Source organism: Klebsiella sp. HMSC16A12 (genome assembly GCF_001808265.1).
GTDB lineage: Bacteria > Pseudomonadota > Gammaproteobacteria > Enterobacterales > Enterobacteriaceae > Klebsiella > Klebsiella pneumoniae.
Map to the genome: position 1 here is coordinate 6,450 of NZ_KV792609.1, position 51,533 is coordinate 57,982.

43 protein-coding genes and 1 pseudogene are annotated in these 51,533 nt (G+C 59.8%); 33 read left to right on the top strand and 11 right to left on the bottom strand.

The features are described 5' to 3' along the window. The 12 genes and pseudogenes from HMPREF3140_RS29515 to HMPREF3140_RS12360 form a co-directional block, all read left to right on the top strand. Window positions 1-158: pseudogene (locus HMPREF3140_RS29515) on the top strand (DUF6392 family protein); the annotation flags it as partial. 10 nt (window positions 159-168) lie between these two features. Beyond that, window positions 169-426: a DUF6392 family protein gene (locus tag HMPREF3140_RS29525; RefSeq protein ID WP_004227463.1), complete on the top strand. Its 258-nt coding sequence runs from the start codon at window positions 169-171 to the stop codon at window positions 424-426. Window positions 427-723: 297 nt separating this feature from the next. After that, entirely contained in the window at window positions 724-990 is a 267-nt protein-coding gene (locus tag HMPREF3140_RS12315) for a PAAR domain-containing protein (RefSeq protein WP_002910497.1), read from the top strand. Window positions 991-993: 3 nt separating this feature from the next. Further along, complete coding sequence (locus HMPREF3140_RS12320) at window positions 994-2,151, top strand: hypothetical protein (protein WP_004198077.1); 1,158 nt, start codon at window positions 994-996, stop codon at window positions 2,149-2,151. Continuing rightward, entirely contained in the window at window positions 2,135-5,545 is a 3,411-nt protein-coding gene (locus HMPREF3140_RS12325; RefSeq protein WP_032411808.1) for an ImcF-related family protein, read from the top strand. The genes HMPREF3140_RS12320 and HMPREF3140_RS12325 overlap by 17 nt, the downstream gene beginning before the upstream one ends. 133 nt (window positions 5,546-5,678) lie before the next feature. Continuing rightward, window positions 5,679-7,442, top strand: coding sequence for a type VI secretion system baseplate subunit TssF (tssF, locus tag HMPREF3140_RS12330; RefSeq protein ID WP_032411805.1), 1,764 nt, complete (start codon window positions 5,679-5,681; stop codon window positions 7,440-7,442). A gap of 29 nt (window positions 7,443-7,471) precedes the next feature. Continuing rightward, entirely contained in the window at window positions 7,472-8,488 is a 1,017-nt protein-coding gene (gene tssG, locus HMPREF3140_RS12335; protein WP_021440342.1) for a type VI secretion system baseplate subunit TssG, read from the top strand. Continuing rightward, window positions 8,469-9,005 (top strand): type VI secretion system lipoprotein TssJ, encoded by a 537-nt coding sequence (gene tssJ, locus HMPREF3140_RS12340; RefSeq protein ID WP_029602816.1) that lies wholly within the window; start codon window positions 8,469-8,471, stop codon window positions 9,003-9,005. Before tssG ends, tssJ begins: the two co-directional genes overlap by 20 nt. 2 nt (window positions 9,006-9,007) lie before the next feature. After that, the gene (tssE, locus tag HMPREF3140_RS12345; protein WP_004175538.1) at window positions 9,008-9,451 is read left to right on the top strand and encodes a type VI secretion system baseplate subunit TssE; all 444 of its coding nucleotides are present in this window, start codon (window positions 9,008-9,010) and stop codon (window positions 9,449-9,451) included. Between the two features lie 19 nt (window positions 9,452-9,470). Beyond that, complete coding sequence (locus HMPREF3140_RS12350; RefSeq protein WP_004152260.1) at window positions 9,471-10,886, top strand: VasL domain-containing protein; 1,416 nt, start codon at window positions 9,471-9,473, stop codon at window positions 10,884-10,886. A gap of 131 nt (window positions 10,887-11,017) precedes the next feature. Further along, complete coding sequence (locus HMPREF3140_RS12355) at window positions 11,018-11,932, top strand: sugar ABC transporter substrate-binding protein (RefSeq protein ID WP_002910453.1); 915 nt, start codon at window positions 11,018-11,020, stop codon at window positions 11,930-11,932. A gap of 84 nt (window positions 11,933-12,016) precedes the next feature. Further along, window positions 12,017-12,346 (top strand): DUF1869 domain-containing protein, encoded by a 330-nt coding sequence (locus tag HMPREF3140_RS12360; protein ID WP_032411802.1) that lies wholly within the window; start codon window positions 12,017-12,019, stop codon window positions 12,344-12,346. Between the two features lie 81 nt (window positions 12,347-12,427). Here the strand turns inward: HMPREF3140_RS12360 and ychF are convergent, their stop codons facing one another. Further along, the gene (gene ychF, locus HMPREF3140_RS12365; protein WP_002910443.1) at window positions 12,428-13,519 is read right to left on the bottom strand and encodes a redox-regulated ATPase YchF; all 1,092 of its coding nucleotides are present in this window, start codon (window positions 13,517-13,519) and stop codon (window positions 12,428-12,430) included. A 117-nt stretch (window positions 13,520-13,636) separates the two neighbouring features. After that, the gene (pth, locus tag HMPREF3140_RS12370) at window positions 13,637-14,221 is read right to left on the bottom strand and encodes an aminoacyl-tRNA hydrolase (RefSeq protein ID WP_070553000.1); all 585 of its coding nucleotides are present in this window, start codon (window positions 14,219-14,221) and stop codon (window positions 13,637-13,639) included. Between the two features lie 272 nt (window positions 14,222-14,493). Here pth and ychH point away from each other — a divergent pair, with 272 nt between their 5' ends. Both ychH and HMPREF3140_RS12380 read left to right on the top strand, forming a co-directional pair. Next, window positions 14,494-14,769: a stress-induced protein YchH gene (ychH, locus tag HMPREF3140_RS12375; protein ID WP_002910437.1), complete on the top strand. Its 276-nt coding sequence runs from the start codon at window positions 14,494-14,496 to the stop codon at window positions 14,767-14,769. A 221-nt stretch (window positions 14,770-14,990) separates the two neighbouring features. Further along, window positions 14,991-16,037, top strand: coding sequence for a MerR family transcriptional regulator (locus HMPREF3140_RS12380; RefSeq protein WP_002910436.1), 1,047 nt, complete (start codon window positions 14,991-14,993; stop codon window positions 16,035-16,037). Here HMPREF3140_RS12380 and dauA read toward each other — a convergent pair whose 3' ends face one another. The 4 genes from dauA to lolB all read right to left on the bottom strand — a co-directional run bounded on the left by dauA (window position 16,038) and on the right by lolB (window position 20,432). After that, window positions 16,038-17,717: a C4-dicarboxylic acid transporter DauA gene (dauA, locus tag HMPREF3140_RS12385; protein WP_004200291.1), complete on the bottom strand. Its 1,680-nt coding sequence runs from the start codon at window positions 17,715-17,717 to the stop codon at window positions 16,038-16,040. Window positions 17,718-17,841: 124 nt separating this feature from the next. Further along, the gene (gene prs / locus HMPREF3140_RS12390; RefSeq protein ID WP_002910407.1) at window positions 17,842-18,789 is read right to left on the bottom strand and encodes a ribose-phosphate diphosphokinase; all 948 of its coding nucleotides are present in this window, start codon (window positions 18,787-18,789) and stop codon (window positions 17,842-17,844) included. 183 nt (window positions 18,790-18,972) lie between these two features. Beyond that, window positions 18,973-19,821 (bottom strand): 4-(cytidine 5'-diphospho)-2-C-methyl-D-erythritol kinase, encoded by an 849-nt coding sequence (gene ispE / locus HMPREF3140_RS12395; RefSeq protein WP_004898981.1) that lies wholly within the window; start codon window positions 19,819-19,821, stop codon window positions 18,973-18,975. After that, window positions 19,821-20,432, bottom strand: a complete 612-nt coding sequence (gene lolB, locus HMPREF3140_RS12400; protein ID WP_032411797.1) for a lipoprotein insertase outer membrane protein LolB — start codon at window positions 20,430-20,432, stop codon at window positions 19,821-19,823. Before lolB ends, ispE begins: the two co-directional genes overlap by 1 nt. 270 nt (window positions 20,433-20,702) lie before the next feature. Here lolB and hemA point away from each other — a divergent pair, with 270 nt between their 5' ends. Genes hemA through kdsA form a run of 6 tightly spaced genes read left to right on the top strand, consistent with a single transcriptional unit; the run spans window position 20,703 to window position 26,034 of the window. Continuing rightward, entirely contained in the window at window positions 20,703-21,959 is a 1,257-nt protein-coding gene (gene hemA / locus HMPREF3140_RS12405) for a glutamyl-tRNA reductase (RefSeq protein ID WP_002910404.1), read from the top strand. Window positions 21,960-22,001: 42 nt separating this feature from the next. After that, window positions 22,002-23,084, top strand: a complete 1,083-nt coding sequence (gene prfA, locus HMPREF3140_RS12410; protein ID WP_002910403.1) for a peptide chain release factor 1 — start codon at window positions 22,002-22,004, stop codon at window positions 23,082-23,084. Beyond that, complete coding sequence (prmC, locus tag HMPREF3140_RS12415; protein ID WP_004184596.1) at window positions 23,084-23,932, top strand: peptide chain release factor N(5)-glutamine methyltransferase; 849 nt, start codon at window positions 23,084-23,086, stop codon at window positions 23,930-23,932. The genes prfA and prmC overlap by 1 nt, the downstream gene beginning before the upstream one ends. Then, window positions 23,932-24,324 (top strand): invasion regulator SirB2, encoded by a 393-nt coding sequence (sirB2, locus tag HMPREF3140_RS12420; protein WP_032411794.1) that lies wholly within the window; start codon window positions 23,932-23,934, stop codon window positions 24,322-24,324. The genes prmC and sirB2 overlap by 1 nt, the downstream gene beginning before the upstream one ends. 3 nt (window positions 24,325-24,327) lie before the next feature. Next, a complete protein-coding gene (sirB1, locus tag HMPREF3140_RS12425; protein WP_002910395.1) occupies window positions 24,328-25,140 on the top strand; it encodes an invasion regulator SirB1 in 813 nt (270 codons plus the stop codon). Between the two features lie 39 nt (window positions 25,141-25,179). Continuing rightward, a complete protein-coding gene (gene kdsA, locus HMPREF3140_RS12430; protein WP_002910393.1) occupies window positions 25,180-26,034 on the top strand; it encodes a 3-deoxy-8-phosphooctulonate synthase in 855 nt (284 codons plus the stop codon). A gap of 86 nt (window positions 26,035-26,120) precedes the next feature. Here kdsA and chaA read toward each other — a convergent pair whose 3' ends face one another. Continuing rightward, window positions 26,121-27,221, bottom strand: a complete 1,101-nt coding sequence (gene chaA, locus HMPREF3140_RS12435) for a sodium-potassium/proton antiporter ChaA (RefSeq protein ID WP_002910392.1) — start codon at window positions 27,219-27,221, stop codon at window positions 26,121-26,123. Between the two features lie 263 nt (window positions 27,222-27,484). Between chaA and chaB the strand changes: the two genes are divergently transcribed. Both chaB and HMPREF3140_RS12445 read left to right on the top strand, forming a co-directional pair. Beyond that, window positions 27,485-27,715: a putative cation transport regulator ChaB gene (gene chaB, locus HMPREF3140_RS12440; RefSeq protein WP_002910389.1), complete on the top strand. Its 231-nt coding sequence runs from the start codon at window positions 27,485-27,487 to the stop codon at window positions 27,713-27,715. A gap of 136 nt (window positions 27,716-27,851) precedes the next feature. Then, window positions 27,852-28,532, top strand: coding sequence for a gamma-glutamylcyclotransferase (locus tag HMPREF3140_RS12445; protein WP_004152258.1), 681 nt, complete (start codon window positions 27,852-27,854; stop codon window positions 28,530-28,532). Window positions 28,533-28,749: 217 nt separating this feature from the next. On the opposite strand, the gene HMPREF3140_RS12450 is transcribed toward HMPREF3140_RS12445, so the two are convergent. Together HMPREF3140_RS12450 and HMPREF3140_RS12455 are read right to left on the bottom strand one after the other, a co-directional pair. Next, window positions 28,750-28,992 carry a DUF1883 domain-containing protein gene (locus HMPREF3140_RS12450; protein WP_002910387.1) on the bottom strand — a complete coding sequence of 81 codons (243 nt, stop codon included), beginning with the start codon at window positions 28,990-28,992 and terminating at the stop codon, window positions 28,750-28,752. A 237-nt stretch (window positions 28,993-29,229) separates the two neighbouring features. Further along, entirely contained in the window at window positions 29,230-29,583 is a 354-nt protein-coding gene (locus HMPREF3140_RS12455) for a DsrE/DsrF/TusD sulfur relay family protein (RefSeq protein ID WP_002910380.1), read from the bottom strand. Window positions 29,584-29,650: 67 nt separating this feature from the next. Here HMPREF3140_RS12455 and nasR point away from each other — a divergent pair, with 67 nt between their 5' ends. From nasR to HMPREF3140_RS12495, 7 genes are all read left to right on the top strand, one after another. After that, entirely contained in the window at window positions 29,651-30,832 is a 1,182-nt protein-coding gene (gene nasR / locus HMPREF3140_RS12460) for a nitrate regulatory protein NasR (protein WP_004214922.1), read from the top strand. A 242-nt stretch (window positions 30,833-31,074) separates the two neighbouring features. Continuing rightward, window positions 31,075-32,331, top strand: coding sequence for a CmpA/NrtA family ABC transporter substrate-binding protein (locus HMPREF3140_RS12470; protein WP_032413026.1), 1,257 nt, complete (start codon window positions 31,075-31,077; stop codon window positions 32,329-32,331). Between the two features lies 1 nt (window position 32,332). Beyond that, on the top strand, window positions 32,333-33,217 hold the full coding sequence (ntrB, locus tag HMPREF3140_RS12475) for a nitrate ABC transporter permease (protein ID WP_004148772.1): 885 nt from the start codon (window positions 32,333-32,335) through the stop codon (window positions 33,215-33,217). A gap of 9 nt (window positions 33,218-33,226) precedes the next feature. After that, window positions 33,227-34,015 carry an ABC transporter ATP-binding protein gene (locus tag HMPREF3140_RS12480; RefSeq protein WP_004145418.1) on the top strand — a complete coding sequence of 263 codons (789 nt, stop codon included), beginning with the start codon at window positions 33,227-33,229 and terminating at the stop codon, window positions 34,013-34,015. Window positions 34,016-34,025: 10 nt separating this feature from the next. Further along, a complete protein-coding gene (gene nirB, locus HMPREF3140_RS12485; protein WP_077253734.1) occupies window positions 34,026-38,093 on the top strand; it encodes a nitrite reductase large subunit NirB in 4,068 nt (1,355 codons plus the stop codon). Continuing rightward, window positions 38,093-40,693: a nitrate reductase gene (locus tag HMPREF3140_RS12490; RefSeq protein ID WP_004211119.1), complete on the top strand. Its 2,601-nt coding sequence runs from the start codon at window positions 38,093-38,095 to the stop codon at window positions 40,691-40,693. The genes nirB and HMPREF3140_RS12490 overlap by 1 nt, the downstream gene beginning before the upstream one ends. Before the next feature lie 150 nt (window positions 40,694-40,843). Continuing rightward, window positions 40,844-42,226 (top strand): YchO/YchP family invasin, encoded by a 1,383-nt coding sequence (locus HMPREF3140_RS12495; RefSeq protein WP_002910201.1) that lies wholly within the window; start codon window positions 40,844-40,846, stop codon window positions 42,224-42,226. Here the strand turns inward: HMPREF3140_RS12495 and narL are convergent. Then, window positions 42,223-42,873: a two-component system response regulator NarL gene (narL, locus tag HMPREF3140_RS12500; RefSeq protein ID WP_002910198.1), complete on the bottom strand. Its 651-nt coding sequence runs from the start codon at window positions 42,871-42,873 to the stop codon at window positions 42,223-42,225. The genes HMPREF3140_RS12495 and narL overlap by 4 nt on opposite strands. Before the next feature lie 10 nt (window positions 42,874-42,883). Then, entirely contained in the window at window positions 42,884-44,662 is a 1,779-nt protein-coding gene (gene narX / locus HMPREF3140_RS12505; protein WP_004175566.1) for a nitrate/nitrite two-component system sensor histidine kinase NarX, read from the bottom strand. 311 nt (window positions 44,663-44,973) lie between these two features. Here narX and HMPREF3140_RS12510 point away from each other — a divergent pair, with 311 nt between their 5' ends. The 4 genes from HMPREF3140_RS12510 to narH form a co-directional block, all read left to right on the top strand. Continuing rightward, the gene (locus HMPREF3140_RS12510; RefSeq protein ID WP_004175568.1) at window positions 44,974-46,362 is read left to right on the top strand and encodes a NarK family nitrate/nitrite MFS transporter; all 1,389 of its coding nucleotides are present in this window, start codon (window positions 44,974-44,976) and stop codon (window positions 46,360-46,362) included. A gap of 125 nt (window positions 46,363-46,487) precedes the next feature. After that, a complete protein-coding gene (locus tag HMPREF3140_RS28770; protein WP_014907381.1) occupies window positions 46,488-46,601 on the top strand; it encodes a hypothetical protein in 114 nt (37 codons plus the stop codon). Window positions 46,602-46,767: 166 nt separating this feature from the next. Further along, the gene (locus HMPREF3140_RS12520; protein WP_032411791.1) at window positions 46,768-50,511 is read left to right on the top strand and encodes a nitrate reductase subunit alpha; all 3,744 of its coding nucleotides are present in this window, start codon (window positions 46,768-46,770) and stop codon (window positions 50,509-50,511) included. Next, window positions 50,508-51,533: nitrate reductase subunit beta (narH, locus tag HMPREF3140_RS29300; protein WP_049118790.1), on the top strand; the 1,026-nt coding region annotated here is incomplete at its 3' end. The genes HMPREF3140_RS12520 and narH, both read left to right, overlap by 4 nt.

Genomic DNA, 51,533 nt, shown 5'->3' on the forward strand with positions numbered 1-51,533 from the left:
CAATTAGGTAAACCTTATCAGGATATTTATGAACAAGGTTTAATTCCCTACAAAACAAAACAAAACCAACGATTACTGTTAGTGATGATATTTTCAGGCTGGATATGAGGCGAGAAAGAATATTTTCATCTTTTATAAATAACCAGAAAAAATCTTGAGGAAGTGACTTTGCGGTTAGAAGATGAAAATAAAACGGCTTGGTTATTTCCTAATCCGCTGCCTTTTAGTCTTGAACCAGTAATGACGCAGCGATGGATGCGCGAACGCTTTGGATTTCCCATAGGTTATGGCGAACGCAAAATGATAGGGAGCAATAGTCGTCATATTAGCGAGGTATACCCACTGTTGCCACCTAATCAGAAAATGTCTGTTTTATTTGCTTATAATTCTGATTATTTTGTTGTTAGTGTGTTTTTTATTGTATAGAGCATGCAATAGAAATTAAGGCGACTTTCACGAGTATAAGGTCGTCTGGCAATTGGCGTTCGAAGTGAAAAATTATTAATGTAGGGGATATCACCTGGGGGAAGAAGTATGTATTAAGTAAAGAGAGGTGTGCAGATATTCCAGATATTATTTTATGTTTATTATTCTTCCTTTGACAGGAGTCGCCGGTTTTTATCTGTTATTAAATGTTATTGCCTCACTCTTTAGGTTGAAATAGATGCGATTGAGTATTCTAATTAATAATTACTGTATCGCTGATATATAAAAGGAAATTCAATGTCCAAAGGTTTTGTATTACTCGGCGATAAAACCACGCACGGCGGTGCTGTTATTTCCGCATCTTCCACCATGATTGTAAATGGAAAGCCCGTAGCGCTGGTGGGGGATAAAGTCAGCTGCCCGATTCCGGGACATGGCACTAATGCCATTATTGAGGGATCGCCGGAATGGTCTTCCGATGGTAAAGCCATCGTGGTCGATGGCTGCAAATGTCAGTGCGGTTGCCAGGTGATTTCCGGCGCGCCGGAATGCGCGATAGGATAAAAAATGGGCTGGGTACGAACAAAAGCATTGACCATGGAGCAGCCATCGGCTCCTTCACTGACCCGATGGCTGTTTGCCGGTGTACTGATGGCGATTATCGGTGTCCTGCTCTTTATCCTCCATGCTTCCGGCACCGTAAAAATTCTCTCAGTGATAAATATCTGGTGGGTATCCCTGATGCCTGCAGGATGCTGGTTGCTGATTTTTTGTCTGCGTTGCTACCTGTGGGACAGGGATCTGAAAGCGCATCAGTTCTTGCTGAAAGAGGCGGAATACGGACAGCAGAGGTGGGAAGACTGGGCCGGGCGCTGGCTGGCCGTTCTGGGCAGTGCAGTGCTGTTGCCGGATCATATTTCTGCGGCGCATTGGGGGAGTGAGCGGCCTCAGCAATACGGACTTACCCGCAGGATTAATTACCTTCCGGTAGAAGAGCCCGTGCAGTTGAGTGCGATGCATGCGCTGCTGACCAGTATAGAAGAGCGCGTGCAGTGCCTGCCGGAAGAGCTACCGCTGTATGTCACCCTGATCACGGATAATCCCTCGCCTGAGCTGACCAGCAGTTTCAGTAATCTCTGGAAAGAACACATTCCTGGCCGTGCCGTGCCTGATGATATTACCGTTACCGGCTCATTCTCACTGTCGGAAGTGGAGGAGCGCCTGAAGCAGCCTGTACTGACGGTCAATTTACTCCTGGTCATCCAGCTCAACGGTGGTACAGCATACTCCGACGGGCTGGCCGTGCTGCTGCTGACCAGCGATGATGTGGCGCAAAAATACCATCTGCCGCACTCATCACGGCTGTTACGTCCTATGCCCTTAGATATGACGAACTTTGAAGACGATATCACCCTGTTTCTGGAAACCCAGACTGTCGCCTGCCATACGCCCTCCGTTATCGGGGACGCAAAAAAATGGACGGAAAGAAGCGCCGCGCTTATCACGCAGGGCGGCAAAATGCATACCCCATGGAAAGCTGAAGATATCGCGCTGCTGGAAAAATGGTGCGGTATTCCGGGACCCGCAGCGCCCTGGCTCCTGACCGCGCTGGCAGCCGATCTGGTCAGCCTCCGTAAACAGCCCCTGCTGGCGTTATTTTCCAGCGAACAGGAACATTTTATCAGTACCATCACCCCAGGGAGTGAAGATGAATATACCGGGTAATGGCCTGGGCCGGTTTGGCCTGGCCGGGCTTACGTTGGCCGGGATGGCTGCAATATGGTGGGGGATCACCCGCTATGGCGGCATGCTGAATATCAATACGCGGGGCGAGCAGGTACTGGCGTTTGTCCTGGTCTGTCTGGCGTTGGTATTTGTTTTTTACCTTCCTGCAATGTCCCGCCGTGTGAAGGAGAGTTTATATCGCCGGCAGTCGCAGCAGGCCAGCGTCTTACCCGGCGAAGAAGGGCGCGTGGCGCTGACACCTCCCCATCATATTACGGTGGGGGAAATTCGCCAGACTCTACGCTATCAGTATGGACGCGCCTGGTCCCGCAAAGTCCGTATTCTGCTGATAATTGGCTCAGTCAGAGACGTAGAACAACTGACCCCAAAGCTCACGCAGGAACTCTGGCAGGAAGATCAAGGTACATTATTGCTGTGGGGTGGAGACCCTGGGGCAGCGGTAGATAACGCCTGGTTCACAGCGCTGCGTAAACTGCGTTATCGCCCGGCTGATGGTATGGTGTGGGTAACATCGGGCTTTGACGGCGTTTTGACAACGATGAACAGAACGAAGCCCAGGCTCACGCCAGATGAAATGGACAGTGTGTCTCACTCTCTAAAGCTACGCTTCGAAGCTCTTGGCTGGAAACTACCCCTATACGTCTGGTCGCTGTATGAGGGGGGCAACGAAAAAAATGGACGTATCACTCAGCCTGTAGGCTGCCTGTTACCTGCAGGTTGTACGCCGCAAATAGTTGCCGAACAGTTCACTGCCCTGGCGTCGTTACTGATAGAGCAGGGCATCCAGCAGATATGCGGGCAACCACAGCACAATTTTTTACTCGCGCTGGCCGACCAGTTGACTCGGGAAGCGGAAGCGGTGGTGGAACCGTTATCGATACTGCTTAATCCATACCGACCATTGCCGATGGCCGGGGTGGTATTTAGTGAGGCGTCAGTAGAGGCTGGTCGCAGTGTCCGTCATCACTGGGGACGGGATAACCGCTGGGAAACGATACCAGACTCAGTGCTGTGGTTGCCAGCCGGTCTACGTCCGCGCAAACAGGGAGTCAACTGGATGCGTGGGATGAGCGTGGCCGCCGCCGCCCTGATGTTACTCTGGGCCGCCTCAATGACAGTCTCTTTTATCGCCAACCGCGAGCTGGTGGCGATCGCACAGGAGCAGGTGCGGCTGGCCTCAGCGGAGAAACAGCCGCTGGCCGTACGCCTGCATGCGCTCTCCGCGTTACAGAAAACGCTTTCTCAACTGGAATACCGCTCGCAGCACGGCGCGCCGTGGTACCTCCGCGCTGGCCTCAGTCAGAACGATGACCTGCTGGCGGCGCTGTTCCCGCGCTACGGAGAGAGGGCGCAGCCGCTGCTGCGCGATGCGGCGGCGCATCATCTGGAAGAGCAGCTCACCGCCTTCGTGCAGCTCCCGCCGGACAGCCCACTGCGTGAGAAGATGACGAAGACCGCTTACGGACAACTGAAACAATATCTGATGTTGACCCGCCCGGAAAAAATGGACGCCGCGTGGTTCGCCACCACGCTAATGCAGGACTGGTCGCAGCGCTCAGGCATCGCCGACGCCGTCTGGCAGGGCAGCGGCCCTTCGCTGCTGGCATTTTATGCCGCCAGCCTGGTGTCGCATCCGCAGTGGCGTCTGCCTGTCGATGACGGTCTGGTCAGCCAGGTGCGCACACGGTTAATTCGCCAACTGGGCCAGCGCAACAGTGAGTCCACGCTTTACCAGAAGATGCTCGCGCAGGTGGCGAATCAGTATGCCGATATGCGCCTGGCGGATATGACTGCCGACACCGATGCTTCGCGTCTGTTCAGCACTGATGAGGTGGTGCCGGGAATGTTTACCCGTCAGGCCTGGGAGCAGGCCGTGCAGCCGGCCATTGAGAAAGTGGTCGCGGAACGCCGCGATGAAATGGACTGGGTGCTGAGCGATACGAAGCAGACTGCCGCGCAGTCGACGTCGCCGGAAGCTCTGCGAGCCAGGCTGGCGGAGCGTTATTTCGCTGATTTCAGCGGCGCCTGGCTGGATTTCCTCAACAGTCTGCGCTGGCAGCGCGCGGCGACCCTCTCCGATGCTATCGACCAGCTGACCCTGATGGCCGATGTGCGCCAGTCGCCGCTGGTGGCGCTGATGAACACCCTGAGCGTGCAGGGGCGAACCGGCCAGACCGGGGAAGCCATCGCCGATTCGCTGGTCAAATCGGCCAGGCAGCTGTTCAACCGTGACAACCCACCCGCCATCGATCAGCAGTCCGGCTCGCGCGGTCCTCTGGATGCCACCTTCGGGCCCGTACTGGCGCTGCTGGACAATCGCGACGGCGGGACACCCACCAGCCGTCTTAGCCTGCAGACCTTCCTGACCCGCGTCACCCAGGTGCGTCTGCGCCTGCAGCAGGTCACCAACGCCACCGATCCGCAGGCGATGACCCGGTTGCTTGCGCAGACGGTATTCCAGGGCAAGGCCGTGGATTTAACCGAAACGCGCGACTACGGCAGCCTGGTGGCGGCGGGGCTGGGCCAGGAGTGGAGTGGATTTGGGCAAACGCTGTTTGTTCGCCCGATGGAACAGGCCTGGCAGCAGGTGCTGACCCCGGCGGCGGAAAGTCTCAACGCCCAGTGGCGCAGCGCGGTGGTGGAGGACTGGAATAGCGCTTTTGGCGGTCGCTACCCCTTTAAAAATACCAGCAGTGAAGTCTCTCTGCCGCTGCTGGCAAAATACCTCGACAGCGAGACCGGGCGCATCGCCCGCTTTCTGCAGACCCGGCTGAACGGCGTGCTGCATAAAGAGGGGAGCCGCTGGATGGCGGACAGTATCAATGCTCAGGGGCTGACGTTTAACCCGGCCTTTCTGCAGGCGATGAATACCCTGAGCCATCTCTCCGACGTCGCGTTCGCCAACGGCGAAGCGGGATTGCATTTTGCGCTACGTCCCGGCACCGCGGACGGCGTGATGCAGACGGAGCTGGTCATCGACAATCAGAAACTTGTCTATATGAACCAGATGCCGGTCTGGCGGCGGTTCAGCTGGCCCGCTGACACCGAAGCGCCGGGCGCCAGTCTGAGCTGGATCAGTACCCGGGCGGGCACCCGCCAGTATGGCGATTTCCCGGGCGCCTGGGGGTGGATCCGTCTGCTGGATAAGGCGGTGGTCAGCGCTTATCCCGGAACGAGCAGCAGCTGGAGCCTGAGCTGGAAAGCGCCGGATGGTCTGTTTCTGAACTACACGCTGCGTACCGAGGCGGGGGAAGGACCGCTGGCGCTGCTGGCGCTGCGAAACTTTACGCTACCGGAGACGATATTCAGCGTGCGCGCGTCTGCTGAACGTGTTCCGCTGACCGACGATATACCCGGCGAAGAGGGATACTGAACCTTCTCCCTCACTGATTGGCGTTGACCTGCAACGCCAGGCCTCCTTCGCTCATGGCCGCCCGACGGCCAACTAATCTGACCGCGCAGCCATGCTGCGTGTCTCCCTGTAGACGAATAAGGGAATATTCATAATGGACGATTTAACCCTGCGATATTTTGATGCTGAAATGCGCTACCTGCGCGAGGCGGCAAAAGCGTTCGCGCAGGCTCACCCCGATCGGGCGGCGATGCTGGATCTCGATAAAGCCGGTACGCCGGACCCTTACGTTGAGCGCCTGTTTGAAGGCTTTGCCTTTTCCGTAGGTCGCTTGCGCGAAAAAATTGATGATGATCTGCCGGAGCTGACCGAGGGGCTGGTCAGCATGCTGTGGCCGCACTATTTGCGCACTATTCCATCGCTATCGATCGTGGCGCTGACCCCAACGCTGCCGGCGATGAAGATGGCGGAAACGGTGCCCGCCGGGTTTGAGATTAGCTCCCGCCCACTGGGGCCGAAAAATACCGTGTGCCGGTACCGAACCACCCGCGATCTGACGCTTAACCCGCTGGCGATAGAGGAGGCGGTGATGACGGCGGAGCCGGACGGACGTTCGGCCCTGCGACTACGATTCGCCTGTAGCGAGCTGGCTGACTGGTCGCAGACCGATCTCCGCCGCCTGGCGCTGTACCTGGGGGAAGACGCTGTTACCGGCAGCGCCCTCCATCTGTGGCTGACCCGACGCCAGGCCGCGCTGTACCTGCGTCTGCCGGGTCAGACAGAGCGGGTAAGCCTCGACGGCTATTTTTCCCCGGGGGGATTCAGCGAGGAGGATCGTTTATGGCCGAAGGAGGAGAGCGCTTTCAGCGGCTATCAGCTGCTGCTCGAGTATTTCACCTTTCGCGAAAAATTTATGTTCGTGCAGCTAAATGGCCTGGAAAACATCACCCTGCCGGCGGGGATATCGCATTTCACGCTTGAGGTGGTGTTCAGCGAGGTCTGGCAAAGTGATTTACCCGTCAGCGCAAGCAGCCTGCGCCTGCACTGTGTGCCGGTGATTAACCTGTTTACCCTTGAGGCCGATCCGTTGACCATCAGCGGGCTGGAGAGCGAATATCTCCTGCGTCCGAAGCGCCTGCAGGACGGGCATACCGAAATCTATTCTGTTGACAGCGTGACCGGCTCCGGGCGCACCGGGGAGGCACGCTATGTGCCTTTCACCCGCTTTCGTCACCAGGGCGGGATGATGCGTCGCCATGCGCCGGAGCGCTACTACCACACCCGCGTAAAACGGGGCGTAACCGGCATGCACGATACCTGGCTTATCCTCGGCGGACAGCAATGGGAGGCTGACCGGGAGCTGGCGCGGGAAACGGTCTCCTTGCGCATCACCGGCACTAACGGCCAGCTGCCGCGCCGGGCGCTACAGAGCACGCTGCTGGATCGCTGTGAGTCGATATCAGCCACGCCGCTTACCGTCCGCAATCTCTGTAAGCCCACGCTGCCGGCCTATCCCCCGGCGGAAGACCGCTACCACTGGCGGGTCATGAGCCATCTGGGCACCCGTTTTCTCAACATGATGAGCAGCGCCGAGGTGCTGCGCGGCACGCTGTCGCTCTACAACTGGCGGGAGGATGAGCTCAATAATCGCCGTCTGGACGCCATTCTGGCGGTCAGCCATCACCGAATTCAGCGTTTCGAGCAGGGCTTCCTGCTGCGCGGGCTGGATATCGAAGTGACGCTCGACGGTAGCGGATTTACCGGCGCGGGCGATGTCCACCTGTTTGGCGACATGCTCAACCGCTTTTTCGCACTGTATGCCGATATGAATCAGTTCAACCAGCTGACGCTCATTGTTCAACCTGAAGGGAAATGTATCCGGTGGAAAGAGAATCACAGTCTGCGCCTGCCCGGCTGATGGCGCAGCTCCGGCCTCAGTTGCCGTACATGAATTTTTACCGCTTCTGCCAGTTGCTGGAGAAGAACCATCCGAAGGCGCCGATCATCGGCAGCGGCTGGCTATTAGGTGATGAACCCATACGCTTTCGCCCGCATCCGGGGATGGGCTTTCCGGCTGGCGAAATCCGCGGAATGGACGATCCTGAACCGCCCCGTCCGCCGGCGGTTCGCGTGACTTTTATGGGACTCTACGGCGTGGAATCCCCGCTGCCGACCCACTATAGCGATGACATTGCGCAACGGCGGGAAGGCGTCGAGGCCACCGAGGATTTCCTCGATATCTTTAACCATCGGCTGATCGCCCAGTATTACCGTATCTGGCGCAAATATTCCTACCCGGCAACCTTTCGGGCGGGCGGCACGGACAACATCTCGCAGTATCTGCTGGGCCTGGCGGGGCTGGGCATACCGGGATGTGCCGCCGTTGCCGCAGCGCCGCTGTCGCGATTTCTGGCGCTGCTGCCGGTGATGATGCTGCCGGGGAGATCCGGGGAAGGCATGGAGGCGCTGGTGGCGCTCCTGGCCCCGGGGACCCGGGCGACGGTGTACCACCACGATCCCTGCCGGATCCCCTTGTCGCAGCCGTTAACGATGAGCGTCCGTCAGCCGGTTAGCCTGCAACATAGGCCAGTGATGGGAACCCACGCCACGGATGTGAACGGTCAGGTATTGCTGCAGCTGGCCACGGAAAAGCCTCATGAGGTTCGCGGCTGGCTGCCCGGCGGCGAACTGTTCAGCGACCTGATGGCGCTTCTGCACGTCTGGCTCGGATCTCATCTTGACGTGCGGCTGCAGCTTTGCGTCGCCCGCCATTTACTGCCGGATGCGCAACTTTGCTGCCAGCAGGAGCATGCCGTCCAGCTCGGCCGTACCGCTGTGCTGCGTCCGCTGGATGCGCAGAAACAGGCTGACGACAGAGTCACGATTTATCTGGGGCGCTATCAGCGCGTCCGGGAAAATATCCACCGCAGGGAGAGCGATGAAGATGGCGATTACCGCAGTTAAACCCTCCGCCAGGTTGCTGGCATTCCTCATGGTTACCGTCTTAACCGGCTGCGGCCTGACGCAGACCGTGAAAGACGGCGCCGTTTCCGTGACCCAGTCCATTTTTTACCCCCAGGTGAAAACCCTGCATCTGGATCTTCGCGCCCGGGAAGGCGTGAATAACAACGCCAAAGGCGCCTCCCTGGCGACGGTGGTGCGTATTTATCAGCTGAAGGACCGGCAAGCGTTCGACAATACTGACTACCCGTCGCTGTTTGCCGGCGATGGCCAGGCGCTGCATGCGGACCGGGTGGCGGAAAAAGATGTTCGCCTGCGTCCGGGCGAATCGGTGACCGTCGATATGCCCATGGAAACCAGCGCTCAGTTTGTGGCGGTGGCGGCCATGTTTATCGATCCAGACCTGACGCAAAACAGCTGGCGGCTGGTACTCACCCGGGACGAACTTGATCCGGCGAGGCCGCGCATTATCGAAGCCAGCCAAAATCAACTGACGCTGCACCCGTTTAAGGAGAAGTGAAAATGCCTCGTCCCTCCCTGTATGACATCCTGTACGGCAATTTCGCCGGCGGGCTTGACCTGAATACTGTCAGCGAAACGGATCAGGTCATCCTGTCGGTGCTCGATAACATGCAGCGCATCCTCAACTGTCGGGCCGGAACGCTGGCGCATCTGCCGGACTACGGCCTGCCGGATATGACCGCTGTCCTCCAGGGGATGCCAGCGTCGGCGCATCAACTGATGAGCACGTTGTCGGCGGTGTTGCTGAAATACGAACCGCGCCTGCAGCGGATCGCGGTGGTGATGCTCGATCAGCATGCGCCCGGCGAACTGCGCTATGCCATTGATGCGGAGCTGAAGGATATTGGCCTGGTGCGTTACGGCACGGAGTTTATGCCCGAGGGCAGGGTGTTGATCCGCCACCTCAAACGTCAGCAGTACCTTGACGCCCGCTCCGCCCTCTAATCTCTCGCTGAAAGACATCATGATGACAACACACCACGACCGTCACTATAAAGCCGGTGGCGACCCGCGCACGCTGGCTGATTTTATGGCCCTGCGTGCGGAAATGAACAAGCTCAGCCACCCGGCGCGGCCGGATATTAACTGGCCGTATGCCGAGCAGCTTGCCCGCGGGCTGTTGGAGCATCACGGCGCGGACCTGCAGACTGTCGCCTGGTATACCCTGGCCCGCGCCCGGCTGGGCGGGGTGGCAGGGATCAATGAGGGGCTGACGCTGATGGAGTCGCTGCTGGTTCGTCAGGGGAAAAACCTGTGGCCACAGGCGCTCCCGGCCCGGACAGAGATCTTCCGCACCCTGAGCAAGCGGCTGCGGCAGGTGATCCGTACCCTGAATCTTACCCCAGAGGATGTTGATTCGCTTGAGCAGGCTGAACGTTCGCTGCAAAGCTTCGACGCAGTGCTCCAGCGCCTTGAGATCGCTCCTGAAAACCAGCTGAGCGACCTGCGGGCGCTACTGCACAGCACGGCAACTCGCTTCGAGAGCCTCGACCCTGCGCCAGCGCTTCCCACCGCGCCGCCGGTGGCGGTGTCTGACGCGGAACTTCCCGGCACTCTGGTCAGCGAAGAGGATGCGGCGAAGGCTGAGCCAGTGCCAGACCTAAAACGTAGACCAAAGGCTGAGCCGCTGGCTCCGCCTTCACCTGCAAAGCGGCCCGCGCCGGTGGCGGCGTCTACTCCGGCAGCCGCGCCGCGCTGGAAGCCGTTTATCGCCGGAATGGTTACCATGCTGGCGGTAACGGGTATCGCCGTCGGCGGATGGCTGGCGCTGCGTCAGTCCGACTTGCCGCCCATTTCGGTCACCCAAAATGCCGGACCGATACCGGGCCTGCCGGCGACAACGCCCCCGGGGCCGGTTGATCTGCCACAGACGCAGCGCCAGCTTGGCGAGCTTGCCCGCCTGGCGCCGGACTGGGCGGTCAGCTACGGCGACCAGCTGGTCCACCAGGCCCTGATCCGCTGGCCGGATCAGGCGCAACCGCTGGCGCAGCAGTGGCGGCAGCAGCTGAGTGCTGGCGCATTGCCCGCGGAAAACCTTACCGGCTGGTCGGAGGGCATGCAGCAACTGCAGCGGCTCGCCGACCAGCTCAATGCCCTCGACGAGCAGAAGGGGAAGTACCTGACGGTGAGCGAACTAAAAACCGCAGTATTTGCCATCACGCAGTCGTTTAACCGCGCTGTTCCGCTGGAGGAGCAGCTGCGCCAGCTGGCTGCGCTTCCCGTTGATCAACCCTGGCCAGCCGCGCGGGGAAGCCTCGCGGAGCTGCATCTGCAACAGCTGATAGTGGAGTATGCCCTGCTGAAGCGAAAACAGCCGGCGTCGCCGACCGCTGCGCTCCCCGCAACCGGTGAGCCCTCGGTGAGTGAGGCGGTGAAATAAAGTGTGCGCATGGCAACATTTTCTTTACATCAATATTGCAAGAACCGAACGCCCTTCGTAGTCTGAAAATGATTTAAATATACCGTTTGTAGTTATATTGAAAATTTTATTTCGATCTCTGAGGGCATACTATGAAGCACTGTAAAATCATCCTGTTAGTAGGCCTTCTGGCCAGTTCCGCTTCGGCATTAGCGGAGAAGATCGGCGTCTCAATGGCCTACTTCGATCAAAACTTTCTCACTATTATCCGCCAGTCCATTGAGAAAGAAGCTCAAGCCCGCCACGTCGACGTACAGTTTGAAGACGCCCGCGGCGACACCGGACGCCAGGCCGATCAGGTGCAGAGCTTCATCGCCTCCGGCGTGGACGCGATCATCGTCGACCCGGTGGACTCCGCCAGCACCCCGCAGCTGACGAAGATGGCGCAGCAGGCCAAAATGCCGCTGGTGTATGTGAACCGGACGCCGGGGGATAAAACGTTACCGCCCGGCGTGGTGTTTGTCGGTTCGGACGAGCGGGAGTCTGGCACATTGCAGATGGAGGCGCTGGCGAAGCTGGCGAACTACAAAGGCAACGTCGCCATCATGATCGGCAATCTCACCGACGCCGGCGCGCTGCAGCGCACCAAAGATGTGGAGCAGGTGGTGGCCAAGTATCCGGCAATGAAAGTGGTGCAGAAACAGCCGGCCAACTATTCCCGCAGCGAGGGCATGGATCTGATGCAGAACTGGACGGGCAACGGAGAAGCGATTGATATTGTGGCGGCGAACAACGATGAGATGGCGATTGGCGCGGCGATGGCGCTGGAGAAAAGCCAGAAGAAGCTGCTGATCGGCGGGATCGACGCCACCCCGGACGGGCTGAAAGCCCTGGCCAGCGATAAGATTCAGGTGACGGTTTTCCAGGACGCCGTCGGTCAGGGCAAAACGGCCTTAGCGGTAGCGCTGAAGCTGATTAAAGGAGAAAAGGTCGAGTCTCATGTCTGGATCCCGTTTGAGTTAGTGACCAAAGAAAACATGCAGACCTATGTGGAAAAGAGTCATTAACGGCAAGGCGCAGGTGCGCGAACCTGGCTGATAAAACCGGGCTGATACTGCGACTCCCGGGCAACTAAATCGGAGGAAAAAGGCATGGCAACGGCAAGAAGCGGCTATACGCTGCAGGTGATAAAGGCAGGACAGCAGGGGCATGTTGAAATGAGATGGGGGCATCTCGCAGACGTTGATACGCGCGCGGCGGCGACGGCTATCATGCAGCATATCGGGCGTTCTTCGTCCTCGCGGGGCCAGCAGGAGATCAGCCTGTCGCTGACCAATGCCGCCAGCGGCATCTCGGTGGAGCTTCATCACCCGGCCTCTGGGGAAAGCGCCACCCCGGCTTTTATTGAGGCTGAGTTAAAGAAAATTGTGCAGATCGTTGATGGCTACGAGGCGGCAGAAGATACCCATATTGTGGAGTAGCGTGTCGTCCGGGTAAAAAAAATCCACGCCGCTGCGTGGATTTTTTTTGCGCGGTGGTGGCGAAAACGCCAGTTAGCGGGATCAGACGTTGAACAGGAAGTTCATCACATCGCCATCTTTCACGATGTAGTCTTTACCTTCAGCACGCATTTTACCGGCTTCTTTCGCGCCCTGTTCGCCTTTGTAGGCAATGAAGTCTTCATAAGCGATGGTCTGCGCGCGGATAAAGCCTTTTTCGAAGTCGGTGTGGATCTTACCGGCTGCCTGCGGCGCGGTCGCTCCCACCGGGATGGTCCATGCGCGAACTTCTTTCACGCCCGCGGTGAAGTAGGTCTGCAGGTTCAGCAGAGCGTAACCGGCGCGGATCACGCGGTTCAGGCCCGGCTCTTCGAGGCCCAGCTCAGCCATGAACTCGTCACGCTCTTCATCGTCCAGCTCGGCGATGTCCGCTTCGACGGCGGCGCACACCGGCACCACCACAGACCCTTCCTGCTCGGCGATGGCGCGAACCTGATCGAGGTACGGGTTGTTCTCGAAACCGTCTTCATTGACGTTCGCGATGTACATGGTCGGCTTCAGGGTCAGGAAGCTCAGATAGCGGATGGCCTCTTTCTCTTCTTTGGTCAGATCCAGCGCGCGCAGCATACCGGCGTTTTCCAGCTGCGGCAGGCATTTTTCCAGCGCGGCCAGCTCAACCTTCGCGTCTTTATCGCCGCCTTTGGCTTTTTTGGAGACGCGGTGAATCGCGCGTTCGCAGGTATCAAGGTCAGACAGCGCCAGTTCGGTGTTGATAACGTCGATATCTTCCGCCGGGTTCACTTTCCCCGCGACGTGAATAATATTATCGTTTTCAAAGCAGCGAACCACATGGCCGATGGCTTCGGTTTCACGGATGTTGGTCAGAAACTGGTTGCCAAGACCTTCACCTTTGGACGCGCCTTTCACCAGGCCCGCGATATCCACGAACTCCATGGTGGTCGGCAGGATGCGCTGCGGTTTGACGATTTCAGCCAGCTTGTCCAGACGCGGATCGGGCATCGGTACGACACCGGTGTTCGGCTCAATGGTACAGAAGGGGAAGTTGGCCGCTTCAATACCCGCTTTGGTGAGCGCATTGAACAGGGTGGATTTGCCGACGTTGGGCAAACCGACGATACCGCATTTGAATCCCATGATTTAAATCACCTTAATCTTTGGATAATCAATCTGTTACAAGGAACAGATTGCAGAAAATTGAATAGCTTTGCCTATTATACACGGTGCGCGGCAAAAATGCCGCACGACAACGGCTTATTGCGCCTTAAAGGCGTGCAAACGGTTGGTCGCTTTGGTCAGCCCGTCCTTTAACCAGATTTCGGTACAGCGCGCCGCTTCGTCGACAGCGTCATCGATCAGTTTCTGCTCGCTGGCCGGTGGTTTGCCAAGCACAAAGTCGACAACCTTGTTTTTGTCGCCCGGATGGCCGATTCCGACGCGTAAACGGTGAAAGTTCGGGTTATTGCCGAGCTTACTGATGATATCCTTCAGGCCATTGTGGCCGCCATGGCCACCGCCAAGCTTAAATTTCGCCACGCCCGGCGGTAAATCCAGCTCGTCATGGGCGACCAGAATTTCATCCGGGTTGATGCGATAAAAGGTCGCCATCGCGGCCACGGCTTTACCGCTGAGGTTCATAAAGGTAGTGGGGACCAGCAGGCGGACGTCCTCGCCCGCCAGGTTGATGCGCGAGGTGTAGCCGAAGAATTTGCTCTCTTCGCGCAGCGGCGCACGATGGCGATCCGCCAGTAAATCCACATACCAGGCGCCAGCGTTGTGCCGGGTGGCGGCATATTCCGCACCGGGGTTGGCCAGGCCGACAATCAGTTTAATGGTCACGTTTTCTATCCTGCATGGGGCATTCTCTGCCGCGTAGTGTACTGTCTGCGGGCGCGCTTGACAAAATTCTGGCTATTAGACAATACCCGCATTGATGATTTACTCACTAAATCATTAGAATTTGATATGGTTCATAGACTTATTTGTAAATTTTTGTCTATTCGCTGTTCACTAATGTGATCGTGGACGCACTCCGCAGAAGAGACCTTGTCTATACTACACCTATAAGATTTGGGGACATTCCCTGGCAACCCAAAGTCCGGAGGTGACACATGAAACGCAAAAACGCTTCGTTACTCGGTAACGTACTCATGGGGTTAGGGTTGGTGGTGATGGTTGTGGGGGTAGGTTACTCCATTCTGAACCAGCTTCCGCAGCTTAACCTGCCACAATTCTTTGCGCATGGCGCAATCCTAAGCATCTTCGTTGGCGCAGTGCTCTGGCTGGCCGGTGCCCGTATTGGCGGCCACGAGCAGGTCAGCGACCGCTACTGGTGGGTGCGCCACTACGATAAACGCTGCCGTCGTAACCAGCATCGTCACAGCTAACCGTAGCATGATTTCCCGCATCGGCCGCTGAAGGCCGATGCGCTTTTCTGTGTCTCACTTTATCTCTTCCTCTTTTTCCCGCCATATTACGCCCCCATTCCGTCCTGGCCTTCGTGCTGCTATGGTTGCCAGCAAAAATGAATAGCAAGCGCGGTTTTTGCTTGACCCTGACGTTACGTCAGGCTGCAGAGTAGCGGACCTGGCCACAGAGAGGAGCAGTCATGTTAATTCAGGTGGGAGAGCTGGCGAAGCGTGCCGGACTGACGGTACGTACGCTGCATCATTATGAACAGACGGGGCTGTTAACGCCTTCGGCCAGAAGCGAGGCGGGCTATCGGCTCTATAACCTGTCCGCGGTTCAGCGCCTGCATATGATAAAGGCGCTGGCGCAGGCCGGGCTAACGCTCGCCACAATCAAGGACTATCTCGATCGGCAAACGCTGTCGCTGCCCGAGCTGCTGACGCAGCAGATAGATACGCTCAACGCCCAGCTACGCGATGTTGGCAGGCTGCGCGATCGACTATTGGTACTGCGCGAGGCGCTGGCGAGCGGCAATGAACCCGATCTGGAGTCCTGGCTACAGACGCTGGAGTTAATGAAAATGTACGATCGTTGGTTTAGTCAACAGGAGTTAGCCGCGCTGCCGTTTGCGGCACAGGATGAACAGCGGGCGCAGGCGTGGCGCGAGCTAACGGAGGAGGTGCAGACGCTGATGGCGAGCGGCTGCCCGACGGACAGTCCGCAGGCGATGCGTCTGGCGACGCGCTGGATGGAGCGCCTGGAGCAGGATACGGCCGGGCGTCCGGAGTTTCTGACCCGCCTGAACGAGATGCATGCCGCCGAGCCGCAAATGGTTGAACAGACCGGCGTCACGCCGGCAATCATCGCCTATATCACCGAGGCCTTTGCCGAAAGCAAACTGGCCATCTGGGCGCGGTACCTTGACGAAGAAGAGATGGCGTTCACCCGCCAGCACTATTTTGACCGGCTACAGGAGTGGCCTGCGCTGGTGGCGAAGCTGCATCAGGCGTGCCGGGAGGGCGTAGCGCCGGACTCGGCGTCGGGTCAGGCGCTGGCCCGGGCGTGGCTTGAACTGTTTCAGTCCTACGCCGGTACCCGGCCGCAGACGTTGCAGAAGTTTCGTCGGGCAATGGAGCAGGAGCCGCATTTGATGAAGGGCACCTGGATGACGCCGGCAGTGCTGAGCTGGCTGCAGCAGGCGACCGGATCCTTGATGCGGCAGGCGCAGGGACCTGCCGCCGGGTGATCACAGGTCAGCCAGCGCGGCCTGACGATCGGGGTAGAAGCTCAGGCGTCCGGGCAGCGGCTTGACGCCGGCGCGCGCTAGCGTGCGTAGCGGCTGAAACTCGAGGTTAGATACGCGCAATTCACAGCCTTCCGGCAGCTTGTTCACAAAGCGCTGGAAGGCATCCAGGCCACCGGCGTCGAGAACCGGCACCGCGTCCCATTTCAGCACCACGATGCGCTTGCCGGCGATCCGGGTCTCCAGATCGTTGAACAAGCCTTCGGCGGCGGCAAAGAACAGCGGCCCAATTACCCGCAGCACCAGCACATCGTCTGGCACCTCGACGTTGACCGGCGCCAGATGAGTCATGCGTGCGATACGGCGCATAAACAACAGCGAAGCCAGCACGATCCCGACGCTGATAGCGATCACCATGTCAAACAGCACCGTTAGCGACATGCACATTAGCATCACCACGATGTCGTCCTTCGGCGCGTGGCGCAGCAGATTGATGACTTTATGCGCCTCGCTCATATTCCATGCCACCATCAGCAGCAGGGCGGCCATCGCCGACAGCGGCAGCCAGGAGAGCAGTGGGGCGAGGATCAGCAGCGCCAGGATCACCAGCAGGGCGTGGATCACGGCGGCAACCGGCGATGTGGCGCCGGCGCGGACGTTCGCCGCCGAGCGGGCAATCGCCGCGGTGGCAGTGATCCCGCCGAAGAACGGCGCGACAATGTTGCCCAGCCCCTGGCCAATCAGCTCGCTATTGGCTTTGTGCTTGGTGCCGGTCATGCCATCAAGCACCACCGCGCACAGCAGAGATTCAATGGCGCCGAGCATCGCCATTGAGAAGGCGGCAGGCAGCAGAGCCTGCAGCGAGGCCCAGCTCAGGGTAAAGTTTGAGCCCGGCATATCCCAGGGCAATACCAGCTGCGGCAGCAGCTGCGGAATGCCATTGCCCTGAGTGCCGTCCGCCAGCTGATAATGGAACTGCGAGCCGATCGTCGCGACATCGCCGCCGAGCAAGTTGACCACCAGCATGACCGCGCAGCCGCCCAGCAGCGCCGGGAGGTGGCCCGGCAGGCGGATACCCAGCCGCGGCCAGAGGATCAGAATGCCAAGAGTAACGACGCCGATGGCGGCATCGCCAACGTTAATGGTCGGTAGGGCCATCGCCAGCGCCGCCACTTTCTGCAGATAATGCTCCGGCACATGGGGCATCTGCAGGCCGAGGAAATCTTTAATCTGCATGGTGCCGATGGTGATACCGATCCCCGAGGTGAAGCCGAGGGTGACTGACAGCGGGATGTATTCGATCAGGCGGCCAAAGCGCGCCAGGCCGAAGAGGATTAAAAAGATCCCCGACATCAGCGTCGCCACCAGCAGTCCCGCCAGACCAAACTGCTGGGAGACCGGATAGAGGATCACCACAAAGGCGGCGGTCGGCCCGGAAACGCTAAAGCGTGACCCGCCGGTCAAGGCGATCACAATCCCTGCCACCGCTGAGGTATAGAGGCCGTACTGCGGCGGCACGCCGCTGCCAATCGCCAGCGCCATCGCCAGCGGAATCGCAATGATCCCGACGGTGATCCCGGCGATCAGGTCACGCGTGAAGCGGGCGGTGGTGTACTTTTCTTTCCAACAAGCGTCGATGAGGGCGCGGAAAGGCATCACATGTGAGGAAAATAATCTGTTCACAATAATGTTTCATCCATGAGCGCATCATCTGTCAACTAAATGGCAGGTGAAGGAGGCATTGATCATACAAATAAGGTGCGGAGACAAAAAAACCCGCCGCAGCGGGTTTTTGTGCTGGGCTCGATTAATGTTCGAACATAGCAGAGATAGATTCTTCATTGCTGATACGGCGAATAGCTTCAGCCAGCATACCGGAGAGCGTCAGAGTACGCACTTTATCCAGCGCTTTAATTTCTGGTGCCAGCGGAATGGTATCGCAGACGACAAATTCATCAATGACAGAGTTTTTGATGTTCTGGATAGCGTTGCCGGAGAAGATTGGGTGCGTCGCGTAAGCGAATACGCGTTTCGCGCCACGCTCTTTCAGCGCTTCTGCCGCTTTACACAGGGTGCCGCCGGTGTCGATCATATCGTCGACCATCACGCAGTCACGACCGGCAACGTCGCCGATGATGTGCATCACCTGGGAGACGTTGGCGCGCGGACGGCGCTTGTCGATGATAGCCATATCGGTATCATTCAGCAGTTTAGCGATAGCGCGGGCACGCACGACGCCGCCGATGTCCGGAGAAACCACAATCGGGTTGTCCAGGTTCAGCTGCAGCATATCTTCCAGCAGGATTGGGCTGCCGAACACGTTATCGACTGGCACATCGAAGAAGCCCTGGATCTGTTCTGCGTGCAGGTCAACGGTCAGCACACGGTCAACGCCGACGCTGGACAGAAAATCCGCCACCACTTTCGCGGTGATTGGCACACGAGCAGAACGAACACGACGGTCCTGACGAGCATAACCGAAGTAAGGGATAACGGCGGTGATACGACCTGCCGAAGCACGACGCAGAGCATCAACCATAACAACCAGTTCCATCAGGTTGTCATTGGTGGGAGCACAAGTGGACTGGATGATGAAAATATCACCACCGCGTACGTTTTCATTGATTTGTACGCTGACTTCGCCGTCGCTAAAACGACCTACAGCGGCGTCGCCAAGAGAAGTGTACAGGCGGTTGGCAATACGTTGTGCTAGTTCCGGGGTGGCGTTACCAGCAAAAAGCTTCATATCAGGCACGAGAAGAACCTCAGGCATGCGTCCAGTGGTGGATGAATGGGCCAATAATGTGCGGGATGGCGCCATTCGATCCAGTCGGTGTATTTAAAGAGCACGATGCAACGTCTGGAACAGGGTGACGTTGTCACCGTAACTCAATTTCCCCGGCTGACTCATTATCAATGTGCCATCACGGCGCAGGATTCAGAGCAGGGCCTGCTTGAGCGGCGAAAGGTTAACTCCGCGCGCCACAAAGCCATTTAGCCATGCCGGGGCAGTGTCCAGCACCTGACGGGCAGCGGATTCGGTGTTAAATTCAGCAAAAACACAGGCCCCTGTGCCGGTCAGGCGTGACGGCGCATATTCTAACAGCCAGGAAAGCGCGGCATCAACCTCGCGAAAACGTTTTCTTGCGATAAGCTCGCAATCGTTGCTGAATTCACAATTTAATAACGTATTAATTGACCGGCGCGGGGTATTTCGTGGTAGCTCCGGATCGCGAAAAATGATCGGCGTCGGAATACTGACCCCCGGGTGGGCCACCAGGTACCATTTTTCCTCGGGTTCTACCGGCGTCAGTATTTCACCCACCCCCTCGGCGAAGGCGGCATGGCCGCGTACGAAAACCGGCACATCGGCCCCCAGCTGAAGGCCAAGAGTCGCCAGCTCATCTTCCGAGAGACCGCAGCCCCACAGATGGTTGAGCGCCACCAGCACGGTGGCGGCATTGGAGGAGCCACCGCCCAGGCCGCCGCCCATCGGCAGGCGCTTATCGATACTGATATCGGCGCCGCTGCCCGCCGGCAGGCGATCGCTTTCGCTGGCGGCATGCATCAGCAGACGCGCGGCGCGAACGATCAGATTCTCCTCGTCCGGCACGCCGGCCACCGGCGTCAGCAGGCGCAGTTGGCCGTCAGTACGCGGTTCGATGGTCAACGTATCGCCGTAATCGAGAAACTGAAACAGCGTTTGCAGGGTATGGTAACCATCGGCCCGCTGGCCGGTGATATATAAAAACAGATTCAGTTTTGCAGGAGAGGGCCAGCGGGTCATCATTTCACGATCCAGTTATCCATCTTCAGCTTGATGCGCTGAGCGCCATTGTTCAGCTCGACATTGGACGGTAGGGCTGGCTGGGTATCGCTGGTGTAGCCGCCGTAGGTCACGTGCCAGGTTTTGCCGTTTTGCGTATAGTTCAGTTCACGCAGACGGTACCGATCGTCCAGCGAATAGTCGGTGGCGTCGCCCGGCAGGCCGATGATCCACTGGCGCAGGCTGTTCAACGGGATCGGCATCCCGGTCAGACGGCCAATCATCTCTTCGGCATCAGCGGCGGTATAGGTCTGGCCTTTGTTATCGATCAGCTGCACGCTGCCCGGCTGCGCGGTCAGCGACAGCTCGGTGCTGCCCAGCGGGTTGGTCAGCAGCAGGCGATAGCGGTCCTGGCCGGTTTGCTGCCAGAAGAAGCGGGCATAGACTTTTTGCTCATCGGAAAGATAGGCAAACGCCCCGCGGGTCTGGAACTGATAGAGGCTGCGGACAGCCTGCTGGTGCTGACGCCACTGCGGCGAATCCGGGCTTTTGCCAGGCCCTTGCGGCGTATGAAGAGAACAGGCGGTGAGGACGAGGCTGGCCAGCGGCAGCAGGCGGAACAGTCGATTCATAATGATGACAAATCCTTGATGTCTACAGGGAAAAACGGCGACAGGGAACAGCGGGCCGATTTGTGTAGCAGGTTACATTTATAACCCTTAATGCTAGCGTCGCCGGGCGATAGCGTCTACGTTCAAGTTGTCTGAAATCAAAAAATTAACCTTAATGGCGGTCTTGCTTTAACTATTACTCCAAAAGGGGAGCCTCTCTTTTATTGATTACGCGCATCCTGTATGATGCACTCAGACTAACCTTAGCAACGCTGGTACTACTCCCTCACAATGACCCTTTTAGCTCTTGGCATCAATCACAAAACAGCTCCGGTCGCCCTGCGAGAACGCGTCACGTTTTCGCCGGAAACGCTCGATAAGGCGCTGGAGAGCTTGCTGGCTCAGCCGATGGTGCAGGGTGGGGTGGTGCTGTCGACCTGCAACCGCACGGAACTCTATCTCAGCGTCGAAGAGCAGGATAACCTGCAGGAAGCGCTGATCCGCTGGCTGTGCAACTACCACGGCCTCAACGAAGAAGACCTGCGAAAAAGCCTTTACTGGCACCAGGATAATGACGCCGTCAGCCATCTGATGCGCGTCGCCAGCGGCCTCGATTCGCTGGTGCTGGGCGAGCCGCAGATCCTCGGCCAGGTGAAAAAAGCCTTCGCCGACTCCAGCCGCGGCCATCTTAACGTCAGCGAGCTGGAGCGGATGTTCCAGAAATCCTTTTCAGTGGCTAAGCGCGTGCGTACCGAAACCGATATCGGCGCCAGCGCGGTCTCTGTGGCTTTCGCCGCCTGTACCCTGGCGCGGCAAATCTTTGAATCGCTCTCCAGCGTCACCGTGTTACTGGTCGGCGCCGGGGAAACCATTGAGCTGGTAGCGCGCCATCTTCGCGAACATCACGTGCGCAAAATGGTGATCGCCAACCGCACCCGTGAACGCGCCCAGGCGCTGGCGGAGGAAGTGGGCGCCGAGGTGATAGCCCTCAGCGATATCGACGAACGGCTGAAAGAGGCCGACATCATTATCAGCTCCACCGCCAGCCCGCTGCCGATCATCGGCAAAGGCATGGTGGAGCGTGCGCTTAAGGCGCGGCGTAACCAGCCGATGCTGCTGGTGGATATCGCCGTCCCGCGCGACGTTGAACCAGAGGTCGGCAAACTGGCTAACGCCTACCTCTACAGCGTCGACGATTTGCAAAACATCATTCAGCATAACCTGGCGCAGCGTAAGGCTGCCGCGGTGCAGGCGGAATCGATCGTCGAGCAGGAAACCAGCGAATTTATGGCCTGGCTGCGCGCGCAGAGCGCCAGCGAGACCATTCGCGAATACCGCTCTCAGTCTGAGCAGGTCCGTGAGGAGCTGACGGCGAAAGCGCTGGCCGCGCTGGAGCAGGGCGGTGATGCCCAGGAAATTATGCAGGATCTGGCGCGCAAGCTCACTAACCGCCTGATCCACGCGCCAACCAAATCTCTTCAGCAGGCCGCCCGTGACGGGGACGACGAACGTCTGCATATTCTGCGCAACAGCCTCGGGCTGGAATAGCGCACCTTTCTCTTATTTTCAGGACAGGGTGAATTCACGCCTATGAAGTCTTCTATTGTTGCCAAACTGGAAGCGTTGTACGAGCGCCATGAAGAAGTGCAGGCGCTGCTCGGCGATGCCGCGACGATTGCCGATCAGGATAAATTCCGCGCGCTGTCGCGGGAGTATGCTCAACTGAGCGATGTGGCGCGCTGCTATACCGACTGGCGTCAGGTGCAGGAGGATATTGAAACCGCGCAGATGATGCTCGACGATCCGGAAATGCGCGAAATGGCGCAGGAAGAGCTGCGTGACGCCAAAGAAAAAGGCGATCAGCTGGAGCAACAGCTGCAGGTTCTCCTCCTGCCGAAAGATCCTGATGACGAGCGTAACGCCTTCGTGGAAGTGCGCGCCGGGACCGGCGGCGACGAAGCAGCGCTGTTTGCCGGCGATCTATTCCGCATGTACACCCGTTACGCAGAATCGCGCCGCTGGCAGGTAGAGATCCTCAGCGCCAACGAAGGTGAGCACGGCGGCTTTAAAGAGGTGATCGCCAAGATCAGCGGCGACGGCGTTTACGGTCGGCTGAAATTTGAATCCGGCGGCCATCGCGTGCAGCGTGTGCCGGCCACCGAATCGCAGGGGCGGATCCACACCTCCGCCTGTACGGTGGCGGTGATGCCGGAGCTGCCGGAAGCCGAAATGCCGGACATTAACCCGGCGGATCTGCGCATCGATACCTTCCGTTCCTCCGGGGCAGGCGGTCAGCACGTTAACACCACCGACTCGGCTATCCGCATTACCCACCTGCCCACCGGCATCGTGGTGGAGTGCCAGGACGAGCGTTCTCAGCATAAAAACAAAGCCAAGGCGCTGTCGGTGCTGGGCGCGCGCATCCGCGCCGCCGAAGTGGCCAAACGTCAGCAGGCGGAAGCCTCCACGCGCCGCAACCTGCTGGGCAGCGGCGACCGCAGCGACCGCAATCGCACCTATAACTTCCCGCAGGGCCGCGTGACCGACCACCGCATCAACCTGACGCTCTACCGTCTGGATGAGGCGATGGAGGGCAAACTCGACATGCTGATTGAGCCGATTGTCCAGGAACATCAGGCCGATCAGCTGGCGGCGCTGTCCGAGCAGGAATGATGACCTTTCAGGCCTGGCTGCAGCAGGCGATCGCCCGCCTGGCGGAGAGCGACAGCCCGCGACGCGACGCCGAGATCCTGCTGGGACACGTTACCGGCCGGGCGCGAACCTGGATTTTGGCCTTCGGTGAAACGACGCTCTCTGCTGACGAGGCGGCGAAGCTGGAGGCGCTCCTGGTGAGACGCCAGCGCGGGGAACCTATTGCTCATCTGGTCGGGCAGCGCGAGTTTTGGTCGCTGCCGCTGTTCGTCTCCCCGGCGACGCTGATCCCCCGCCCGGATACCGAATGTCTGGTAGAGCAGGCGCTGGCGCGTCTGCCAACCGCGCCGTGCCGTATTCTCGACCTCGGCACCGGGACCGGCGCCATTGCCCTGGCGCTGGCCAGCGAACGTCCGGACTGTGAGGTCACCGCAGTGGACGTGATGCCGGACGCCGTGGCGCTGGCGTTGCGCAATGCCGAACATCTGGGCATCGCTAACGTGACGATAAGTCAAAGCGACTGGTTTAGCGCGCTGGCCGGGCAGCGCTTCGCCACGATCGTCAGCAATCCCCCCTATATCGACGCCGCCGACCCGCATCTCGCCGAAGGCGATGTGCGCTTTGAGCCGTTGACGGCGCTGGTCGCAGGCGACCAGGGGCTGGCCGATCTGGCGCATATCATCCGCGAGGGACGGCAGTATCTGCAGCCCGGCGGTTGGATGCTGCTGGAGCATGGCTGGACTCAGGGCGAGGCGGTTCGCGCGCTGTTCCGCGAAGCGGGCTATCTGGACGTCGCGACCTGTCGCGACTATGGCGACAATGAGCGTCTGACCCTCGGACGTTTACCCGACATGGAGAATGTTGGCTGATGAACTTATTCATGGCTGTCCTCTACCTGCACATTGCCACAGTGGCGGTGTCGGTAGGATTGTTCGTTTTACGTTACTGGTGGATGTATCACCAGAGCCCGCTGCTGAACCAGCGGTGGGTGCGAATTGCGCCGCACTGCAGCGATACGCTGCTGTTTCTCAGCGGCGCAGGGTTAATGGCGATAACGCACTACCTGCCGTTCACAGAAGACGGCGCATGGCTGACTGAAAAGCTGTTTGGCGTTATCATTTACATCGCATTAGGTTTTATCGCGTTGGGCCGTCGTCGTCCGCGCAGCCAGCAGAGCCGCTTTATCGCGTTCCTGCTGGCGCTGGTGGTGTTGTTTATCATCATTCAACTCGCCATCACAAGAATACCGATACTGGGGTAGGTCATGGGGTCATTAGCGGATTTCGAATTTAACAAAGCGCCATTGTGTGATGGCATGGTCCTCATTTCTGAACAGGTCCGCGACGATTTTCCGTCGCGTTTTGTCGAGGAAGAGCTGCAGCGATTGCTGCGCCTCGCGCAGGAGGAGATTGCGCCGTCGTGGGACCAGGAGCGCCAGATAGAACGATTGCTGGAGCTGTTTTACGACGAGTGGGGCTTTGGCGCCTCGCAGGGCGTGTATCGTCTTTCCGACGCGCTATGGCTGGATAAAGTGCTGGTTAACCGCCAGGGGAGCGCGGTGTCGTTAGGCGCGATCCTGCTGTGGATCGCCCAGCGCCTGGCGCTGCCGGTGGTGCCGGTGATCTTCCCGACCCAAATGCTGCTGCGTGCGGACCCGGAAACCAGCGAAGAGATGTGGCTGATTAATCCGTTTAACGGCGAGACCCTCGACGAGCATACCCTGGAGGTATGGCTGAAGGGCAACATCGGGCCGGTGGCGGAACTGTTTAATGAAGATCTCGACGAAGCGGATAACGCCGAGGTGATCCGCAAGCTGCTGGACACCCTGAAGTCGGCGCTGATGGAAGAGCGGCAGATGGAGCTGGCCCTGCGCGCCAGCGAAGCGCTGCTGCAGTTTAATCCGGAAGATCCGTATGAGATCCGCGACCGCGGGCTGATATACGCCCAGCTGGACTGCGATCACGTGGCGCTGTTGGATCTGAGCTATTTCGTTGAGCAGTGCCCGGAGGATCCGATCAGCGAGATGATCCGCGCGCAGATCAACACGATTTCGCATAAACAAATTACATTGCATTAGTCTGGAACCATTCCGGTTACACCCTGATAAGGCGAACTTATGAAACAAAAAGTGGTTAGCATTGGTGATATCAACGTAGCGAACGACCTGCCGTTCGTGCTGTTCGGCGGGATGAACGTGCTGGAGTCGCGCGACCTGGCGATGCGTATCTGCGAACATTATGTCACCGTTACGCAGAAGCTTGGTATTCCCTACGTCTTCAAAGCCTCCTTTGATAAAGCCAACCGTTCCTCCATCCACTCCTATCGTGGGCCGGGTCTGGAAGAAGGGATGAAGATTTTCCAGGAGCTGAAGCAGACCTTTGGCGTGAAAATCATCACCGACGTTCATGAAGCCAGCCAGGCGCAGCCGGTAGCTGACGTGGTGGACGTGATCCAGCTTCCGGCTTTCCTCGCGCGCCAGACTGACCTGGTGGAAGCGATGGCGAAGACCGGGGCGGTGATCAACGTCAAGAAGCCGCAGTTTGTCAGCCCGGGTCAGATGGGCAACATCGTCGATAAGTTTATCGAAGGGGGTAACGACAAAGTAATCCTCTGCGACCGCGGCGCGAACTTCGGTTACGACAACCTGGTCGTGGATATGCTCGGCTTCGGCGTGATGAAGAAAGCCTCCAACAACTCGCCGGTCATTTTCGACGTCACCCACGCGCTGCAGTGCCGCGACCCGTTTGGCGCAGCCTCCGGCGGTCGTCGTGCGCAGGTGAGCGAGCTGGCCCGCGCCGGTATGGCGGTAGGTATCGCCGGTCTGTTTATTGAAGCGCATCCGGATCCGGACCACGCGAAATGCGACGGCCCGTCCGCGCTGCCGCTGGATAAACTGGAGCCGTTCCTCAAACAGATGAAAGCGATTGACGATCTGGTGAAAAGCTTCGACGAGCTGGATACCAGCAAGTAAGCCTGACTGCATCAGTAAAAAAGCCTGCCGGCGTCAAAACCGGCAGGCTTTTTTTCGCCCGGACTCCGCCGGGTGGGAAAGCGGGGTCAGGCGAAAATGGTCATCAGATAGGCGGCGAACAGCGCCATGTGGGCCGCGCCGTTCAGCACATTGGTGCGTCCGGTGGAGAAGGAGATATGGCACAGCACCAGCGAGGCGACCATCACCACCATCTCCGGGGCGCCAAGGCCAAAGCGCAGCTCATTGCCGGTCAGGAAGGCGATGAGGGTGACCACCGGGACCGTCAGCGATATGGTGGCCAGCACGGAGCCGAAAAACAGATTCATCGCCCGCTGAACCTGATTGTTAAGCACCGCTTTCAGGGCGCCAAGGCCTTCCGGCGACAGGATCAGCAGAGCCACCAGGAAGCCTGTAAAGGCCACCGGGGCATTCATGCTGGTCAACAGCGTTTCCAGCGGGTTAGCGTTCATTTTGGTAACCGCGATCACTGCCACCAGGTGCACCAGCAGCCAGGCGGTATGCCACCCGCTGCTGTGGGCGGACGGTTTACCGTGGTGCGGGTCGTCATCGTCGCTGTCGTCTTCATGCTCATAAACAAACAGGCTCTGATGGGTTTTGGTCTGAATAAGCAGGAAAACGCCGTACATGGCCGCCGAAATTACCGCCACCAACAGCGATTGCCCGGTGCTGAAGTTCGCGCCCGGCAGCGCCATCGGAAAGACCAGCACGATAATCGCTAGCGGAAACAGGGCGATAAGATACTGCTTAATGCCGAACAGATTCATATATTGGGTGGCGAATTTACGCCCGCCCAGCAGCAGAGAGAAACCGACCAGACCGCCGGTGACGATCATAATAATGGAGTAGAGGGTATCCCGCATCAAGGTCGGCGCGGCGTCGCCGGTGGCCATTAAGGCAGAGATCAAACTGACCTCAAGGATAACCACCGACAGGCTTAAAATCAGGGAGCCATAGGGTTCGCCCAGGCGGTGGGCGAGGACGTCGGCGTGGCGGACCACGCTGAAGGCGCTGCTCAAAATGCCGACCAGTGCGAGGATATTGATCGCGATAACCACTGGCAGTGACTGGCTGCTGCCCCAGAAAAACAGCACCGCCAGCGCCAGCACCGGAAAGACGAGGGAAGACTCCTTATGGCGGGTTTTTACCGCCTCATGTGCATGGGTCATGAACCATCTCCATTTATGCAGGTGTTATAATTATAAAAACGTAGGGCGGTAAAGTAACAGATCTTGCTAAATTACCGCTGGTTTTTTACTTAAATTTACGGGTATCGAGGGATATCTTTATTAGTTTATTATAATTTATGTTTACTTATATTTAGTTCTTATTATTCAGATAATTACTAAAATAATTTTTCTACTCATTTTGACCTTGATAGCCAGCCGACTGCGTACCAGACTTAAACTTAATGCCTAAACAGGAGGTCAGTATGCCCTATCGCAGTAAACAAGAACTCCCCGACAGCGTTCAGCATGTACTGCCTGCCCATGCGCAGGAAATTTATAAAGAAGCGTTTAACAGCGCCTGGGATCAATATAAAGATAAAGACGAGCGGCGCGATGACGCCAGCCGCGAAGAGACGGCGCACAAAGTCGCCTGGGCGGCGGTGAAGAACAGCTATGAGAAAGGCGATGATGATAAGTGGCATAAGAAAAAATAATCGCTGACGCCGCTTTTTCGCTTGCCAGCGCCCCGCTGATTGCTTATTGAAAGATAAAGCTGGATAATATTTCAGCAATATTGACGGATGCATGAGACGAACGCCGGGAAGCGGGCAGTGGCGGAGGTAGTAAACAGTGTTAACTCGTGATTTCTTAATGAATGCGGATTGTAAGACAGCGTTTGGCGCTATTGAGGAATCGCTACTCTGGTCGGCAGAACAACGTGCAGCCTCGCTGGCGGCGACGCTGGCCTGCCGCCCGGATGATGGCTCAGTATGGATCTTTGGCTACGGTTCGCTTATCTGGAACCCGGCGCTCAATTATCGCGAGTCCTGCACCGGCACGCTGCCGGGCTGGCACCGCGCGTTTTGCCTGCGGTTGACCGCCGGGCGCGGTAGTGCCTGCCAGCCGGGACGCATGCTGGCTCTCAAAGAGGGCGGCCGAACCACCGGCGTCGCCTATCGTCTGCCTGACGACACGCTGGAGGAGGAGCTGACCCTGCTGTGGAAGCGGGAGATGATCACCGGCTGCTATCTGCCCACCTGGTGCAAGCTGGAGCTGGACGACGGACGGACGGTGAATGCCCTGGTGTTTATTATGGATCCGCGCCATCCACTGTTTGAACCGGATACCAGTGCCCAGGTTATCGCCCCGCTGATCGCCCGGGCCAGCGGGCCGCTCGGCACCAACGCCCAGTATCTGTTTTCGCTTGAGCAGGCGCTGCGCAAGCTGGGCATGCACGATGCCAGTCTCGATGACCTGGTGGCCAGCGTCCGCGCGCTGTTGGGCGAGAGTCCGACGCCGGGCCTGGCCTGAGCGCGCGCAAAAGAAAACGCCCGGCATGACCGGGCGTCCGATTGCTGACCAGTAAGGAAAAAGCGTGGTTTTTCCTTACTGGTGGTTATCAGCCGAAAATCAATAAATTGATTTTCCTTGTTATTTTTCTGGTGCAATCTGCAAGTACAATGATTGCATGAGGTTTGTCATGAATCTCACGCCCGGCATGACCGGGCGTGTGTTCTGGCAGTGACGGTCAGGCCGGCACGTAGCTGATGGAGTGCTCCAGCGACTGGCTGTGACTGTCGATAAGCACGTTCCAGGTGCCGCTGTAGGGCACCGTCAGATATGCGCTGTCCCGATCCTGCACGCTCAGAATATCCGCATGACTGTCGCCCGGGACCTTCGCGCTCATCAGATGAATATGGCAGCGCTCTGAGCACCGCACCACCAGCGTGTCACCACCAAATAACGTCAAACTTGCTTTAACCATCGCCATTTTATACCCCGTTTCTGTCCCGCTACAGCATCCTGCCCACCCAGTCCTCGCGTGATATTGTTCACACTTTGCTCTGTGCATCACACCAAACGGCGCGGGTCGGGATGCTGATTTTGATCAAAAAAAGGGATAAAGATTAAACAAAAATGACGTTGTTCCTGAAAGCATTCAGCTAACGTTTTTTTTACCTCTGCAGGCGGCGAAACCTGATATTTCCTGCCGTTTGGCGCCCCAGATTCAGAAGGTCAGCACTTTATCTGCCGCCAGGGTCCACTGGGCCAGCTCAACGAGAGTGCCAACCTCCACGCCGTCAACCAGCGGCAGTGCGCTGACCCCGCGGCCGTCCGCGCAGGTTTTACACAGCTTCACGGGAACCTGCTGGGCGGTGAGGATCTCCAGCATCTGCTGCACATTATACCCTTCTGCCGGCTTCTGCCCCCGCAGCCCGGCGGTGACGGCGTCGGACATCAGAAACAGCTTGAGATCGAGGTCGGACTGCTGCTCGCGCAGGGCAATGGCCAGGCGCAGGCTGTTGAACAGGGATTCGCTGCCGTAGGCGGCGCCGTTGGCGATGATCACAATACGTTGCATACAAACTCCTTCTTAAAGGCACGGTTATTGCTTTAGGCAGTATAAAGCGTTAACCCGGAGGAGGGGTATGAATAATACGACTGGTCATGCGCACGATGCGACGGCCTGGCTGCAGCTGGCGCGTCGCCTGCAAAAACAACAGCTTCAGCAGCTTAGCCAACTGGGGGAACTGGCCAGCCAGCTCAGCGCGCTGGTGCATATGCTGCAGTGTGAGCGCGGGGCGTCGAATATCTATCTTTGCTCGGGCGGCTTGCTGTATACAGCGGAGTGTCGGGCGGGAGGGGCGCTGGTTGACGAGCGGCTAGCCCTGTTTTATGCCAGCCTCGAACGGGCGCGCGCGGTAGCCGGCAGCGCGCTGTGCTGGCGTATCGCCAGAGCGGTTGACGAGCTGGCGCAGCTCCCGGCGCTACGCGCGCAGATCGGCCGCCGGCAAATTGCCGCTGAAGCCGCGACGGAGCAGTTCAGCCGCGTCATCCGCCATCTGCTGAACATCGCCCCGCAGCTCAATGACAGCATTGACGATCCGCCGGTGGCTGGTCGGATGGTCGCCCTGTACAGCTTTATGCAGGGAAAAGAGCTGGTGGGCCAGGAGCGCGCGCTGGGAGCATTGGGCTTTACCCGCGGCGAGTTCAGCGACAGCCTGCGCCAGCAGCTGGTGGACCGTATTGACGGTCAGCAGCCCTGCTTCGACAGCTTTCAGGCGCTGGGCAGCCCGGCGACCGTCCAGTTGTTCAGAACCCAGTGCCACGCCGGTCTGGATATTGAACAGCTGCGGCGGATCGCCTGTACCCGCCAGCCGGCTGCCGACGGCGGGGAAACGGCGCTGCGCTGGTTTGGTCTGCAAACCCAACGGCTTGAGCAACTGCGCGAAGTGGAAGAGCAACTGATCGACGATCTGCTGGATGCCACCGACGCGCTGTTAGCAGACGACGCGCCTGGCTGGCAGGCCGGAGAGGAAGACGATAGCGTGACGCCACGGCTCGATAAACAGCTACTGCCGCTGGTGCGCCAGCAGGCCTATGAGCTACAGCAGCTCTCCAGCCAGCTGGCCTCGCTGAAAGACGCGCTCGAAGAGCGCAAGCTGATCGAAAAAGCGAAAAGTCTGCTGATGACGCACCAGGGAATGCAGGAGGAGCAGGCCTGGCAGACGCTGCGCAAGATGGCCATGGACAAAAATCAGCGCATGGTTGAGATAGCCCGCGCGCTGCTGATGGTGAAGGCGATTTGGCCGCTAACACCAAAGGAGTAGATGCACAATCGATGGGCATTCTTTGCCTGCCGGCGGTGCACTTTTAGGTGAAAAACCGGCCAGCGTTGGGAAAAAGCCCGCCAGCGCGCTATTGCCAAAGCTGGCATCCCGTTTGCATTACTTATTAAGTGAATAAAAGTCCGGGCAACGAACCAATGGCGGTTCGGGTGTCCGTGGATAAAGGCGTCCTGCAGTGCGTATGCACTGTCGGGCGCTTTTTTTTTGCGCATGGTGGAGCGGATATGGGCGACAAATTTTCAATTTCCCGGCGGCGCTTGCTGCAGGCAGGGGCCGCGCTGGGCGGCGCGATGCTGCTGCCGGGCGTGATGCAGGCCGCCTGGGCCGGCGGCTCGGACAAACCGGAGCAAACCCGCGTGCGGGTCGGATTTATTCCGCTGACCGATTGCGCGCCGCTGGCCATCGCCGCGGCGAAGGGGTTTGACCAAAAATATGGCATCACCCTGGTGGCGAGTAAGGAAGCCAGCTGGGCGGCGGTGCGCGACAAGCTGGTGGCCGGCGAGCTCGACGCGGCGCATATTCTCTATGGCCTGCTGTACGGCCTCGAACTGGGGATCGCCAGCAAGCCGCAGGCGATGGCCAATTTGATGACCCTCAACCGCAATGGCCAGGCGATTACCCTCTCCAGCGAGCTGCAGGAGAAAGGGGTGACCGACCTCGGCGGGCTGAAGCGGCTGATCGACCGCAGCCCGCCGGGCAGTTACACCTTCGCCCATACCTTTCCTACCGGCACCCATGCCATGTGGCTTTACTACTGGCTGGCGAGCGCCGGCATCGATCCTTTCAACGATGTGCGCACCGTCGTGGTGCCGCCGCCGCAGATGGTGATGAACATGCGCATCGGCAATATGAGCGGCTTTTGCGTCGGCGAGCCGTGGAACGCCCGCGCTATTAACGACCGTATCGGCTTCACTGCGGCCACTTCCCAGGATATCTGGCCCGAGCATCCGGAAAAGGTGCTGGGCACCCGTCGCGACTGGGTGGAACGCAACCCGAACACCGCCCGCGCGCTGGTGGCGGCCCTGATGGAGGCGCAGCGTTGGATCGCCGCCTCGCCGGAGAACACCCGGGAGACGGCCTGCCTGCTCGCCAGACGCGGCTGGCTCAATACCAAGGAGCAATACCTCACCGGCCGGATGCTTGGAGAGTATGACAACGGCCTTGGCCGCCGCTGGCAGGATGCCCATCCGATGCGCTTCTGGGCCGGGGGCGAGGTGAGTTTCCCGTGGCTGTCGGACGGGATGTGGTTCCTCACCCAGTTCCGCCGCTGGGGGTTGCTGAAGCAGGCTCCGGATTACCTCGCGGTGGCGTCGCGCATTAACCGCATCGATGTCTGGCAGGCTGCCGCCCAGGCGGTAGGAGGGATCAGCGCGCCGGCAGCCAGGATGCGCAGCAGCACACTAATGGACGGGACGGTATGGAACGGGTCCGACCCGGAAGGCTACGCCCGCCATTTCTCTATTCAACGTAAGGGGGCATGAGATGAAGCAGGCACAACGTAAGCAACCGGTCGTCAGCGTGGACAACGCGCCTGGCGAAGTGATTATCCTGCCGCCGGTGCAGGTCCGGCGCACCACGCCGGCCGTCACGCGCTGGCTGCGTGAGCTCACCCAGCGCCTGCTGCCCCCGCTATTGGGGCTGGGTGTGCTGCTGCTGGCCTGGCAGCTGGCGGCGATGCATAGCAAAGGCTTTCCCACGCCGCTGAGCACGCTGGACTCGGCGCTGACCCTGTTTGCCGATCCGTTCTATCAGGACGGGCCCAATGACATGGGCATCGGCTGGAACGTGCTGGCCTCCCTGCAGCGCGTGGCGGTGGGCTTCGGCCTGGCGGCGCTGGCGGGCATTCCGCTGGGGTTTTTGATCGGCCGTTCGCTGTTCTTCGCCCGCATGTTTAATCCGCTGATTGCTCTGCTGCGCCCGGTCAGCCCGCTGGCCTGGCTGCCGATTGGCCTGCTGCTGTTCCAGAAGGCGGAGCCGGCTTCCAGCTGGACCATTTTTATCTGCTCCATCTGGCCGATGGTGATCAACACCGCGGAGGGTGTGCGGCGGATCCCGCAGGACTATCTCAACGTCGCCCGCGTCCTCCAGCTCTCGGAGTGGACGGTGATGCGCAAAATCCTCTTTCCGGCGGTGCTGCCGGCGGTGCTTACCGGCGTGCGCCTCTCCATCGGCATCGCCTGGCTGGTGATCGTGGCGGCGGAAATGCTTACCGGCGGGCTGGGGATCGGCTTCTGGATCTGGAACGAGTGGAACAACCTCAATGTGGAAAACATCATCATCGCCATCGTCATTATCGGCGTCGTCGGCCTGCTGCTGGAGCAGGGCCTGATGCTGCTCGCTCGCCGCTTTAGCTGGCAGGAAAAATAAGGAGCCAACATGAAACCATTAATTCAGGTGCAGGCCGTCAGCCAACGCTTCAACACCGCCAGCGGCGAGTTCCTGGCGCTGCAGAATGTCTCCTTCGATATCGTCGAAGGGGAGACCATTAGCCTGATCGGCCACTCGGGTTGCGGAAAATCGACCCTGCTGAACCTGATCGCCGGGATCACCACCCCTACCGAGGGCGGACTACTATGTGATAACCGGGAAATCGCCGGTCCCGGGCCGGAGCGGGCGGTGGTTTTCCAGAACCACTCGCTGCTGCCGTGGCTGAGCTGTTTCGACAATGTGGCGCTGGCGGTGGATCAGGTGTTCCGTCGCACCATGAGCAAGAGTGAGCGCCGGGAGTGGATCGAACACAACCTGGCGCGCGTACAGATGGGTCATGCGCTGCACAAACGTCCCGGGGAGATCTCCGGCGGCATGAAGCAGCGGGTGGGTATCGCCCGGGCGCTGGCGATGAAGCCGAAAGTGCTGCTGCTTGATGAGCCCTTCGGCGCCCTGGACGCGCTGACCCGCGCCCACCTCCAGGACACGGTGATGCATATCCAGCAGGAGCTCAATACCACCATCGTCATGATCACCCACGACGTTGATGAAGCGGTGCTGCTCTCGGATCGGGTGCTGATGATGACCAACGGTCCGGCGGCGACGGTCGGCGAGATCCTCGCGGTCGATCTGCCGCGTCCGCGCCACCGCGTTCAGCTGGCGGACGACAGCCGGTATCACCATCTGCGCCAGCAGATCCTCCATTTCCTGTATGAAAAACAGCCGAAAGCAGCGTAAGGAGGCGGTCATGACGCGGCGACTGGTGGTGATCGGTAACGGCATGGCGGCCACCCGGCTGGTGCAGCGGCTGGTTGAGCGCGACCCCGCGCGGTTTGCCATTACCGTCGTCGGCGACGAGCCGCACCCGGCCTATAACCGCATTCAGCTCTCGCCGCTGCTGGCAGGTGAAAAAACGGCGGCGCAGATCCCGTTGCTGCCGGCGGAGTGGTACACCCGGCACGGGGTGTGCCTGCGGTCTGGCGAGGCGGTCGATGAAGTCGATATTCAGCAACGGCGGCTGCGCATCGCGGAAACCTGGCTGCCGTGGGATGAGCTGGTGTTCGCCACCGGTTCGCGGCCCTTTATCCCGCCGCTGCCGGGCATTGATCGTCCGCAGGTTATGCCCTTCCGCACCCTGGCGGACGTGGAACGTATTCTGGCGATACCCGGCCCGGCGGTGGTGATTGGCGGTGGCGTGCTGGGGGTGGAAGCGGCGGCGGCGCTGCGTCGTCACGGCGGAGAGGTCACTCTTCTGCATCGCGGCAGCGGATTAATGGCGCCGCTGACCGACGCTTTTGCCGCCGATGAGCTCAGGCAGCAGCTTGAAGCGCGCGGCATTCGCTGCGTGCTGGAGTGCCGCATCGCCGCCATCGACGCCGATGGCGTGCGGCTGGCGGACGGGCGCGTATTCCGCGCCGCCAGAGTGGTGCTGGCTACCGGCGTGCAGCCTGACAGCCGTCTGGCGGCGCAGTCCGGCGTGCTGTGCCAGCGGGGGATCGTGGTCGACCGTCAGATGGCCTCCTCGCTGCCGGGGATCAGCGCCATCGGCGAATGTTGCGAAATTGACGGCCAGACCTGGGGACTGGTGGCTCCCTGCCTGCGTCAGGCCGAGGTGCTGGCGGATCGCCTGTGCGGCGCCCCCGGCGAGGGCTTTGTCTGGCAGGACGCCGGGACCCGCCTGAAGGTCACCGGCATTGAACTCTTTAGCGCTGGCGAGCAGCAGGCCGGCGAACAGGATGACATTTATACCAGCTGGGACCCCATCGACCGCCACTATCGCCGCCTGCTGCTGCGCGATGGCCGCCTGCGCGGCGTGCTGCTGATGGGCGACTGCACCGCCGCCGCCGCGCTCACCGCGCGCCTGGAAAGCGATGAGCCTGCCACCGTGGACTGGCTTTTTGACCCCTCTTCAACGCAGCCGCAGGCTGCAGGAATAATGACGATGACGAAACCTGTATTAGTGCTGGTGGGACATGGCATGGTCGGCCACCATTTTCTCGAACAATGCGTGAGCCGCAATCTGCATCAGCAATATCGAATCGTGGTGTTTGGCGAAGAGCGTTACCCCGCCTACGACCGGGTACATCTCTCCGAGTATTTTGCCGGACGCAGCGCCGAGTCGCTGTCGCTGGCGGCCGGGGATTTCTTTATTGAACACGGTATTGAACTCCGCCTCGGCGAGGCGGTGGCGACCATCGACCGCGACGCACGGCTGGTACGGGACGCCGAGGGGCATGAAATCCACTGGGATAAACTGGTGCTGGCGACCGGCTCGTATCCCTTTGTTCCGCCAATCCCCGGTAACGATCTCGCGGGGTGCTTTGTCTACCGCACTCTTGACGATCTCGACCGTATCGCCGCCCATGCCGCCGCGGCGAAGAGCGGGGTGGTTATCGGCGGCGGGCTGCTCGGGCTGGAGGCGGCCAACGCCCTGAAACAGCTGGGGCTGGAGACGCAGGTGGTGGAGTTTGCCCCGAACCTGATGGCCGTCCAGCTGGATAACGGCGGGGCGGCGATGCTCCGGGAGAAGATCGTCGCCCTCGGCGTGGGGGTGCATACCAGCAAAGCGACCACCGCCATCGTGCGCGAGGCCGACGGCCTGCGGCTGAACTTTGCCGACGGCGGCGCGTTGCGGACCGACATGGTGGTCTTCTCGGCGGGGATCCGCCCGCAGGACGCGCTGGCCCGCGGCTGCGCGCTGCAGGTGGGCGAACGCGGGGGAATTCACATCGACGGCCAGTGCCGTACCTCTGACCCGGACGTGCTGGCGATAGGCGAATGCGCCCTGTGGGACAATAAAATTTACGGTCTGGTGGCGCCGGGCTATCAGATGGCGCGCATCGCCGCGGCCACTCTCGCAGGAGAGGACGCCTGCTTTAGCGGCGCCGATATGAGCACCAAACTGAAGCTGCTGGGGGTCGACGTGGCCTCGTTTGGCGATGCGCAGGGGCGCACGCCGGGCTGTCAGAGCTATCAATGGACCGACGGTCCGCAGCAGATTTACAAAAAAATCGTCGTCAGTCAGGACGGCAAAGCCCTGCTTGGCGGCGTGCTGGTGGGGGATGCCAGCGACTATGCCACGCTGCTGCAGATGATGCTGAACGGCATGGCGCTGCCGCCGCGTCCGGAGAGTCTGATCCTGCCCGCGCTGGAGGGAGCCGCGCCGAAGGCGCTCGGCGTCGCGGCGCTGCCGGACAGCGCGCCGATCTGCTCCTGCCATAACGTTAGCAAAGGCGATATCTGCCAGGCGGTGAACAATGGGGCGGGGGATATGTCGGCGATAAAAAGCTGCACCAGAGCGGCTACCGGCTGCGGCGGCTGCAGCGCGCTGGTGAAACAGGTGATGGAGTATCAGCTGGCGGAGCAGGGCGTCGAAGTGAAAAAAGACGTCTGCGAACATTTCCCGTGGTCGCGCCAGGAGATCTACCACCTGGTGCGGGTTAACCATATCCATACCTTCGAGCAGTTGATTAGCCGCTACGGCCAGGGGCACGGCTGCGATGTCTGCAAACCGCTGGTGGCCTCGGTGCTGGCCTCCTGCTGGAACGAGTACCTGCTGAAGCCGGCGCACCTGCCGCTGCAGGATACCAACGACCGCTATTTCGCCAATATCCAGAAGGACGGGAGCTATTCGGTGGTGCCGCGGATGGCGGCAGGGGAAGTGACGCCGGACGGACTGATCGCCATCGGGCAGATCGCCAAACGTTACCAGCTCTACAGCAAAGTGACCGGCGGCCAGCGCATCGACCTGTTTGGCGCGCGGCTGGAACAGCTGCCGGCTATCTGGCGCGAGCTGGCCGACGCCGGGTTTGAAACCGGCCACGCCTACGGCAAGTCGCTGCGCACGGTGAAATCCTGCGTCGGCTCAACCTGGTGTCGCTACGGCGTGCAAGACTCCACCGGGCTCGCGGTACGGCTCGAGCATCGCTATAAAGGGCTACGCGCCCCGCACAAAATCAAGATGGCGGTCTCCGGCTGCACCCGCGAATGCGCTGAAGCCCAGGGGAAAGATATCGGGGTGATTGCCACCGACAAAGGCTGGAATCTGTACGTCTGCGGCAACGGCGGGATGAAACCGCGTCACGCCGACCTGTTTGCCAGCGATCTCGACGAAGCGACGCTGATCCGCAGCATCGATCGTCTGCTGATGTTCTATATCCGTACCGCCGATCGCCTGCAGCGAACCAGCACCTGGATGGATAACCTGGAGGGCGGCGTCGCCTATCTGCGGCAGGTGGTGCTGGAGGATAGTCTTGGCATTGGCGAGGAGCTGGAGCAGGAGATGGCCCGGATCGTCGACAGCTACCAGTGCGAGTGGCAGACCACCCTCAACGATCCGCAGCGTCTGGCGCTGTTCCGCTCCTTCGTTAATAGCGACCAGCCCGACGAGGCTGTGCAGCGCCGCGATCTGCGCGGTCAGCCGCAGCCGCTGCTGACTGAGACGTTGCCCGAAGGCGAACTCCCATCCCGACCGTGGCAGGCGGTATGCGACCTTGACGCCATTCCGGCGCAGGCGGGGATCGGCGCCCGCTTAGGGGAGCGGCAGATTGCCCTGTTCCGCTTCGGCGAGCGGGTCTACGCCCTCGACAACCGCGAGCCGGGCAGCGCGGCCAACGTGCTGTCGCGTGGGCTGTTAGGGGACGTCGGCGGCGAGCCGGTGGTGATCTCCCCGCTGTACAAACAGCGGATACGCCTGCGCGACGGCTGGCCGTGCGACGGCGACGAACAGGCGGTACGCGCCTGGCCGGTGAAAGTAGAAAACGGCAAAGTGTGGGTGGGCAACCAGCAGCTGCTGGCCCGCGCGGAGGCCTCCTGATGAAGACCATCCGAACGACCTGCCCCTACTGCGGCGTAGGCTGCGGGGTGCTGGCGAGCGTGGACGACGCGGGGCAGGTGAGCGTGCGCGGCGACGATCAGCACCCGGCGAACCTCGGCCGTCTGTGCGTCAAAGGGGCCGCCTTAGGGGAGACCACGGGCCTGGCGGGGCGGCTGCTGACGCCGGAGGTCGACGGCCAGCAGGTAGCCTGGCCTCAGGCGCTGGCGGAAACCGCTGCGCGCCTGAGACAGATCATCGACCAGCACGGACCGCAAGCGGTGGCCTTTTACGCCTCCGGCCAGCTGTTAACGGAGGATTACTATGCCGCCAATAAGCTGATGAAAGGGTTTATCGGCGCGGCGAACATCGATACCAATTCACGGCTGTGCATGTCGTCAGCGGTCACTGGCTACAAGCGGGCCTTTGGCGCCGACGTGGTGCCCTGCAGCTACGATGATGTGGAAAACAGCGATCTGGTGGTGCTGGTCGGCTCGAACGCCGCCTGGGCGCATCCGGTGCTGTTCCAGCGGCTGGCGCAGGCGAAGCGGGATAATCCCCGATTGCGGATCGTGGCGATCGACCCCCGACGCACCGCTACCTGCGAGATCGCCGACCGCCATCTGGCGCTGGCCCCCGGAAGCGACGGCGGGTTGTTTGCGGGGCTGCTTAACGCCCTGGCTGAGGCAGGAGCCTGCGTCGATGGCTTTCGCGACGGCCCGCAGGCGCTGGCCGCCGCCCGCGGCTGGGACGTGGCGAGGGTGGCGGCCTTTTGCGGTCTGCCTGCCGATGAGGTGGCGGGATTCTATCGCGAGTTCATCGCCGCCCCGCGGGCGATCACCCTCTACACCATGGGAATCAATCAATCCGCCAGCGGCAGCGACAAATGTAACGCCATCATCAACGTCCATCTGGCCAGCGGGAAGTATGGCCGCCGCGGCTGCGGCCCCTTTTCGCTGACCGGTCAACCCAACGCCATGGGCGGCCGCGAAGTCGGCGGGCTGGCGACGATGCTGGCGGCGCACATGGATTTTGTGCCAGACGATCTGCAGCGGCTGGCCCGCTTCTGGGGGACGGAACGGCTGGCGCAGACCCCCGGGCTGACCGCCGTGGAGCTGTTTGCCGCCATTGGCCGCGGCGAGGTCAAAGCGGTCTGGATCATGGGTACCAACCCGGTGGTGTCGCTCCCTGACAGCCACGCGGTGAGCCAGGCGCTGGCCGCCTGTCCGCTGGTGATCGTCTCGGATGTCGCCGCCCAGACCGATACCGGACGTTTCGCCCACATCCGCTTTCCGGCGCTGGCCTGGGGCGAGAAGAATGGCACGGTCACCAACTCGGAGCGGCGGATATCCCGTCAGCGCAGCTTTCTGCCGCCGCCGGGGGAGGCGAAAGCGGACTGGTGGATCATCGCCAGAGTGGGCCAGGCGCTGGGGTATCGCGAGGCGTTTGCCTGGCAGCATCCGCATGACGTCTTCCGCGAGCATGCGGCGCTGTCCGGTTTCGAAAACGACGGCCAGCGGGCGTTTGATATCGGCGCGCTGGCGGATCTCAGCCGTGAGGCGTGGGACGCCATGCCGCCGGTGCGCTGGCCGGTCAGCCGCAGCGAGGCCGCCTGGGATATCACGCGCGGCTGGCATGGCGATGGCAGGCTGCGGATGGTGCCGGTGACGCCTCAACCGACCCGGGCGACAACCGATGCCTTTTATCCGCTGATCCTCAACAGCGGGCGGATCCGCGATCAGTGGCACACCATGACCCGTACCGGCGCGGTGCCGCGGCTGATGCAGCATATCGCGGAGCCAATGGTGGAGGTGGCGCCGCAGGATGCCGTTCGCTATCAGCTTCCCGCTGACGGGCTGGCGCGGATCTGGTCGCGGCATGGGGTGATGGTGGCGAAAGTGGCGATCAGCGAAGGGCAGCGCCCCGGCTCGCTGTTTGTTCCGATGCACTGGAACAACCAGTTTGCCCGTCAGGGGCGGGTGAATAACCTGCTGGCCGCCGTCACGGACCCGTATTCCGGCCAGCCGGAAAGTAAACAGGCGGCGGTGGCGATCGCCGCCTGGCAACCGGCCTGGCACAGCGAGCTTTTTTGCCGCGAACCGCTACCATTTCCTGCGGCCTGGCACTGGCGGCGGCGGGCGGCGCCAGGCGTGCTGCACTACTCGCTGGCCGGGGAGGCATCTGCCCGACAGTGGCTCAGCGCGTGGTGCGCCCGGCGCGGCTGGCAGTTACAGGTGGCTGACGGCGGCGCGGTGTGGAACCTGCTGGCCTGGCATCAGGGAAGGCTGATGCTCGGCTGGTGGAGCGATGCGCGCGAGCCGGCGGTGGATTGCGCATGGATAAGCGCTGCCTTTGCCGCGCCGCCGTCCGATGCTGCCCAACGACATGCCTTGCTTAGCGGCCGACCGGGCGCCGCCGTCGCGCCGCGGGGGCGGATCGTCTGCAGCTGCTTTGGGGTGGGGGAATGGTCAATTAACGAGGCCATCGCCAGCGGCTGCGCCAGCGTCGGGGCGCTGGGTGGGAAGCTGAAATGCGGGACCAACTGCGGCTCTTGCGTGCCGGAGCTCAACGCGCTGCTGGCGGCGCAACGAACCCGGGCGTAACGGTGGCGCGCGGCGACGCCTCCGGTTGGGCGGCACCTTACCCAACCGGTTTCAGCTTATTCCTGGAATTGCCCACAGGGCTGCGGGAGCAGGGAAAAAACGATAAACTAACACTTCTATCCATTTTGTGAGCTTGCGCAAACTCTGTTAATGCCTGTGTCGTTCCGTTTGTTGCCAACGTTGACCTTTCTCCTGCTGTTGCCGGGCGTTCCCGTCTGGGCGCTGACCGCCAGCGACACCACCCGCCCTGCGCAAGCGCAAGATCCGCTGCCCGATATGGGGATTGCTCCCCAGGTTGATGACGACGCCCGGCACTTTGCCGAAGTGGCGAAGAAGTTTGGCGAGGCCAGCATGAGCGACAATGGTCTGACGGCGGGTGAACAGGCTCAGCTGTTTGCCATCAGTAAAATCGGCAATGAAGTGAGTCATCAGCTGGAGAGTTGGCTCTCGCCGTGGGGCAACGCCAATGTCGACCTGCTGGTCGATAAAGAGGGGAAATTCACCGGCAGTAAAGGGAGCTGGTTCGTGCCGTTGCAGGATAACGACCGTTATCTGACGTGGAACCAGTACTCGGTGACCCGGCGCGAGCACGATCTGGTGGGCAACATCGGGCTTGGCCAGCGTTGGCGGGTTGGCGGTTGGCTGCTGGGCTATAACTCGTTTTACGATAAAGTGCTGAGCGAAAGCCTGGCGCGCGGCAGCGTTGGCGCCGAAGCGTGGGGAGAATATCTCCGCCTGTCGGCAAACTATTACCATCCGCTGGGCGACTGGCAGCTACGCGATAATCAGACTCAGGAGCAGCGGATGGCTGCAGGGTATGACGTCACCGCCCAGGCGCGGCTGCCGTTCTACCAGCACATCAACACCAGCGTCAGCGTCGAACAGTATTTCGGCGATAGCGTCGATCTGTTTCACTCCGGCACCGGCTACCATAATCCGGTGGCCGTCTCCGTTGGGCTCAATTACACCCCGGTCCCGCTGGTCACGGTGACCGCTAAGCATAAGCAGGGGGAAAATGGCGTCAGCCAGAACAATGTGGGACTGAAGCTAAACTATCGCTTTGGCGTACCCCTTAAGCAGCAGCTTGCGGCAGACGAGGTGGCGATCAGCAACTCGCTGCGCGGGAGCCGCTTCGATAGTCCGGAGCGGGATAATCTGCCGGTGGTGGAGTATCGTCAGCGCAAAAATCTGACGGTCTATCTGGCCACGCCGCCCTGGGATCTGCAGTCCGGGGAGACGGTGCAGTTGAAGCTGCAGATCCATAGTCTGCATGGCATCAAGGCGCTGCACTGGCAGGGAGACACCCAGGCCCTCAGCCTGACGCCGCCGGTAGATGCCAGCAGCCCCGATGGCTGGAGCATCATTATGCCGGTGTGGAACAGTGAACCGGGCGCCGCGAACCGCTGGCGCCTGTCGGTGGTGGTGGAGGATAAACAGGGGCAGCGCGTCTCCTCCAATGAGATCGCCCTGGCGCTGACCGAGCCGCTGGTCAAGTTTACCACGCCAGGCGTCTCCTGGACGGACTCGCCTTAGAAGATTCGCTCCTGGTGGACCCATACCGCCGCTTCCACGCGGGATTTGAGCTTCATTTTCTTCAGCATGTGCTTTACGTGCACTTTGACGGTGCTTTCGGTGATATCCAGGCGACGGGCGATCATTTTGTTCGGCAGTCCCTGGGCTATCAGCTTGAGAATGTCGCGCTCGCGCGGGGTCAGCTGGCTGATGTCCCGATCGGAGGTGGCGCGGTTGGCGCGCAGGCTGGCGGCCAGCACCGGCGTTAACGCTTCGCTTAATACCATCTCTCCGGCGGCCGCCTGCTGCAGCGCTTTCAGCAGATCTTCCGGTTCCATGTCCTTCAGCAAATAGCCATCGGCGCCGCGCTTCAGGGCGGTGACAACGTCCTCTTCATGGTTGGAGACGCTGAAGACCACTACCCGGCCAGAAAGGGATTTCTCACGCAGCTTATCCAGCGTCTCCAGACCGTTCATGCCCGGCATATTAAGGTCCAGCAGGATCAGGTCAGGATCCAGTGACTCGGCCAGCTCAATACCTTGCGCGCCATTGCTGGCCTCGCCAATCACCTGGATGTCCGGCGCCATGCTGATCAACTGTTTCACGCCGGTGCGCAGCATCGGATGGTCGTCAATGAGAAGGATAGTTGCCCGTTCCTGTTGACTCATGAGGGTCTCCTTATTGGATGGAAAACGTTTTTTCCGGGATAAACGTGACGATCACTTCGGTTCCACCGGTTTCCCGGCGTCGTACCTGACAGTCACCGCGCAAGCTCTGGGCGCGATCCCGCATAATAATTAAACCGTAATGGTTACTCCGTTCGGCGTGGTCCGGTACGCCGCGGCCGTTATCCGCTACCACCAGACGAACCTGATTATCGCGTTGTGACACCGTCACGGTCACTTCGGTTGCGCTGGCATGCTTCAGAGCGTTGCTCAACGCTTCGCGAGCGATCTGCAGCAGGTGGATCGCCTGATGTGAGGGCACAAAGCGCGGCGGGAGCTGGTAATCAAGCTGCACCGTAAAGCCGAAGTGGGCGCTGTACTCCTGACAGCTGGCCTCCAGCGCCGGGCGCAGCCCCGGCTCGGTCAACTGCAGGCGGAAGGTGGTTAACAGCTCCCGCAGCTGGGCCCACGAGGTATTCAGTTCGTTACGGATCTGCCCCAGCAGCTGGCGGCTTTCCGTCGGCAAGGCGTCGCCTTGCATCTGCAGACAGCTAACCTGCATCTTCATACAGGATAGCGACTGGGCGATGGAGTCGTGCAGCTCGCGGGCGATAGTGGCCCGTTCTTCCATGACGATCAGCTGCTGCTGCTTCTCCTGATGGCGGTCCAGCGCCAGGGTGCTGGTCAGCTGTTCCACCAGGGTATCCACCAGCTGCTGCTGATCGTGGCTGAGATGGCGGCCAACCGGCAGCGTCGCCAGCAGGATGCCGTACTGACTATGCGCATCCGACAGCCGCCACTTCAGCGTTGTTCCGCCATCCGGCAGCGGCGGCAGATTGCGTGGACAGAGGTAGCAGCCTTTATCATCACAGTCATCATCCGAGTGGCAGGTAAACTCCTGGTGATTATCTTCGTCTTCCAGGTCGTAAACCCGTACCTCGATATCGCGCAGCAGCGTCAGACCCTGCAGGCCATTCAGTACCGGCGAAATACGTTCGCAGAGCGGGGCGCTGGAGTGCAGCCGGCGGTTGGCCTGCCATAAGAAAGCGAGGATCTCGTTCTTCTGCTCCAGTCCGGCAGTCTTCTCCTGCACCCGCCGCTCGAGCACGGCATAGCTTTCCGCCAGCTCTTCCGACATGTTATTCAGCGCCATGCCCAGGGTCGCCATTTCGTTGCGGCCGCTGATGTGCGCCCGCTGGGTGAAATCACGCTGACTCACCGCGCGCGCCATGCTCAGCAGCTGTTTCCACGGCCGCAGCAGGCGGGCGCGTAGCCAGATGATAGTGAAGATCAGCAGCAGCGCCATACCAATGGCGAGGATGCGATGGATCCAGACCACCCGTTCGATACGCTGCTCGGTGGTGTGGTCGAATGCGGTGACCAACTGGTCGATACGATCGACAAAGTCGGCGACATCCTGGGCCACTTCCGCCTGATTGACTGCGCGCTGCATCCCGGGGGCCAGCGCCAGCTGCCAGTACTGCTGCAGGGCTTTAAGCTGGATTTCCTGGCCGTCGCGGCGGGCGGAATTTTGCAGCTCCGGGCTGAAGACGGTGGCGGTCATGTCCGCCACCAGTTTTTGATCGTTTTCATTCAGCGGGATCGCCGCCAGCAGCCGGTAGCTTTGCATACGCAATGAACCGGCCTTGTTAATGGCGTGCGCGCTGCCCTGCACGCCGTTCACCAGGCGCGCGGAGATCGCCATGCCGGCGACGCCAATAATCGTGGCGAGCAGCACGATTAACGCCAGTTGATTGACCAGCGTCAGCGGGGTAAAAAGACGTTTTAACATGGAATGCGTGGCTCCTGACCGGTCATGTCTCCGGGAGTGGCGCTTATTCTCGACTATCCCCTGGAGTATACCCATACCCCCAAAGAGTTACTCCTTAATTGTCGGTGGTAGGCGATGTTAGGGGGGGGATTATACGCAACCCGGCAGCAGCGTGAAAAACCACACTTTTTTCCCCACCATTCTCTACTCACTTGGAGGCATGGTTTATTTTTGCACAAATTAGCTCGCGCTTTTCCTTTGATTTATATCAACTTACCGCCCCGGGTAACCCCTAAGGTAGCGGCAGGAAATATGAATAATCAGAGGTATCTATGAGTCAATCTTCCCTCCCGGAGAAGGCTAACCGCTCGGTCATAACCGACTGGCGGCCTGAAGATCCTGAATTCTGGCAACAGCGCGGCCATCGTGTGGCAAGCCGCAATTTATGGATCTCCGTTCCCTGTCTGTTACTGGCGTTTTGCGTTTGGATGTTGTTCAGCGCGGTTGCCGTTAACCTCAACAAAGTAGGCTTTCAGTTTACAACCGATCAGCTGTTTATGCTGACCGCGCTGCCGGCGCTGTCAGGCGCCTTATTACGCGTGCCTTACGCCTTTATGGTGCCGCTGTTCGGCGGCCGTCGCTGGACGGCGTTCAGCACCGGGATCATGATTGTGCCGTGCGTCTGGCTGGGCTTCGCGGTCCAGGATACCTCTACGCCGTTTAGCATCTTCGTGATTATCTCTCTGCTGTGCGGCTTCGCCGGAGCCAACTTTGCCTCCAGTATGGCCAACATCAGCTTCTTCTTCCCGAAAGCGAAGCAGGGCGGGGCGCTCGGCGTTAACGGCGGCCTCGGCAATATGGGCGTCAGCGTGATGCAGCTGGTCGCGCCGCTGGTGGTCTCGATCTCTATCTTTGCCGTTTTTGGCGGTAACGGTAGCGAGCAACCGGACGGCTCGATGCTGTATCTGGAAAACGCCGCGTGGATCTGGGTGCCTTTCCTGATTATTTTCACTCTGGCGGCGTGGTTCTTTATGAACGACCTGTCGGCTTCGAAAGCGTCGCTGAGCGAGCAGTTGCCGGTACTTAAGCGCCTGCATCTGTGGATTATGGCGCTGCTCTATCTCGCGACCTTCGGCTCCTTTATCGGCTTTTCCGCCGGGTTCGCGATGCTGTCAAAAACTCAGTTCCCGGATGTGCAGATCCTGCATTACGCCTTCTTCGGCCCGTTCATTGGCGCGCTGGCGCGTTCGATGGGCGGGGCGATCTCCGACCGCCTCGGTGGGACCCGCGTAACGCTGGTCAACTTTGTGGTGATGGCTGTCTTCTGCGCGCTGCTGTTCCTGACCCTGCCGACCAACGGCCAGGGCGGTAACTTTATCGCCTTCTTCGCGGTGTTTATGGTGCTGTTCCTGACCGCCGGGCTGGGGAGCGCCTCCACCTTCCAGATGATCTCCGTGATCTTCCGTAAGCTGACTATGGACCGCGTGAAGGCCCAGGGCGGCAGCGAAGCGCAGGCGATGCGCGAGGCGGCGACCGATACCGCGGCGGCGCTGGGCTTTATCTCCGCCATTGGCGCTATCGGCGGCTTCTTTATTCCGAAAGCGTTCGGTATCTCGCTGGATCTGACCGGCTCGCCGGCCGGGGCGATGAAAGTGTTCCTCGTGTTCTATATTGCCTGCGTGGTGATCACCTGGGCGGTATACGGTCGTAAGCGTCAGTAATCGGCCGCGGTAACGTTGGCGTATAAAAAGGCGCGCTCCCCACGGAGGCGCCTTTTTTAACCGCTCAATTAGTTACAACATACTATGGGAGAATATTGTCCGCATCGACCGCTGAGCCAGAACAGGTGGGCTTGCCAGTGAAATGGCTCTACCCCTTAATACCTCCGTTGTTAACAAATCCCGGTGAGGCGCCGCTTTTTGAGGTGAAAATCATTAAAAAACAACAAGTTAAAAAATAACATCTTATACCACCTTGGTGGTAATCGAGGTTTTGCTGCGCAGTAACAAGCCAGTTCGGATTGATCGCTATCAATTCTCGCCCTCTTTCATAGCGTTACCTTCGCTGCAAATCCAGCAATGTCGATTTATCAGAGAGCCGTCAGGCTCCATATCAGGAGAAACCCGATGAGTAAATTCCTGGACCGGTTTCGCTACTTCAAACAGAAGGGTGAAACCTTTGCCGATGGGCACGGCCAGCTTCTAAACACCAACCGGGACTGGGAGGATGGATACCGTCAACGTTGGCAGCATGACAAAATTGTGCGTTCCACTCACGGTGTCAACTGCACCGGCTCATGCAGCTGGAAGATTTATGTCAAAAACGGTCTGGTGACCTGGGAAACGCAGCAGACTGACTACCCGCGCACCCGCCCGGACCTGCCGAACCACGAACCACGCGGCTGCCCGCGCGGCGCCAGCTACTCCTGGTACCTGTACAGCGCTAACCGCCTGAAATACCCGCTGATGCGTAAACGCCTGATGAAGATGTGGCGGGAAGCGAAAGTTCAGCATAGCGATCCGGTTGAGGCATGGGCGTCGATTATCGAAGACGCCGACAAAGCCAAAAGCTTCAAACAGGCCCGCGGTCGCGGCGGTTTTGTACGTTCCTCCTGGCAGGAAGTGAATGAGCTGATTGCCGCCTCCAACGTCTATACCGTCAAAACCTACGGTCCGGACCGCGTGGCTGGCTTCTCGCCGATCCCGGCGATGTCGATGGTCTCCTACGCGTCCGGCGCCCGTTATCTGTCGCTGATCGGCGGCACCTGCCTGAGCTTCTACGACTGGTACTGCGACCTGCCGCCGGCTTCGCCGATGACCTGGGGCGAGCAGACCGATGTGCCGGAATCCGCCGACTGGTATAACTCCAGCTATATCATCGCCTGGGGCTCAAACGTGCCGCAGACCCGCACCCCGGATGCGCACTTCTTTACCGAAGTCCGCTATAAAGGGACCAAAACCGTAGCCATCACTCCGGACTACGCCGAAATCGCCAAACTCTGCGATCTGTGGCTGGCGCCGAAGCAGGGTACTGATGCCGCGATGGCGCTGGCGATGGGCCATGTGATGCTGCGTGAATTCCACCTCGATAAGCCGAGCCAGTATTTCACCGACTATGTGCGCCGCTATACCGACATGCCGATGCTGGTGATGCTCGAGGAGCGCGACGGTTATTATGCCGCCGGCCGTACGCTGCGCGCATCCGACCTCGTGGATTCCCTTGGTCAGGAGAATAATCCGGAATGGAAAACCGTCGCCTTTGACGAGAAGGGCGACATGACCGTACCGAACGGTTCCCTCGGATTCCGCTGGGGCGACAAAGGCAAATGGAACCTCGAACAGCGCGACGGTAAAACTGGCGAAGAGATTGAGCTACGTCTGAGCCTGCTGGGCAGCCATGATGAAGTGGCGAGCGTCGGCTTCCCGTACTTCGGCGGCGAAGGGTCTGAGCACTTCAACAAAGTCGATCTGGAAAACATTCTGCTGCACAAACTGCCGGCCAAACGCCTGCAGCTGGCCGACGGCTCTACCGCCCTGGTCACCACCGTGTATGACCTGACCATGGCTAACTACGGCCTGGAGCGCGGTCTGAACGATGACAACTGCGCCGCCGGCTACGATGAAGTGAAAGCCTACACCCCGGCGTGGGCGGAGAAGATCACCGGCGTCTCCCGCGCGCATATCATCCGTACCGCCCGTGAATTTGCCGATAACGCCGATAAAACTCACGGTCGTTCGATGATTATCGTCGGGGCGGGCCTCAACCACTGGTTCCACCTCGACATGAACTACCGCGGCCTGATCAATATGCTGATCTTCTGCGGCTGCGTCGGTCAGAGCGGCGGCGGTTGGGCGCACTATGTGGGCCAGGAAAAACTGCGTCCGCAGACCGGCTGGCAGCCGCTGGCGTTCGCCCTTGACTGGCAGCGTCCGGCACGTCACATGAATAGTACCTCGTACTTCTATAACCACTCCAGCCAGTGGCGCTATGAAACGGTGACCGCGCAGGAACTGCTGTCGCCGATGGCGGATAAATCCCGTTACAGTGGCCACCTGATCGACTTTAACGTGCGCGCAGAGCGGATGGGCTGGCTGCCGTCGGCGCCGCAGCTTGGCGTCAACCCGCTGCGTATCGCTGACGAAGCGAAAAAAGCCGGCATGACCCCGGTGGATTACACCGTGAAGTCGCTGAAAGAGGGCTCGATTCGCTTTGCGGCCGAGCAGCCGGAAAATGGCAAAAACCACCCGCGTAACCTGTTTATCTGGCGTTCCAACCTGCTGGGCTCCTCCGGTAAAGGCCATGAATACATGCTCAAGTACCTGCTGGGTACCGAGAACGGCATTCAGGGCAAAGACCTGGGCAAGCAGGGCGGCGTGAAGCCGGAAGAAGTCGAATGGCGGGATAACGGCCTCGACGGCAAACTGGATCTGGTGGTGACCCTCGATTTCCGTCTGTCGAGCACCTGTCTCTACTCCGACATCGTGCTGCCGACCGCCACCTGGTACGAAAAAGACGACATGAATACCTCGGATATGCATCCGTTTATTCACCCGCTGTCGGCCGCCGTTGACCCGGCCTGGGAATCGAAGAGCGACTGGGAGATCTATAAAGGTATCGCGAAGAAATTCTCTGAAGTGTGCGTGGGCCACCTCGGTAAAGAAACCGACGTGGTGACCCTGCCGATCCAGCACGACTCCGCCGCGGAAATGGCGCAGCCGCTGGATGTCAAAGACTGGAAAAAAGGCGAATGCGATCTCATCCCCGGGAAAACCGCGCCGCATATTATTCCGGTTGAGCGTGATTACCCGGCGACCTACGAGCGTTTCACCTCGATCGGCCCGCTGCTGGAAACCATCGGCAACGGCGGGAAAGGCATCGCCTGGAACACCCAGAGCGAGATGGATCTGCTGCGTAAGCTCAACTACACCAAGGCGGAAGGCCCGGCGAAAGGCCAGCCGAAGCTGGAAACGGCCATCGACGCCGCGGAAATGATCCTCACCCTGGCCCCGGAAACCAACGGTCAGGTGGCGGTGAAAGCGTGGCAAGCGCTGAGCGAGATCACCGGTCGCGAGCATACGCACCTCGCGCTGAACAAAGAAGACGAGAAGATCCGCTTCCGCGACATTCAGGCGCAGCCGCGGAAGATTATCTCCAGCCCGACCTGGTCTGGCCTGGAAGATGAGCATGTCTCCTACAACGCCGGTTACACCAACGTTCACGAGCTGATCCCGTGGCGCACGCTGTCCGGACGTCAGTCGCTGTATCAGGATCACCAGTGGATGCGCGACTTCGGCGAAAGCCTGCTGGTCTATCGGCCGCCGATCGACACCCGTTCGGTGAAAGCGGTGATGTGCGAGAAGTCCAACGGCAACCCGGAGAAGGCGCTGAACTTCCTGACCCCGCACCAGAAATGGGGTATCCACTCGACCTACAGCGATAATCTGCTGATGCTGACCCTGTCGCGCGGTGGGCCGATTGTCTGGATGAGCGAAGCGGATGCGAAAGATCTGGGTATCGAAGATAACGACTGGATCGAAGTGTTCAACGCCAACGGCGCCCTGACGGCGCGTGCGGTGGTGAGTCAGCGCGTTCCAGCCGGGATGACCATGATGTATCACGCGCAGGAACGTATCGTGAACCTGCCGGGCTCTGAAATCACCGGTCAGCGCGGGGGGATCCATAACTCCGTCACCCGTATTACGCCGAAACCGACCCACATGATCGGCGGCTACGGTCACCTGGCCTATGGCTTTAACTACTACGGCACCGTCGGTTCCAACCGCGATGAGTTTGTGGTGGTACGTAAGATGAAGAACATTAACTGGTTAGACGGCGAAGGCAACGACCAGGTACAGGAGAGCGTAAAATGAAAATTCGTTCACAAGTCGGCATGGTGCTGAATCTCGATAAGTGCATCGGCTGCCACACCTGCTCGGTGACCTGTAAAAACGTCTGGACCAGCCGGGAAGGGATGGAATACGCCTGGTTCAACAACGTGGAAAGTAAGCCGGGCGTCGGTTTCCCGAACGACTGGGAAAACCAGGAAAAATGGAAGGGCGGCTGGATCCGCAAAATCAACGGTAAACTGCAGCCGCGCATGGGCAATCGCGCGATGCTGTTGGGTAAAATCTTCGCCAACCCGCATCTGCCGGGCATCGATGATTACTACGAGCCGTTTGATTATGACTACCAGAATCTGCATAACGCGCCGGAGAGCAAACATCAGCCGATCGCCCGTCCGCGCTCGCTGATCACCGGCCAGCGGATGGACAAGATCACCAGCGGTCCGAACTGGGAAGAGATCCTCGGCGGCGAGTTTGAAAAACGCGCCAAAGATCAGAACTTCGACAACATGCAGAAGGCGATGTACGGCCAGTTCGAAAACACCTTCATGATGTATCTGCCGCGCCTGTGCGAGCACTGCCTGAACCCGGCCTGCGTCGCGACCTGCCCGAGCGGCGCCATCTATAAGCGTGAAGAAGACGGCATCGTACTGATCGACCAGGACAAGTGCCGCGGCTGGCGGATGTGTATCACCGGCTGTCCGTACAAGAAGATCTATTTCAACTGGAAGAGCGGGAAATCCGAGAAATGCATCTTCTGCTACCCGCGTATTGAATCCGGGATGCCGACGGTATGCTCCGAAACCTGCGTGGGTCGCATCCGCTATCTCGGCGTCCTGCTATACGACGCGGACGCGATTGAAAACGCCGCCAGCACCGAGAACGAGAAAGATCTGTATCAGCGTCAGCTGGACGTGTTCCTCGATCCCAACGATCCAAAAGTGATCGAGCAAGCGCTGAAAGATGGCGTACCGCAGGGGGTCATTGAAGCTGCGCAGCAGTCGCCGGTTTACAAAATGGCGATGGACTGGAAGCTGGCCCTGCCGCTG

Bases quoted from the DNA above. Each gene is read 5' to 3' on its own strand.
- ispE (WP_004898981.1), bottom strand. From the start codon at position 19,821: ATGACCCGCTGGCCCTCTCCTGCAAAACTGAATCTGTTTTTATATATC.
- HMPREF3140_RS12320 (WP_004198077.1), top strand. From the start codon at position 994: ATGGGCTGGGTACGAACAAAAGCATTGACCATGGAGCAGCCATCGGCT.
- HMPREF3140_RS12510 (WP_004175568.1), top strand. From the start codon at position 44,974: ATGAGTCAATCTTCCCTCCCGGAGAAGGCTAACCGCTCGGTCATAACC.
- tssF (WP_032411805.1), top strand. From the start codon at position 5,679: ATGGACGATTTAACCCTGCGATATTTTGATGCTGAAATGCGCTACCTG.
- hemA (WP_002910404.1), top strand. From the start codon at position 20,703: ATGACCCTTTTAGCTCTTGGCATCAATCACAAAACAGCTCCGGTCGCC.
- ychF (WP_002910443.1), bottom strand. From the start codon at position 13,519: ATGGGATTCAAATGCGGTATCGTCGGTTTGCCCAACGTCGGCAAATCC.
- HMPREF3140_RS12520 (WP_032411791.1), top strand. From the start codon at position 46,768: ATGAGTAAATTCCTGGACCGGTTTCGCTACTTCAAACAGAAGGGTGAA.
- chaA (WP_002910392.1), bottom strand. From the start codon at position 27,221: ATGACCCATGCACATGAGGCGGTAAAAACCCGCCATAAGGAGTCTTCC.
- HMPREF3140_RS12470 (WP_032413026.1), top strand. From the start codon at position 31,075: ATGGGCGACAAATTTTCAATTTCCCGGCGGCGCTTGCTGCAGGCAGGG.
- HMPREF3140_RS12495 (WP_002910201.1), top strand. From the start codon at position 40,844: ATGCCTGTGTCGTTCCGTTTGTTGCCAACGTTGACCTTTCTCCTGCTG.
- lolB (WP_032411797.1), bottom strand. From the start codon at position 20,432: ATGAATCGACTGTTCCGCCTGCTGCCGCTGGCCAGCCTCGTCCTCACC.
- chaB (WP_002910389.1), top strand. From the start codon at position 27,485: ATGCCCTATCGCAGTAAACAAGAACTCCCCGACAGCGTTCAGCATGTA.
- kdsA (WP_002910393.1), top strand. From the start codon at position 25,180: ATGAAACAAAAAGTGGTTAGCATTGGTGATATCAACGTAGCGAACGAC.
- tssG (WP_021440342.1), top strand. From the start codon at position 7,472: ATGAATTTTTACCGCTTCTGCCAGTTGCTGGAGAAGAACCATCCGAAG.
- HMPREF3140_RS12350 (WP_004152260.1), top strand. From the start codon at position 9,471: ATGATGACAACACACCACGACCGTCACTATAAAGCCGGTGGCGACCCG.
- tssE (WP_004175538.1), top strand. From the start codon at position 9,008: ATGCCTCGTCCCTCCCTGTATGACATCCTGTACGGCAATTTCGCCGGC.
- HMPREF3140_RS12455 (WP_002910380.1), bottom strand. From the start codon at position 29,583: ATGCAACGTATTGTGATCATCGCCAACGGCGCCGCCTACGGCAGCGAA.
- sirB2 (WP_032411794.1), top strand. From the start codon at position 23,932: ATGAACTTATTCATGGCTGTCCTCTACCTGCACATTGCCACAGTGGCG.
- sirB1 (WP_002910395.1), top strand. From the start codon at position 24,328: ATGGGGTCATTAGCGGATTTCGAATTTAACAAAGCGCCATTGTGTGAT.
- HMPREF3140_RS12355 (WP_002910453.1), top strand. From the start codon at position 11,018: ATGAAGCACTGTAAAATCATCCTGTTAGTAGGCCTTCTGGCCAGTTCC.
- prmC (WP_004184596.1), top strand. From the start codon at position 23,084: ATGACCTTTCAGGCCTGGCTGCAGCAGGCGATCGCCCGCCTGGCGGAG.
- HMPREF3140_RS12360 (WP_032411802.1), top strand. From the start codon at position 12,017: ATGGCAACGGCAAGAAGCGGCTATACGCTGCAGGTGATAAAGGCAGGA.
- HMPREF3140_RS12480 (WP_004145418.1), top strand. From the start codon at position 33,227: ATGAAACCATTAATTCAGGTGCAGGCCGTCAGCCAACGCTTCAACACC.
- tssJ (WP_029602816.1), top strand. From the start codon at position 8,469: ATGGCGATTACCGCAGTTAAACCCTCCGCCAGGTTGCTGGCATTCCTC.
- HMPREF3140_RS12315 (WP_002910497.1), top strand. From the start codon at position 724: ATGTCCAAAGGTTTTGTATTACTCGGCGATAAAACCACGCACGGCGGT.
- HMPREF3140_RS12450 (WP_002910387.1), bottom strand. From the start codon at position 28,992: ATGGCGATGGTTAAAGCAAGTTTGACGTTATTTGGTGGTGACACGCTG.
- nasR (WP_004214922.1), top strand. From the start codon at position 29,651: ATGAATAATACGACTGGTCATGCGCACGATGCGACGGCCTGGCTGCAG.
- ychH (WP_002910437.1), top strand. From the start codon at position 14,494: ATGAAACGCAAAAACGCTTCGTTACTCGGTAACGTACTCATGGGGTTA.
- prfA (WP_002910403.1), top strand. From the start codon at position 22,002: ATGAAGTCTTCTATTGTTGCCAAACTGGAAGCGTTGTACGAGCGCCAT.
- HMPREF3140_RS12490 (WP_004211119.1), top strand. From the start codon at position 38,093: ATGAAGACCATCCGAACGACCTGCCCCTACTGCGGCGTAGGCTGCGGG.
- nirB (WP_077253734.1), top strand. From the start codon at position 34,026: ATGACGCGGCGACTGGTGGTGATCGGTAACGGCATGGCGGCCACCCGG.
- HMPREF3140_RS12325 (WP_032411808.1), top strand. From the start codon at position 2,135: ATGAATATACCGGGTAATGGCCTGGGCCGGTTTGGCCTGGCCGGGCTT.
- narX (WP_004175566.1), bottom strand. From the start codon at position 44,662: ATGTTAAAACGTCTTTTTACCCCGCTGACGCTGGTCAATCAACTGGCG.
- HMPREF3140_RS12380 (WP_002910436.1), top strand. From the start codon at position 14,991: ATGTTAATTCAGGTGGGAGAGCTGGCGAAGCGTGCCGGACTGACGGTA.
- ntrB (WP_004148772.1), top strand. From the start codon at position 32,333: ATGAAGCAGGCACAACGTAAGCAACCGGTCGTCAGCGTGGACAACGCG.
- narL (WP_002910198.1), bottom strand. From the start codon at position 42,873: ATGAGTCAACAGGAACGGGCAACTATCCTTCTCATTGACGACCATCCG.